Raw genomic sequence first — 57,671 nt, forward strand, 5'->3', positions numbered from 1 at the left:
GCATGTGTTAAGCACGCCGCCAGCGTTCGTCCTGAGCCAGGATCAAACTCTCCATGAATGTTTACCGGTAATCCGGTGCACACACACGTTGAGCGGGTCAATCATGTCGGAATATGACCGACTGACCACTGCGTCCTCGCTGTGTAATTGCCTGCAAGCATCACCCGAAGGCGACCTCACAGGTCTTTTTCAAAGGAACCTCATCCACCGAAGTGGACGGGGTATCAACTTCTGGCGTTGATTTTTGGCACGCTGTTGAGTTCTCAAGGAACGGACGCTTCCTTTGTACTCACCCTCTCGGGCTTTCCTCCGGGCTTTCGTTCTTCGTTCTTGCGTTTCCGACTCTATCAGAGTCAGTTCCGCTTGCTTTCCAGGTTCTTCGCTTTAGCGCTTTCCCTTTCCGGCGGTTCCAACCTTACCAGATTCTTTCTGCTCCGTTTTCGGAGTGGAATTGAATTCGGTGACCGTTGGAGGGTCTTTCCCTTTCGGGAGGATCAGACTTTATCAGGTTTCCCTGGTCGTGAATCCCACCCGCTCGCGCACGGCACGTACAGGCACACGTGTGTGCCCGGGTGTTGTGCGCGGTGGAGACGTAAACGTACTGGAGCGGGGCCCCCGGATGCAAATCCGGTTGCCCCGCTCCGGTGACGGCGCTACGGCGAGGCTCAGACCTCGACGACGACCGGGAGGATCATCGGGCGGCGGCGGTAGCCGTCCGAGACCCACTTGCCCATGGTCCGGCGGATGAGCTGCTGGATCTGGTGCGGTTCCGCGACGCCGTCGGCGGCGGCGCGGGCGATGGCTTCCTCGATCTTCGGCAGGACCGACGCGAACGCCGAGTCCTCGATGCCGGAGCCGCGGGCCTGGATGTTCGGGCCGCTGACGACCTTGCCGGTGGTGCTGTCCACCACGACGTAGACCGAGATGATGCCCTCTTCGCCGAGGATCCGGCGGTCCTTCAGCGAGGACTCGGTGACGTCGCCGACCGACAGGCCGTCCACGTACACGTACCCCGCCTGGACCTTGCCGGAGATCCGGGCCTTGCCGTCGATCAGGTCGACGACCACGCCGTCCTCGGCGATGACGATGCGGTCCTTCGGAACGCCCGTCATGGCGCCGAGCTCGGCGTTGGCGCGCAGGTGGCGCCATTCGCCGTGGACCGGCATGAGGTTCCGCGGCTTGCAGATGTTGTAGAAGTACAGCAGCTCGCCGGCGGAGGCGTGGCCGGAGACGTGCACCTTGGCATTGCCCTTGTGCACGACGTTGGCGCCCCAGCGGGTCAGGCCGTTGATCACGCGGTAGACCGCGTTCTCGTTGCCCGGGATCAGGGACGACGCCAGGATCACCGTGTCGCCGGGGACGATCCGGATCTGGTGATCGCGGTTGGCCATGCGGGACAGGGCCGCCATCGGCTCGCCCTGGGAGCCCGTGCAGACCAGCACGACCTCGTCGTCCGGCAGGTCGTCGAGCGTCTTGACGTCGACGACGAGGCCGGCCGGGACGCGCAGGTAGCCCAGGTCACGGGCGATGCCCATGTTGCGGACCATCGAACGGCCGACGAAGGCGACCCGGCGGCCGTACTCGTGGGCGGCGTCGAGGATCTGCTGGATGCGGTGCACGTGGCTCGCGAACGAGGCCACGATGATCCGCTTCTGCGCGCTCGCGAAGACGCCGCGGATGGCGTTCGAGATGTCGCGCTCCGGCGGGACGAAGCCCGGGACCTCGGCGTTCGTCGAGTCGGAGAGGAGGAGGTCGATGCCCTCCTCGCTCAGACGCGCGAAGGCGTGCAGGTCGGTCAGGCGGTTGTCCAGCGGGAGCTGGTCCATCTTGAAGTCGCCGGTGCACACGACCATGCCCGCGCCGGTGCGGATGGCCACGGCCAGGGCGTCCGGGATGGAGTGGTTGACCGCGATGAACTCGCAGTCGAAGGGACCGAGGTTCTCGCGCTCGCCTTCCTTCACCTCAAGGGTGTAGGGGCGGATGCGGTGCTCCTGGAGCTTGGCCTCGATGAGGGCGAGCGTCAGCTTGGAGCCGATCAGCGGGATGTCCGGCTTCTCCCGGAGGAGGTACGGGACGGCGCCGATGTGGTCCTCGTGGCCGTGCGTGAGGACGATGCCCTCGACGTCGTCGAGCCGGTCCCGGATGGACGAGAAGTCCGGCAGGATCAGGTCGATGCCCGGCTGCTCCTCCTCGGGGAAGAGAACGCCGCAGTCGACGATCAGCAGGCGGCCGTCGAACTCGAAGACGGTCATGTTGCGGCCGATCTCGCCGAGGCCGCCCAGCGGGGTGACCCGGAGGCCGCCCTTCGGCAGCTTCGGCGGCGGGCCGAGTTCAGGGTGCGGATGGCTCAAAAGTATCTCCTCACCACACACGCCGGGTACCTCGTCGTAAGGCACGTGGCGCGCATGTCATTCGTGCACTTGCACTCGTCTGTTGTGTTCGTCTTGCTTATTCAGTTGTGAAGTCTGTTGTCAGAGCTGTACCCCGCCGGCGGCGAGATCGAGCTTGAGCTGGGCCGTCTCTTCGGCCGTCAGGTCGACCAGCGGGAGGCGGAGCGGGCCCGCGGGCAGGCCCTGGAGGTTCAGTGCGCCCTTGGTGGTGATCACACCCTGCGTACGGAACATGCCGGTGAAGACGGGCAGCAGCTTCTGGTGGATCTCGGTGGCCTTCTGGACGTCGCCGCCCAGGTGGGCTTCGAGCATCGCGCGGAGCTCGGGGGTGACCACGTGACTGACCACGGAGACGAAGCCGACGGCGCCGACGGACAGCAGCGGCAGGTTCAGCATGTCGTCGCCGGAGTACCAGGCGAGTCCGCTCTGGGCGATGGCCCAGCTGGCGCGGCCGAGGTCGCCCTTGGCGTCCTTGTTGGCCACGATGCGGGGGTGCTCGGCGAGCCTCACCAGCGTTTCGGTGTTGATCGGGACGCCGCTGCGGCCGGGGATGTCGTAGAGCATCACCGGGAGCTCGGTGGCGTCGGCGATCGCCGTGAAGTGCCGGTAGAGGCCTTCCTGAGGCGGCTTGCTGTAGTACGGGGTCACCGCGAGCAGGCCGTGGGCGCCGGTGCGCTCGGCCTGGCGGGCGAGCTCCAGGGTGTGACGGGTGTCGTTGGTGCCGATGCCGGCGACGACGTGGGCCCGGTCGCCGACGGCTTCCAGGACGGCTCGTACGAGGTCGTTTTTCTCCGCGTCGGTGGTGGTCGGGGACTCACCGGTGGTCCCGCTGACGATCAGGCCGTCGTTGCCTGCGTCCACCAGGTGGACGGCGAGCCGCTGCGCGCCGTCGAGGTCGAGTGCGCCATCCGCCGTGAACGGCGTGATCATGGCGGTGAGGACCCGCCCGAAGGGGGTCTGCGGAGTCGAGATCGGAGCCATGGGTAACACGCTACTCGCTGCCATGCTCGCGTTGTCCCCTCGGGGGACGTCAAGAGGGTGTGGCTCCCGGCACGGGCCGGGAGGGTTGTTGGATCCCGGCACTGCCTGCTCGGGGGTTCAAGCAGTGCCGGGTCCGTTTGATCAGCCTAGATGAACTTTACGAAACGTGGCAATACGGACACTTCGGACTTGACTCCGCACATCTGTACGCCATGGGCTCATCCGTCCCCATCGGGTCGTACCGTCCCTTACGGGGCGACCCTGCCGTTGGCGTTGTACGCGGCGTGCGTGAGCGGCATGAGCGAGGCCCAGTGCCGCTCCATTTTCTCGCCGACCATCTCGATCTCCCGCTGCGGGAAGGACGGGGTGGTCGCGAGCTCGTGCTGCGTGCGCAGGCCGAGGAAGTGCATGAGCGAGCGCGCGTTGCAGGTGGCGTACATCGAGGAGAAAAGTCCGACCGGCAGGACCGAACGGGCAACCTCGCGGGCCACGCCCGCCGCCAGCATCTCCTGGTAGGCCTCGTAGGCCTGACGGTACGAGTCCTCCATGACCCGGCCCGTCAGTTCCTGCTGGGCCGCGGTGCCCTCGACGAAGACGTACTTGCCCGGGCGGCCCTCCTGGACCAGCTTGCGCTCGGCGTCCGGGACGTAGAAGACCGGCTCCAGCTCCCTGTAGCGGCCCGATTCCTCGTTGTACGACCAGCCGACGCGGTGCCGCATGAACTCGCGGAAGACGAAGATCGGGGCGCTGATGAAGAACGTCATCGAGTTGTGCTCGAACGGGCTGCCGTGGCGGTCGCGCATCAGGTAGTTGATGAGGCCCTTGGAGCGCTCCGGGTCCTTCCGGAGCTCTTCGAGCGACTGCTCGCCGGCCGTGGAGACACGGGCGGCCCACAGCACGTCGGAGTCGGCGGCGGAGTGCTTCACCAGCTCCACCGTCACATCACTGCGGAAGCTGGGTTTCAGGTCTGAAGCGGGGTTCTCGCTCACCGGGGGTCCTTCCGAACGATCTCTTGGGGCGCGCCCACTCTACGGCGCGGCCCGCGGCTCCCCGCGCAGCTCTCCCGCCGTCACGGGCGGCGGATCGGTCACCCCTTCAGCTGACACCCAGCCATAAAATTTGGTTAATGTCCCGAATTCCGGCACCGATTGGGCGGTTCGTACGTCTTTCCCAGTACACGACACACGCACCCGTCACCGCCGCCCCCCGGGCCCGACCGTGAGGAGAGTCGCTCTATGTTTCGCCGGAGCGAGCCCGTCCCGTTCGCCTTCGTCGCCGAGGCCGACCGCTTCCGCAGCAATGTCACTCCGCCGCCGCGCGAGCGTCTGGGCACGGCCCAGATGGCCGCCCGTAGTCTGGTCGGGCTGACCGTGGTGGCCGGGCTCGTCGGCTCCCTGCTCTTCGGCATGCCGGCGCTGCAGCCCCACCAGGCGCCCGCCAAGTCGCAGCAGTCGCGGGCCTCCGAGGGGCGGTAGCCTCACGGTCAAGCCCAACCGAACGTGCATGTGAGTGAGGTACAGCCGTGCCCCTGCCCTTCTTGACGGCCGACCGCGCGTTGGACGCGCACGAAGACGGTGACGGCGACGACGTCCTCGCCCACGCCGATCCCGACCGCTGGCGCCGTCCGTACCGGCCCGGGCCCTGGCGGGTGGCCGGCGCCGCCGTGCTGCTCCTGCTGGCCGCGTTCATGCTGCTCGCCACGATGATCATCGCCTTCGCGGGCACCTGGGCCGGCGCCCTCGTCTGCCTGGTCGCCGCGCTCTGCGTGATCGGCTCGGCGCTGCGGATCCTGCGGACGGGCGTCTGGGTGAGCCCCTCGGGGCTGCGCCGGGTGTCGTTCTTCCGGACCCGCTCGATCGCCTGGGACGAGATCACCGAGGTCCGTACGGTCCAGCAGCCGGTGCGCTGGCTGGGGCTGCCGCGGACCGTCCAGGGACAGGCCCTGACGGCGGCCGGGCGCGGCGGCGCGGAGCTGCCGGTGCTGCTGACCGACCACAACGCCGATTTCCTGTCGCGCGGCGAGGCCTTCGACCGGGCCGCCGACACGGTCGAGGCCTGGGCCGAGGAGTACCGGGCCGTGCCCGTCTGACGCCGAAGCCCCAAGACCCCGGAAGCCCGTACGGGATCCGCTCACGCGGCCCGTACGGGCTTCCGGGGTCTACGGGGTCTCCCCGCGGGGCCTACGAGCCTTGGCGGGCGGCCTGGCGGCGCGGGCCGCCGTGCAGGGCGATGGCACGCTGCATGGCCTTGCGGGCCCGCGGCGTGTCGCGGGCGTCGTGGTAGGCCACGGCGAGGCGGAACCAGCTGCGCCAGTCCCCCGGCGCGTCCTCCGTCTCGGCCTTGCGGCGTGCGAAGACCTCGTCGGCGGAGTCGCGCAGGATCCGGCCGTACTGGTCCCGCTCCAGCTCGTCGACGGGCAGCCCGCCCTCGGCCTCCAGCTCGGTCGCGAGCTGGTTGGCCCTCGTCACGAACTGCGTGTTCTTCCAGAGGAACCAGATGCCGATGACCGGCAGGATCAGCACCGCGCCGCCGAAGACCACGGTCAGTGCGGTGCCCTGCCGGATCAGCATCAGGCCCCGGCTGCCGGCCAGGACGAAGTAGACGACCAGGACGGCGGCCGTGAGGAAGTAGGTGATCTTCGCGCGCATGGGTACTACTGCCTGCTCATCAGCCGAGGTCGAGGAAGTTTTCCAGGCCGAACGTGAGGCCCGGGTGCTGCACGACGCGGCGCGCGCCGAGCAGGATGCCCGGCATGAAGCTGCTGTGGTGCAGGGAGTCGTGACGGATGGTCAGGGTCTCGCCCTCGCCGCCGAGGAGCACCTCCTGGTGGGCCAGCAGGCCGCGCAGGCGGATCGCGTGCACCGGGACCCCGTCGACGTTCGCGCCGCGCGCCCCGTCGAGGGCGGTGGCGGTGGCGTCGGGCTGCGGGGCGCAGCCCGCCTCTGCGCGGGCGGCCGCGATGAGCTGCGCCGTGCGGGTGGCGGTGCCGGAGGGGGCGTCGACCTTGTGGGGGTGGTGGAGCTCGACGACCTCGACGGACTCGAAGTAGCGGGCCGCCTGGGCGGCGAACTTCATCGTGAGGACGGCGCCGATGGAGAAGTTCGGGGCGATGAGCACACCGGTCTGCGGGGACCCGGCCAGCCAGGAGTCGAGCCGGGCGAGGCGCTCCTCGTTCCAGCCGGTGGTGCCGACGACCGCGTGGATGCCGTGGCCGATGAGGAAGTCGAGGTTCCCCATGACCGACGCGGGGGTGGTCAGCTCGACGGCGACCTGGGCGCCGGCCTCGGCCAGCGTCTCCAGTTTGTCGCCGCGCCCGAGGGCGGCCACCAGCTCCATGTCCTCGGCGGCCTCGACGGCCTTGACCGCTTCGGAGCCGATGCGCCCGTGGGCGCCGAGAACCGCTACCCGCAGCTTGCTGCTCATGCTTGTTCGCTTCCTGTCGTACGGGCCGGGCACCGGCCGGCGGCGGCCTGTGCCCGGCCCCGGGGTGTCAGGGTCTCAGGCCACCGCTTCGCCGAGGCGGGCGGCCTGCTTCTCCTTCAGCGGGCCGATCACCGCGAGCGACGGCCGCTGGGCCAGTACGTCGGCGGCGACGGCGCGTACGTCGTCCGGGGTGACGGACGCGATCTTGGCCAGCAGGTCGTCGACGGACATCTGGTCGCCCCAGCACAGCTCGCTCTTGCCGATGCGGTTCATGATCGCGCCGGTGTCCTCCAGGCCGAGGACGGTGGAGCCGGACAGCTGGCCGATGGCCCGCTTGATCTCCTCGTCGGTGAGCCCCTCGGAGACGACCTTGTCGAGCTCGCCGCGGCAGATCCGCAGTACGTCGTGGACCTGGTTGGGGCGGCAGCCCGCGTACACGCCGAAGAGCCCGGTGTCGGCGAAGCCCGAGGTGTACGAGTACACGCTGTAGGCCAGGCCGCGCTTCTCGCGGACCTCCTGGAAGAGGCGGGAGGACATGCCTCCGCCGAGGGCGGTGTTCAGCACTCCGAGCGCCCAGCGGCGCTCGTCGGTCCGGGCGAGGCCCGGCATGCCGAGGACCACGTGGGCCTGTTCGGTCTTGCGGTCGATCAGCTCGACGCGGCCGGAGGTGCGGATCCGCTTGCTGCCGGTGCGCGGGCCGATCGGCTCGGCGTCGGTGTTGCCGAGGGCGCCGGCCTTCTCGAAGGCCGCGCGGACCTGGCGCACGACCTTGTTGTGGTCGACGTTGCCGGCCGCGGCCACGACCAGGTGGCGGGGATCGTAGTGCTTCTTGTAGAAGCGGCGGATCCGGTCGGCGCCGAGGGCGTTGATCGTGTCGACGGTGCCGAGGACCGGGCGGCCGAGGGGGGTGTCCCCGTACATGGTCTGCGCGAACAGGTCGTGCACGCAGTCGCCCGGGTCGTCCTCGGTCATCGCGATCTCTTCGAGGATGACCCCGCGCTCGGCGTCGACGTCCTCCTCGCGGATCAGCGAGCCGGTGAGCATGTCGCAGACGACGTCGATCGCCAGCGGCAGGTCGGTGTCGAGCACCCGCGCGTAGTAGCAGGTGTACTCCTTCGCCGTGAAGGCGTTCATCTCCCCGCCGACCGCGTCGATCGCGGAGGAGATGTCGAGGGCGCTGCGCTTGTGCGTGCCCTTGAAGAGGAGGTGCTCCAGGTAGTGCGTGGCGCCGTTGAGCGTGGGCGTCTCGTCCCGGGAGCCCACGTGCGCCCAGATGCCGAAGGTGGCGGAGCGGACCGAGGGCAGTGTCTCGGTGACGATGCGCAGTCCGCCGGGGAGGACCGTGCGCCGGACGGTGCCGATGCCGTTCTCGCCCTTGAGGAGGGTTTGGGTACGGGCGACGGCCCGCCCCTCCGAAGAGGGGCGGGCCGTCACACGGGAACTACGCGACGTCACTTGTCGGAGTCGTCCTTGTCAGCATCGTCGCCGGCGGTCTCGCCGTCGATCACGGGGACCAGCGAGAGCTTGCCGCGCTGGTCGATCTCGGCGATCTCCACCTGGACCTTGGTGCCGACCGCGAGCACGTCCTCGACGTTCTCCACGCGCTTGCCACCGGCGAGCTTGCGGATCTGCGAGATGTGCAGCAGGCCGTCCTTGCCGGGCATGAGGGAGACGAAGGCACCGAAGGTGGTGGTCTTGACGACCGTACCCAGGTAGCGCTCGCCGACCTCCGGCATGGTCGGGTTGGCGATCGAGTTGATCGTGGCGCGGGCGGCCTCGGCGGCCGGGCCGTCGGAGGCACCGATGTAGATGGTGCCGTCGTCCTCGATCGTGATCTCGGCGCCGGTGTCCTCCTGGATCTGGTTGATCATCTTGCCCTTGGGGCCGATGACCTCACCGATCTTGTCCACGGGGATCTTGACCGTGATGATCCGCGGGGCGAACGGGGACATGGCGTCCGGCGTGTCGATCGCTTCCATCATCACGTCGAGGATGTGGAGGCGGGCGTCGCGGGCCTGCTTGAGGGCGGCGGCCAGGACCGAGGCCGGGATGCCGTCGAGCTTGGTGTCCAGCTGGAGCGCGGTCACGAACTCCTTGGTGCCGGCGACCTTGAAGTCCATGTCGCCGAACGCGTCCTCCGCACCGAGGATGTCGGTGAGGGCGACGTAGTGGGTCTTGCCGTCGATCTCCTGGGAGATCAGACCCATGGCGATGCCGGCGACGGGGGCCTTGAGGGGCACACCCGCGTTCAGCAGCGACATGGTGGAGGCGCAGACCGAGCCCATGGACGTCGAACCGTTGGAGCCGAGGGCCTCGGACACCTGACGGATCGCGTACGGGAACTCCTCGCGGGTCGGGAGGACCGGCACGATGGCGCGCTCGGCGAGCGCGCCGTGGCCGATCTCGCGGCGCTTGGGCGAGCCCACGCGGCCGGTCTCACCGACGGAGTACGGCGGGAAGTTGTAGTTGTGCATGTAGCGCTTGCGGGTCACCGGGGAGAGGGTGTCCAGCTGCTGCTCCATGCGGAGCATGTTGAGGGTGGTGACGCCCAGGATCTGGGTCTCGCCACGCTCGAACAGCGCCGAGCCGTGCACGCGCGGGATGGCCTCGACCTCGGCGGCGAGGGTACGGATGTCCGTGATCCCGCGGCCGTCGATGCGGACCTTGTCCTTGATGACGCGCTCGCGCACCAGGGCCTTGGTCAGGCTGCGGTAGGCGGCGGAGATCTCCTTCTCGCGGCCCTCGAAGGCCGGGAGGAGCTTCTCGGCGGCGATGTCCTTGACGCGGTCGAGCTCGGCCTCGCGGTCCTGCTTGCCCGCGATGGTCAGCGCCTTGGCGAGGTCGCCCTTGACGGCGGCCGCGAGGGCCTCGTACACGTCGTCCTGGTAGTCCAGGAAGACCGGGAACTCGCCCTCGGGCTTGGCGGCCTTGGCCGCCAGGTCCGCCTGCGCCTTGCAGAGGGCCTTGATGAAGGGCTTCGAGGCGTCGAGGCCGGCGGCCACGATCTCCTCGGTCGGCGCCTCGGCGCCGCCCTTGACCAGGGCGATGGTCTTCTCGGTGGCCTCGGCCTCGACCATCATGATCGCGACGTCGCCGTCCTCCAGGACGCGGCCCGCGACGACCATGTCGAAGACGGCGTCCTCAAGCTCGGTGTGCGTCGGGAAGGCCACCCACTGGCCGCGGATCAGCGCGACGCGGACGCCGCCGATCGGGCCGGAGAAGGGCAGGCCGGCCAGCTGCGTGGACGCGGACGCGGCGTTGATCGCGATGACGTCGTACAGGTGGTCCGGGTTGAGCGCCATGACGGTGGCGACGACCTGGATCTCGTTGCGCAGGCCCTTCTTGAAGGACGGGCGCAGCGGGCGGTCGATCAGACGGCAGGTGAGGATCGCGTCCTCGGAGGGGCGGCCCTCGCGGCGGAAGAAGGATCCGGGGATCTTGCCGGCCGCGTACTGGCGCTCCTCGACGTCCACCGTCAGGGGGAAGAAGTCGAGCTGGTCCTTGGGCTTCTTCGACGCGGTGGTGGCGGAAAGCACCATCGTGTCGTCGTCCAGGTAGGCAACGGCGGAGCCGGCGGCCTGGCGGGCCAGACGGCCCGTCTCGAAGCGGATGGTGCGGGTGCCGAAGGAACCGTTGTCAATGACGGCCTCGGCGTAGTGGGTCTCGTTCTCCACTAGCGTTTTCTCCATTTTCGTCGTCTCCGTCCGCTGCCCGTGTGGCTGCGGACGGTGCGGAGAAGCGCTCCTTGCGTGCGGGCCGGTCTTCGATCGAAGTACCCGGTTCGGTGCCCGTGGGGCTCTCCGGGTACCACTACCGAGGACCGGCGGCCTGGGAGGGCGCTCCTCCTCTTCAGTTGTGCACGTGGTTCGCCGCGCACGTTGCGTCCAGACTACAAAGCGTCCGGTACGTCCCGCACGCAGAGCGAGCGCACGTACAGCAAAGGGAGCGGCCCCCGAGGTGTGGGAACCGCTCCCTTCACAGCGTCTTTACTTGACGCCGGCCGCACCGCGGCGGATGCCGAGGCGCTCGACCAGCGCGCGGAAGCGCTGGATGTCCTTCTTGGCCAGGTACTGCAGCAGGCGGCGACGCTGGCCGACCAGGATCAGCAGACCACGACGGGAGTGGTGGTCGTGCTTGTGGGTCTTGAGGTGCTCGGTCAGGTCCGTGATGCGCTTGGAGAGCATCGCGACCTGGACCTCGGGGGAGCCGGTGTCGCCCTCCTTGGCACCAAACTCGGCGATGATCTGCTTCTTCGTAGCGGCGTCGAGCGACACGCGTACTCCTCGTATAGGTCTTCGTGGCCACCGAGTGCCCCAGGTCGAATTCTCTGGGGATCTTCCGTAACTCGGGAGGCGGGGTCCGCTGAGCGCAGCCCCCAGAGGAATTCCGGAGGCGCGTACACAAACGGCCGTCACACAGCGTACCAGGCTGCCGCGCGGCCCCTGTCTCAGCTGGTGAGAGCGCGGGCCCGGGCGTACACGTCCAGCACGGCGAGGGCCAGCGGAACGAGACTGAGCAGTACTGCCGCCTCGGTGAGGTCGAGCAGCCGTCCCCAGAAGGGTGACAGGCCCTTGCTCGGGATGACAAGCGCAATTCCCGCGAGGAGGGCCGCGCCGGCGGCGACGGCCGCCGAGAGCCAGATCGTACGGAGGTCCAGGCCGCCGCGGTCGTGGTACTGGACGAGCTCGCGGACCAGGTCGGCCGGCGGGTGCAGGGCCAGGCCCAGGATCAGCAGGGCGATGGCGGCCAGGCCGGCGACCAGGGTGCACACGACCTGCGAGGTGTAGCGGAAGAGCCGGGCGCGCAGCAGCATGGCCAGCCCGGTGGTGAGCGCGAGCAGCCGGCCCCAGGTGTTGTCGGAGAAGCCGAGGACGGCGGCGGAGCCGACGGCGACCGCGGCGCAGCCGCCGACCAGGCCGAGCAGCATCTCGTGGCCGCGGCGGGCCTGGGCGGCGATGGCCTCGGCGTCCAGGGGGGCGCCCGGGTCGTGCTGCTCGCCGCCGGAGGGGTCGGCGTACGCCTCGGCCTCGTAGCGGTCGGGGGTCTCGTAATCCTCGACGGCGCTCTGCGGGGCGGCGTAGCCGATGGGCAGCCGGGCGAAGCGGGCGGAGAGGCCCGGCAGGAAGGCGACGAGGCCGATGGCGACGGGGGCGCAGACGGCGGCGGTCGCGGTGGCGGAGGCGCCGGTGACGATGGCGAGGAAGGTGGCCAGGGTCCCGGTGGCGGCGAGGAAGGTGGCCGCCACGAACGGGGCGTCCCCGTTGGGCGTGAGCGCGACCAGGGCGACGGAGGCCACGAGGACGCAGACGCAGCCGAGGAGGAACTGGAGCTTGCCGGGTCCCTCGCCGGCGCCGGCGGCGATGATGCCGGAGCCGGCGATCAGCAGGTGCGGGAGGGCGCCGAGGCCGAGGGCGACGGCGGAGCCGCGGTCGCGGTAGACCCGGGCGCGCACGCCGGCGGCGGCGGTCAGGAGCACGCCCGCGGCGCCGGCGATGATGCCGGGCAGGCCGTGCATGTCGTGGCGGACCGGGTCGGCGTACCAGAGGACGAAGCCGAGCAGGACGAGCAGCAGGGCGGCGCCGATCAGGCCCGCGCCGCGCAGCATGTCGTCGCTCCAGCGGTGGCGGTCGCGGACGACGGCGGAGGCGACGGCGTCGGAGACGTCGTCGAAGACGGCGGGCGGCAGCGAGTCGGCGAACGGGCGCAGGCTCAGCACCTCGCCGTCGAGGACCTGCTGGGCCGCGAGGGTGCGGGCGCCGTCGAGCACGGTGCCGTCGCGGCGCACCAGGTGGAAGCCGGTGGGGGCCCCGACGGGCTGCGTCTGGCCGGTGAGGCGCAGCAGCTCCGGGTAGACGTCGGCGACGGCGATGTCCTCGGGGAGGGCGACGTCGATGCGGCTGTCGGGAGCCACGACGGTGACCCTGCAGAAGCCCGTCGTTGCGGCCGTACTCACCTGTGTGACCCCCCTGGTTGGCGAAGCGGGTGCATGCACCGCTGCCTTGGATTCGCCGTGGATTCGCGGATGCGCATACTGCGCGGGCCACCCTACCGGGCGTATGAGTGACTGTCGGCAAGTAGGATCACCGTCGCGCAGGGGAGACCCCCTTCGCGCCCGGGACTTGGGGGCGCCGGTTGCGACGTCCCGTCCGTTTTCGAGGGATTGATGCTCCGGTGAGTCAGATCGTCGTCAAACGCCCGCCGCGGTCCTTGCCGCCCGAAGTTCCTTCGGACGAGCTGAGACTGGAGGCTCCGCCGGAGCTTCCGCGCGGGCAGCAGGAGGGCATGCTGATGCAGCTCCTGCCGATGCTCGGCATGGGCTCGTCGGTCGTCTTCTTCTTCATGCCGGGTGCGGCGCCCTTCATGCGCATCATGGGTGTGCTGATGCTGGTGTCCACGGTGGGCATGGTCCTGGCCCAGCTGGTGCGCCACCGGCGCGGTACGCAGGGGCAAATGGCCGATGTCCGGCGGGACTACCTGAAGTACCTCGCGCAGACCCGCCGTCAGGTCCGCAGGACCGCCCGGGCGCAGCGCGACGCACAGCTGTACCTGCACCCGGCGCCCGAGCAGTTGTGGTCGGTGGTGGCGGAGGGTTCGCGGCTGTGGGAGCGGCGCGTCGGCGACGAGGACTTCGGCCAGGCCCGGCTGGGGCTGGGCGCGCAGCGCCTGGCGACCCCGCTCGTGGCGCCGGACACGGCGCCGGTGGACGAGCTGGAGCCGCTGACGGCGGGCGCGATGCAGCGCTTCCTGAAGGTGCACTCCTCGCTGGACGGGCTGCCGGTCGCGGTGTCGCTGCGGGCGTTCTACCACGTGACGGTGTCCGGCGAGCCGGAGTCGGCGCGCGGGGCGGCGCGGGCACTGGTGGCGCAGCTGGCGACGCTGCACTCCCCCGAGGACCTGGTGGTGGCCGTGGTGGCGGCGCCGGGAGCGGTGCCGTCCTGGGACTGGACGAAGTGGCTGCCGCACACGCAGGTGCCGGGGCAGGTCGACGGGGCCGGTACGAAGCGGCTGTTCAGCGATGACCTGACCGAGCTGGAAGGGCTGCTGGCGCCCCGGCTGGAGGGTCGGCCTCGGTTCAGCCGGGACGTGTCCCCGGTCCTGGACCAGCCGCACCTGGTCATCGTGCTGGACGCGAACTCGCGCGGCGGTCTGGTACCGCCGGAATCGGCGTTCGCCGCGGCCGAGGGTCTGCAGGGCGTGACCATCGTCGAGGTGGTCGCGGGCGAGCTGGACGAGCCGCGCGGCGGGCTGTCGGTCGTGGTGCGGCCGCACCGGCTGCGGCTGGAGTCGGGAGCGGGGATCGCGTACGAGGGCGTACCGGACACGCTGTCGCTGCCGGCGGCGGAGGCGCTCGCGCGCCAGCTGGCGCCGCTGCGCACGGGCGGCGGGGACGACGACGAACCGCTGCTGGCCAACCTGGACTTCACGGACCTGCTGAACCTGGGCGACGCGGCCTCGATCGACGTGGCCCGGACCTGGCGGCCGCGCTCGGCCGGCGAGCGGCTGCGCGTGCCGATCGGCGTCGGCGAGGACGGCGCGCCGGTCATGCTGGACCTGAAGGAGGCGGCGCAGGAGGGCATGGGCCCGCACGGCCTGTGCGTGGGCGCGACCGGTTCCGGAAAGTCGGAGCTGCTGCGCACGCTGGTGCTGGGACTCGCGGTCACGCACACCTCGGAGACGCTGAACTTCGTCCTCGCGGACTTCAAGGGCGGCGCGACCTTCACGGGCATGGGGCAGATGCCGCACGTGGCCGCGGTCATCACCAACCTGGCGGACGACCTCACCCTGGTCGACCGCATGGGCGACTCGATCCGCGGCGAGCTGCAGCGCCGCCAGGAGCTGCTGCGCTCGGCGGGCAACTACGCCAACATCCACGACTACGAGAAGGCGCGCGCGGCGGGCGCCCCGCTGGAGCCGCTGGCCTCGCTGGTGCTGGTCATCGACGAGTTCAGCGAGCTGCTGACCGCCAAGCCCGACTTCATCGACATGTTCATCCAGATCGGCCGCATCGGCCGTTCGCTGGGCGTGCACCTGCTGCTGGCCTCGCAGCGCCTGGAGGAGGGCAAGCTGCGCGGGCTGGACACGTACCTGTCGTACCGGATCGGTCTGCGGACCTTCTCGGCGGCGGAGTCGCGGACCGCGATCGGCGTGCCGGACGCGTACCACCTGCCCTCGGTGCCGGGTTCGGGCTACCTGAAGTTCGGCACGGACGAGATGACGCGCTTCAAGGCGGCGTACGTCTCGGGCACCTACCGCTCGGGCGGTCCGGACCTGTCGGTCGGGCTGTTCCCGGTGGAGCGGCGGCCCGCGCTGTTCACGGCGACGCCGGTGCCGGTCGTGTACGCGGCACCGGACCCGGCGTACCTGGCGGCGCAGTCGCAGCGGGAGGACGACGCCCTCGCTGACACGGTGCTGGACGTGATCGTGGGCCGGCTGGAGGGCCAGGGGGTGCCGGCGCACCAGGTGTGGCTGCCGCCGCTCGACCAGGCCCCGCCGCTGGACCAGCTGCTGCCGGCGCTGGCGCCTTCGGCGGAGCGGGGGCTGCACGCGGAGGGGTACACGCGGCCCGGCGGGCTCGTCGTACCGCTCGGCCTCATCGACAAGCCGTTCGAGCAGCGGCGCGAGGTGCTGTACCGGGACTTCTCGGGTGCGGCGGGCCACATGATGGTGGTCGGCGGTCCTCAGTCGGGCAAGTCGACGCTGATGCGCACGCTGATCTCCTCGTTCGCGCTGACGCACACCCCGCGCGAGGTGCAGTTCTACGGGCTGGACTTCGGCGGCGGCAGCATGTCCTCGATCGCCGAGCTGCCGCACGTGGGCGGGATCGCCTCGCGCCTGGACCCGGAGCGGGTGCGGCGTACGGTCGCGGAGGTCGGGGGCATCCTCAACCGCCGCGAGGAGTTCTTCCGCGCGAACAACGTCGACTCGATCGGCACGTACCGGCGCCGGCGCGCGGCGGGCGACCTGCCCGGCGAGCCGTGGGGCGACGTGTTCCTCGTCATCGACGGCTGGGGCGGCTTCCGGACCGAGTACGAGGGCCTGGAGCCGGTGGTCACGGACATCGCCTCGCGGGGTCTGGGTTACGGCATCCACGTGGTGATCACTGCGGCGCGGTACATGGAGGTGCGGGCCGCGCTCAAGGACCAGATGCTGAACCGGCTGGAGCTGCGCCTCGGCGACGTCATGGACTCCGAGTTCGACCGCAAGGTCGCGGCGAACGTGCCGACGGGGATGCCGGGCCGCGGCCAGGTCGCGGAGAAGCTGCACTTCCTGGGCGCGCTGCCGCGGGTCGACGGAGCGCACGACCCGGAGGAGCTGTCGGAGGCCACGGCCGCGTTCGTGTCGTCGGTGAAGCAGAACTGGGCCGGGGCCCCGGCTCCCGGCGTACGGCTGCTGCCGCGGCTGCTGCACGCGGAGCAGCTGCCCCGGGGCGGGGACCAGCCCGGCCGCGGGCTGGCGATCGGCATCGACGAGACGGACCTGGAGCCGGTGTTCGTCGACTTCGAGAGCGACCCGTTCTTCCTGGTGTTCGGCGAGAGCGAGTCCGGCAAGACGAACCTGCTGCGGCTGATCTGCCGGCAGATCGCGGAGCGGTACACCCCGGACCAGGCCCGCCTCGTCGTCGGCGACTACCGGCGCAGCCTGCTCGGGGCGCTGCCGGAGGAGCACCTGCTGGAGTACGCGCCGATGGCAAGCTCGCTGCAGACGCACATGGAGGCGCTGGGCGGGGTCTTCTCCCGGCGCCAGCCGCCGTCGGACGTCACCCCGCAGCAGCTGCGCGACCGCAGCTGGTGGACGGGCCCGGACGTGTTCATCGTGATCGACGACTACGACCTGGTGGCGACCAGCCAGGGCAATCCGCTGGCCCCGCTGGTGGAGTACCTGCCCTTCGCCCGGGACACGGGTGTCCGCTTCATCATCGCGCGCAACTCGGCGGGTGCCTCGCGTTCGATGTACGAGCCGTTCATGCAGCGCTTCAAGGAGCTCGGCGCGCAGGGCGTGGTCCTGTCGGGCGACCCCTCCGAGGGGGACCTGATCGGCAACGTGCGGCCCCGGCCGATGCCCCCGGGCCGCGCGTACTTCTCCTCGCGCAAGCGCGGCACGTCCCTGGTGCAGCTGGGCCGTCTGGCGGACCAGTAGGAGCGCGCGGCGAGCGGACGCGAAAGCGGGGCCCGGTGGACCGGGCCCCGCTTTCGCGTGATCGGCGGGAAACGCTCCCCCGGCCGCGGGCGGAGCGTCGATAATCGGGCGGGAAGACCGCGGGAGCACCGCACCGCCGAGGGAAAGGCCGCACATGGGCACTCAGCAGGAAAAGGACGAGCTGTACGCGCTCGACATCAGCGGCGTGGAGTGGGAGGGCCCTCCGGGGTCCAGCCCCGACGAGGAGCGGGTCGAGATCGCGCGGCTGCCCGAGGGCGCGGTGGCCATGCGGTCCTCGCTCGACCGGGACACCGTCCTGCGCTACACGGCGGCCGAGTGGGAGGCGTTCGTACTCGGGGCCAGGGACGGGGAGTTCGATCTCGACCGCGGTCCGCGCTGAGTCCCGTACACGGCGAAGAGGGGCGCGCCCGGTCCGGGCGCGCCCCTCTTCGCATGTGGCCGGCCTGGCTCAGTAGGCCTCGGTGAACAGGCGCGAGGCCTTCACGTCGGTGGCGCGGTAGTCGCCCTTGCCGCGCTCGATCAGCGTGGCGACCTGCTCCAGCTGCTTGTGCATGTGGTCGGCCTTGCCCTTGTACTTCCCCTGGAGGGTGACGTACGCCTGGTGCGCCTCACCGTCCCAGGTGTCCGTGACGACCTTGAGGGCCTGGTCCATCTCCTCCAGGTCCGTCATGATCTTCTTCGAGACGACGCGGATGCGGTTCGCCATCTCCTGGACGCTCTCGTACCGGACCTTGGTGTGCCCGCCGTCGGGACCGGACATGTGGTACTCCTTCACGCTGAGTTGAGTGGGAACGACGTGACGCCGTGGGACCTGGGCGGCAGGTCAGATGCTGTTGAGCCCCGAGCCGCCCTGGCCGGCGCCGGCCTGCACCGTCTTGAACGCCGCGCGCACGTCGTCGTCCTGCGCGTTGCTGAGGTTCTTGGTCTGCGCGACCGCGTTGTGCAGCACCCCGAGCAGCCGACGGATCTCGTCGTGGTCCTCGTTGACGACCGTCTGGGCGGAAACGAAGCCCGAGGCACCCACACCGGTCCAGCCGGCACTCACCGTGGCGAGGATGTCCGCCAGCTCGCGGGACTGGGTGGTGACGGCGCGGGCCGTCGTCTCGATCTTGTTCTTCGCCTGGACGATCGGATCGTCTGCGAGTCCGAAATTGCTCATCCGAAGCTCCTCACTTCTCAATTCGCCGGCAGAACCGGCGGATTGCGCAGCGGAAGGGAGGTTCCGGGCGCGGATTCGAGCCACGCGCCACCGGAAATCCCCTCCGCCTCACGCGATCCCCCGATCACATTCGTGAAGCCTGGTGTCACTCTAGCCAGTTCATCTGACAGCCCCAACACCGGTGGGCCGCTACCGTTGACGAACTGTGACGGTTCACTGCAAACGGCCGCGGCGCTTGCGGGCGTCGCGCACCACCGTCGCCGTGCCCGCGATGACCGCGATCAGCACGCCCGCGATGCCGAGAGCGTACGTGCCGAACCGCTCCTGCCGCTCCTGCGCCGTCTCGGTCATCCGCAGCGCCGCCGCCTCGGGCGCGGCCGCCGGCGGCGGGCCGGGGTCCGGGACCGGCGCCTTGGGGACCTCGTGGTCCTGGGTGACGGCGCGGACCGGGTCGACCACTCCCCATCCGACGTAGTCGTCACGGCCGTTGACCGAGCGCTCGGCGGTGCCCTGGATCTGCCAGACGATCTGCTGCGGGGTCCAGTCCTCGTGTTCGGCGCGCAGCAGGGCGGCGACTCCGGCGACGTACGGCGCCGAGAAGCTGGTGCCGTTGTCGATGCACTGGCCGAAGCCGGGGACGGTGGAGACCATGTCCACGCCGGGCGCGGCGACCCCGATGAAGTCGCCGGGCTGGGAGAACGCGGCCCGCTCGTTGTTGCGGTCCGAGGAGGCCACGGCGAGGACGTCGGGGAAGGCCGCCGGGTAGGTCTTGCGCTTTTCGCCGGTCATGCCGTCGTTGCCCGCGGAGGCGACGACCACCACCTTGGCGTCGACGGCCCGCTGGACGGCCTTGGCGAGATCGGAGTCGGCGGTCAGGGGGACGTCGGTGTCCTGGGAGATGTTGATGACCTGCGCGCCCTTGGACACCGCGTGGTCGATCGCCTGGCCGAGCGAAAGGGCGTTGCCCTTGCCCTGCCCGTCGTTCTGCCGGATCGGGATGATCACGGCTTCGGGGGCGAGGCCCACGAAGCCGGTGCCCTCCTGCGGGCGGGCCGCGATCAGTCCGGCCACCTTGGTGCCGTGGCCGACCGTGTCGGTGGTGCCGTCGCCCTTGGGGTCGATGAAGTCCTTGCCGGCGCCCACGTCGATGGCCCCGCTGAGCTGCGGGTTCGCCCGGTCGACACCGGTGTCGATGACCGCGACGCGGACGGGCTTGCCGTTCTTGTCCTTGCCCTTGGTCCGCGCCCAGAGCGCGTCGAGCAGCAGCCGCTGAAGGGCCCAGGGCCGGTCGGCGATCTGCTTCTTCATGGGGAAGGTGCACTCGCCGGCGCCCGCCAGGTGCAGGGGGGCGGCGGCCGGGGCGGCCGGCGGCTGCGGGTACGGGGCCGCCGCGGCGGCGGCCGCGGTCGTACCGGACAGGGCGGCGGCGAGCGCGGCGGCGACGAGCGCGCCGCGCGCGTACGGGGAGGCGGGCTTCGACCTGGGCATCGGCTTGGGCATCGGCGGCTTCCTCACGAACCCTGCGGCTGACGGGCGGAGTTGGTGTCCAGGCGCGGCCCCTTCGAGAGGAACTCGGACCACGCGATGGGCACCAGGGCCGGGGTGACCGTCCCGTAGCCGAGGCGGATCTGCGCCTGGCTGGCCTCGGGGCGCCCGTCCGCGGTCGCCTGGCCGTTCTGCTGGTCGGGGGCGCCGATCTTCGACTTCTCGGCGTCGCTGTCGCCGTTGGCCTGCACCGCGTACCGCAGGCCCGTGTCGGTGACCAGGAACAGGGCGCCGCCCGCGGTGGTCTGCCGGCCCTGGACCTGCGTGTAGAGCAGTCCCGAGCCCGGCGTGACGTACGCGCTGGTGCCACTGGCGGTGATGTCGATGGGGAATCCGGTGCCGGCCCACGTGCTCAGCGTCTGGTTGCCCTGTCCGTCGACCGAGCGCAGCACGTTGCAGACGGTGTCGCGGGCGCCGCCCTGGGCAGCGGCCCCGGCGGCGGCCGTGGCGTTGATCCGGTCGGACTTCTTCTGCGGCCACTTGGCCTCGCCCTTGAACGCCGTGGCGTCCGGATTGAGGGACTGGAGGTCCACTTCGTGGGGCTTGCCGTGCATGTTGAGGCCGTCGGTCGCGGGCGCCGAGATCAGCAGCCACGCCACGAAGTCGGAGACCGGGGCGACCTTCCCGGGCAGCACGACGTAGTGCTGCGCACCGGAGCCGGTCTGCGCCTTCAGCACCATGCCGACCTTGTTGTCGGCGGTGGTCAGGCCCTGCACGTCGGCCTTCGTGCCCGCCGGGACGGGCAGTTGCGGGAAGGCCAGGTCCTCACCGGAGTTCAGGGTGGCCAGCCACGTCTCGGTGACCTGCTGCGGGGTGGCGCCGGTGCTGCCGACCAGCGCGTTGGTCATCTTGCCCGCGTCCGCGCCGCCTTCGGGGAACTTGTACTTCGTCCCCGAGGCGTCGACCAGGTAGCGCTCCTTGGCCCCGCCGATGCTCTGCACGTACAGCATCTGCGTGTCGCCGAGCTTGCGCGCGTCGTCCATCAGCCCCGCCTCGCGGTCGGCGAGGACGAACGTGGCGGTCTGCACGGTCTTGCCGTTGCCGCCCGGCGCCTGGCAGACCGCCCACCGCTTGGCCCTGCCCGCGTCCTGGGGGGCCGGAAGCCGGTCGGGCGCGTACGGGATGCCGATGATGGGCCCGCGCGGCGGCTTGCCCGCGTCCAGGACCTTGTCGTCGATCTGGATGACCTTGAACTTCTGCGGATCCAGCAGGAGTCGGGCCGAGGCGAGGTTGAGCACCGGGTGCAGCCGGGTCTGGTCCTTGCCGTTCACCTTCGTCGTCAGCACCACGTACCGGGTCGTCGACTGCTTGCCGACGATGACCTTCGTACCGGCCTCGTCCCAGCCCTTGGGGGCCTGCGGCTTGAACATCCCCCAGGCACCGAACGCGGCGAGCACGAGCGCCCCCGCCACCAGCCCGGGCAGGACCGCGCGCAGCGGCCGCGGCGCGCCTTCCTCGGAGCCCGTGGCGGAAGGCTGGAGGAACGCGGCCACCGTGCGCCGCTTCGCAAAGGTGTACGCGTTGAGTTCATCACGTCGTGATGCCATGACCGCCTGCTTCTCCCCGCACGGCCCGGTCGGTGAGTACGGTCCCCGGGCCTCGATTGTCGGACCGGGGACCTACTATGCCTCTTGACGGAGGGCGGGTTCGGGCCGGGTAGGGTGAGGCCGCCGCTTCCTGCCTTCCGGACCGCGCGAATTCACGGGCCGTCGGGGCATCAGGGCTTGTTGGGGTGGATTGGGGAGATTCCGGGGTCATGCGGCGGGCAGCGTCCGGCTCCGGCACTCACGGGGTACGGCCCCGGAAAGGGGAGGTGGGCGCGTGATGGCCACCGCGACGCAGCCGCAGACGGGTGCACCCGCATCCGCACGCGGCGGGGTGACGCCGAATCCGAAGTCGAGCCCGGGCCGTTTCGGCCCGTTCCGATTGCAACAGCTCGTATTGCTCCAGATCGCCGTGGCCGCCCTGCTGGTGGCCTGGGTCGTGGAGCCGATGCTGCTGGTGCCCGCCGGCGTCCTGGCGCTCGCCCTCGTGGTGCTCGCCCTCGTACGCCGCCACCAGCGCTCCCTGCCCGAGTGGCTCGGCGGCGCCCTCGAACTGCGCGCGCGCCGGCGCCGGGCCGCCTCGTTCGCGGTGCCCGCGGGTACCGAGCCGGGGCTGGCACCGCTCGTCGAGGCCGATCCGGCTCTGCGGACCCTCACGTTCAGCGACCGCGACCGGCGGCCCGTCGGGATGGTCGGCGACGGGACGTTCCTGACCGCCGTCGTCCAGGTGGACATGGACGCCACCGCGCTGCGGCCCGACCGCGGTGCGCGGCCGCTGCCCCTGGGGCTCGTCCGGGACATCCTCGAAGTCGACGGCATCCGGCTGGAGTCGGCACAAGTGGTGCAGCACACGCAGCCCGCGCCGGCCCCGCACCTGCCGGCCCAGTCGATGGCCACCCGCAACTACGCGCCGCTCCAGTCGGCCACGGGCACCCCGGCGGTACGGCTGACCTGGATCGCGCTCAAGCTGGACCCGGAGCTGTGCCCCGAGGCGGTCACCGCGCGCGGCGGCGGGCTCGCCGGCGCGCAGCGCTGTGTGGTGCGGGCGGCCGACCAGTTGGCGAGCCGGCTGACCGGGGCCGGTTTCCGGGCCACCGTGCTCACCGAGCAGGAGCTGACGGGCGCGCTGGCCACGTCCTCGTGCGCGAACCCGATGGCGATCACGCAGGCGGGCCGCTCGGCGAGCACCGGCAGGCGGACGGAAGAGACGGCGCGGATCTGGCGCTGCGACGACCGGCGCCACACCACGTACTGGATAGCCCGCTGGCCGCAGCTCGGCGGTTCCGGGGCGGCGTCGCTGCCCCAGTTCGTGGCGCTGCTGACCTCGCTGCCGGCGCTGGCGACGAACTTCAGCCTGACGATGGCTCCGGCGGAGCGCCAGGGCGTGACGCTGACGGGCCACGTACGGGTCACCGGGCGCAGCGACGAGGAACTCGTGGCGGCCCGCCGTGAGCTGGAACGGACGGCGCGCGGCGTGCGCACCGGGCTGGTCCGGCTCGACCGTGAACAGGTGCCGGGGCTGCTGGCCTCGCTGCCGCTGGGAGGGGCGCGATGAGGGGCGGCTTCGGGCTGATCGGCCCGCGCCGGGAACGGCACACGGTCCCGGCGGTGGACCTGGACGCGCTGGCACTGCCCGTCGGGGACGACGGGGTGGTCATCGGCGTGGACGCCGAGGGGCGCCCGGCGGTGCTCGGCATCAACCGGCCGACGCCCTACGAGGTGACGCTGATCGGCGGCCTGTGGACGGCGCAGGTGCTCGCCCTGCGCGCGGCGGCCACGGGAGCGCGGGTCGCGGTGGAGACCGGGCGCGGGCAGGTGTGGTCGGGGCTGGCCCAGGCGGCGGGCGGCGGGCAGCAGTGCGTGACGCTGCACGAGGTCGGCCGGGTGCCCCCGCAGGGCGCGTCGGCGGGCAGTCCGGTGCTGGTGATCCGGGACTGCGGGATGCGGCCGCCGCGCGGGCGCGTGGTGGCGGGGCCCTGGCAGTCGGTGCTGACGCTGTTGCCGTACCTGAGCCCGACGGCCCCGCGGCTGCTGCAGAACTCCTCGCTGGTGGGCGTCCAGCGGGTGTCCCCGGACGAGGCGGAGCAGCTCGGCCGCCTGATGAACCTGACGCGGGCGGCGGTGGATTCGCTGCCGACGCTGGGTGACGGGGTCACCCTGTGGTGCACGCCCCGGGACCGCCAGTTCGTGATGACCCAGGGCACGGAGGCCGAGACCGGCCTCCTGGGCCCGTCCCGCCGCATCGACTGAGCGGCATCCGGCCCCGTCGGCCGGAGCCGGTGACGGTTGCTCAGGGGGCGGCCACCCTGTAGGCAGGACGGGAAGGACGAGCCCACCGGCGCCGGCCCCTGGAGCCCGGCCCCGCGGCCCGTCCCACGGGGGCGGACACCGGCGTCTGCACGCACGATTAGGCTGAGCGTGGGCGCGGCGTCGAGGTGGGCGCCGGACCAGTGTTCGACAGACCAGGAGGACCAGTGAGCGGCGATCGGAACGAGAGGCGCGGCGGGACGTGGGACGTCCCGACGGACGATCAGTCCGACGCGGAGCCCGAGATGACGGGCGAGTTCACCATCGACTACACCCCGCCGGCCTGGTACACGCAGGGTGCGGCCCCAGCCACGCCCGTACCGGGGCTCCCCGAGGGCAGCGGTTTCGAACCCCACCGCCCGTCGGACGTGGCCTCGCCCCCGACGATGCGGATCGCCCCGCCGGCCCCGCGCACCCCGTCGGACGGCGCGGGCGTGCCGTCCCCCTTCCCAGCACCGGCCCCCTTCGCGGCGGCGGACGACGCTCCCCCGGCCCCGGCCCCACCGGCGCCGGCACCCGCCGAGGACGCAGCGCCGTTCGCGGCCCCGGCCGACAGCGCCTCCCCGCCCGCGCCGTTCCCGGCCCCGGCCCCCTTCACGGCGGCGGACGACGCTCCCCCGCCGTCGGCGTTCCCGGCTCCGGCCGACGTCCCGCCGCCCGCGCCGCCCGCGCCGTTCGCGGCCCCGCCGGTGGCGAGCGACGGCGCCGGCGCTCCCGCGGCCGGGGCACCCGTCCCGCCGCCCCCCGCGCCCTTCGCCGCCCCGGTGACGCCCCCCGCCCTCCCGGCGCCGGCCGAGGTGCCCGCGCTGCCGGCCCCGGCGCCCTTCGCCGCCGAGCCCTCGGACGCACCCGGGCCCTTCGTGAAGGCCCCGTCCGAGCTGCCCGTCCCCGTACAGCGGCAGGACACCCCGCCCGACGGGGTGCCCCTCCCGTTCGCGCCCGCCGAGCCCGCGCCCGCGGCGCCGCAGGACGGGCCCCGCGACGCCGTCCCCGCGCCGGAGGCTCCGAAGCCCGTCAGCCCGGCGGACGCGGTTCACCCGTCCGCGGGAGCCCCCTTCGGGGGACCCGGCGGCGAACTCCCGGCGCTGCCGCCCGCGTTCCCCTCCAGCGCGCCGCCCCAGGACGGGTACGGCTTCCCGCCCGCCCCGGGCCCGGCCTCGACGCCGCCCCAGCAGGGGTACGGCTTCCCCCCTGCCTCCGGCCCCACCGCGCCCGCGCCCGCACCGCAGGACGGCTACGGCTTCCCCCCTGCCTCCGGCCCCACCGCGTCCGCGCCCGCGCCGCAGGACGGCTACGGCTTCCCCCCGCCTCCCGCGCCGGCGCAGCCGATGCCGCAGCCCCAACCGCCCGTCGCCGGGGGCGACTACGCCTTCCCGCCCGCGCAGCACGCGCCCGTACCGCCGCAGCCCGAGCAGCAGCAGCCGCCGCACCAGCAGCCGCAGTACGACCCCCGTACCGGCGCCCAGTGGCCCGCCGGGCCCCAGCCGGGCCCGCAGCCGCACGACCCGCGCTACCAGCCCGGTCCCGGCTCCGGCGGCGGCGCACCCCTCGGCTACACCGCCGCCGTCGAACTGTCCTCCGACCGCCTGCTGCGCGGCAAGCAGAAGCCCAAGCCCCAGCGCTCCGGCTTCCGCTTCGGCGGCAAGGCCGCCGAGGCCGAGCGCCTGCGCAAGCTGGAACTGATCCGCACCCCGGTCATGTCCTGCTACCGCATCGCCGTCATCAGCCTCAAGGGCGGCGTCGGCAAGACCACGACCACCACGGCCCTCGGCGCCACCCTCGCCACCGAGCGCCAGGACAAGATCCTGGCCATCGACGCGAACCCCGACGCGGGCACCCTCGGCCGCCGCGTCCGCCGCGAGACCGGGGCCACGATCCGCGACCTGGTCCAGGCGATCCCGTACCTGAACTCGTACATGGACATCAGGCGGTTCACCTCCCAGGCCCCCTCGGGCCTGGAGATCATCGCCAACGACGTCGACCCGGCCGTCTCGACGACGTTCAACGACGAGGACTACCGCCGTGTCATAGACACGCTCGGCCGCCAGTACCCGATCATCCTCACCGACTCGGGCACCGGCCTCCTCTACTCCGCCATGCGCGGCGTCCTGGACCTGGCCGATCAGCTGATCATCATCTCGACCCCGTCGGTGGACGGCGCCAGCAGCGCGAGCACCACGCTCGACTGGCTTTCCGCGCACGGGTACGCCGACCTGGTCTCCCGCTCGATCACCGTCATCTCCGGGGTCCGCGAGACCGCCAAGATGATCAAGGTCGAGGACATCGTGCAGCACTTCGAGACCCGCTGCCGGGGCGTGGTCGTGGTGCCGTTCGACGAGCACCTCTCGGCCGGCGCCGAGGTCGACCTCGACCTGCTGCGGCCCAAGACCCGGGAGGCGTACTTCAACCTCTCCGCGCTCGTCGCCGAGGACTTCGTCCGCGCCGCCCAGCAGGCTCCCCAAGGTCACTGGGGAGCACCTCAGCAGCCCCAGCCGCCCCACCAGCCGCATCAGCCCCAGCCGCAGGCGTACCAGCAGCCTCCGCAGCAGCCGCAGGGCCAGCCGTACGGCCAGCCCCAGGGTCCGTCCCCGTACCAGCAGCCTCCGCAGCCGTACGCCCAGCCCTACCCGCAGCCCGGCCAGCCCTGGCAGCCTCAGCAACAGCCGCCCCAGCAGCCCCAGCCCCCTCAGCAGCCCCCGCGCGACCCGCGCCTCGGCTGACGGAGACGGCAGCGCGAAGGGCCCGTACCTCCCCGGGGGAGGTACGGGCCCTTCGCGTTCGGCTCAGTGCTCCGCGTCGTACGTCTCGGTCAGCGTCCGCGCCCGCTTCACGTCGTCCGCGATGGCTTCGAGGAGGCCGTCCAGCGAGTCGAACTTGGCCATGCCGCGCACGTACGCGAGGAAGTCCACCGTCACGTGCAGGCCGTACAGGTCCAGGCCGACCCGGTCGATCGCGTACGCCTCCACGGTCCGCTCGGTGGCGTCGAACTGGAGGTTCGTGCCGACCGAGATCGCGGCCGGCATCCGCTCGCCGCCCGCCGTGAGCCAGCCCGCGTACACCCCGTCCGCCGGGATCGCGGTGTGCGGCGGCGTCTCGACGTTGGCCGTCGGGAAGCCGAGCTCGCGCCCGCGCTGGGCGCCGCGCACGACGACGCCCTCGACCCGGTGCGGCCGGCCCAGGATCTCGGCCGCGCCGTCCATGTCCCCCTCGGCGACCAGCCTGCGCGCCAGGGTGGAGGAGAACGGCACGCCGCCGCCCGCCGCGCCGCGCTCGACCAGGTCCACGACCTCGACCTCGTAGTCGTACGTGGCACCCAGCTCGCGCAGGAAGTCGACGTTCCCGGCGGCCCGGTGGCCGAAGCGGAAGTTGGGGCCCTCGATGACGGCCCGCGCGTGCAGCTTGTCGACGAGCACCTTCACGATGAAGTCGGCCGGGGAGAGCTGCGAGAACTCCGCCGTGAACGGCAGGATCAGCAGCGCGTCCACACCCAGCCCGGCCATCAGCTCGGCACGGCGGTCGTACGGGGCCAGGATCGGCGGGTGGCTGCCGGGGCGCACGACCTCGCTCGGGTGCGGGCTGAAGGTGACGACGACGGACGGGACGCCCAGCGCGCGGGCCTTGGCCACGGCGCGCCCGATGATGAGCTGATGGCCCCGGTGCACACCGTCGTACGAGCCGATGGTGACGACGCTGCGTCCCCAGTCCTGGGGGATGTCCTCCAAGCCACGCCAGCGCTGCACTGTGACCGCTCCTCGCCCGAACCGTTTATGGCCCTGTACCTGGTTGCCGTTTGCTGGTCTAAGACTGCCATGCCGGTGCCCGGGGCCCCGCATCGGCATCTGGCTGGTGCCGCTCTCCGTCATCTCCGGCGCGCGGCGCCCGTGCGGGGAGGAGCGCGGACGGTGAAAGCGCCCCCTTGCACTCCCTCCAGTCACTCCGCGCGCCTGCCCGGACGGGTGAATACGGGGGCCGGGCTGGATAGAGACCTACCCGAGGGGGGTCGTGGAGCGGTGAGCGGCGGGCGATGTGCGCTCGCCGCTCCACGTCATGACGGATCAGGCGAAGACGGCCAGCGACTTCGCCTTGCCGCCCTTGTTCTCGACCAGCCCGAGCAGCACGCCGTCCGGCCCGAAGACCGCGACCGTCTGCCCCGCGGCGTACGCGTCCGGCATGTCGATCCGTACGCCGTTGCCGAGGAGCGAGGCACGCCGGGCGTCGAGGTCCCAGCGCGGGAAGGCCGCGGCCGCCGCCTCGCCGATGGGCATGACGGTCAGCTCCTCCTGGAGCTGGTCCAGGGTCCGCGCCCGGTCGATCTTGTACGGGCCCACGCGGGTGCGCCGCAGCGCGGTGAGGTGTCCGCCGACGCCGAGGTCGGCGCCCAGGTCACGGGCGAGCGCGCGGATGTACGTACCGCTGGAGCAGACGACGGAGACGACGAGGTCGACGACCTTGGTGCCGTCCTCGGCCTCCGCGTCCCGCATGTCGTACACCTGGAACGAAGAGACGGTCACCGGCCGGGCCGGGATCTCGAAGTCCTCGCCGTCGCGGGCGCGCTTGTAGGAGCGCACCCCCTTGATCTTGATGGCGCTGACCTTCGACGGGACCTGCATGATCTCGCCGGACAGCTTGGCGATGCCCTTGTCCACGGCCTCGCGGGTCACCGCGGAGGCGTCCGCCGAGGAGATGATCTCACCCTCCGCGTCGTCCGTCAGGGTGTCCTGGCCGAGGCGGATCGTCCCGAGGTATTCCTTCTCGGTGAGCGCGAGGTGGCCGAGGAGCTTGGTGGCCTTCTCGACGCCCAGGACGAGGACGCCCGTCGCCATCGGGTCGAGCGTGCCGGCGTGGCCGACGCGACGGGTCTTGGCGATCCCTCGCATCTTGGCGACCACGTCGTGCGAAGTGAAGCCGGACGGCTTGTCGACAATGACAAGACCGTCCGGCGTCTTCCCTGCGTTGCTGCTCATTCCGCGGCTGCGTCCTCGTCGGCTTCGTCGGCGTCCTCACCGGGCTTCTTGTACGGGTCGGCTTCGCCGGCGTACTGGGCGCCCGAGGACACCTCGCGCACCTGGGCGTCGGAGGTCCGAGCCTTTTCGAGGAGGTCCTCGATGGTCTTGGCGTTCTCCGGGAGGGCGTCCGCGACGAAGGTCAGGGTGGGCGTGAACTTGGTGCCCGCCGCCCGGCCGACCGCGGAGCGCAGTACGCCCTTGGCGCTTTCGAGGCCCGCCGCCGCGCTGGCGCGGTCCTCGTCGTCACCGTAGACCGTGTAGAAGACCGTGGCCTCCCGCAGGTCGCCGGTGACCCGGGTGTCCGTGATGGTCACGTGCGTACCGAGGCGGGGGTCCTTGACACCACGCTGCAGCTTCTCGGCCACCACCTCCCGGATGAGGTCCGCCAGCTTCTTCGCCCGCGCATTGTCGGCCACTGGTCCGTCTCCTTCTTATGTCTTGCAGTCAGTCTTCATCACCGTGCAGCCGCCGTCTCACCGACAGCAGCTCCACTTCCGGACGTGCCGCGACCAGCCGCTCGCAGCGGTCCAGTACGTCCGAGAGGAACCCCGCGTCCCCACTGACCAGAGCGACCCCGATACGGGCCCTGCGGTGCAGATCCTGGTCGCCCACTTCGGCCGCGCTCACGGAGAACTTGCGTTGGAGCTCGGCGACGATGGGCCGGACGACAGAGCGTTTCTCCTTCAGCGAGTGGACGTCGCCGAGGAGCAGATCGAAGGACAGAGTCCCCACGTACATTCAGTTCCGGATGTCCCGCCGGTGCGGGTTCGGTGGCCTGCCGGCCGTCGCGCGGCAGGGTCACCAGAACCGTACACGCAACGGCCGGGGCCGATCGACGGATATTCCGCCGACCGGCCCCGGGCTTACGACACGGTGCGAACCGCCTCGCGCTTACGCGCGGGGCTTCTCGCGCATCTCGTACGTCGCGATGACGTCGTCGATCTTGATGTCGTTGAAGGAACCGAGGTTGATACCACCCTCGAAGCCCTCGCGGATCTCGGTGACGTCGTCCTTGAAGCGGCGCAGACCGGAGATGGTGAGGTTCTCGGCGATGACCTTGCCATCGCGCAGGAGCCGCGCCTTGGTGTTGCGCTTGACCTCGCCGGAGCGGATGAGGACACCCGCGATGTTGCCCAGCTTGGACGAGCGGAAGATCTCGCGGACCTCCGCCGTACCGAGCTCGACCTCTTCGTACTCCGGCTTGAGCAGACCCTTGAGGGCCGCCTCGATCTCCTCGATGGCCTGGTAGATCACCGAGTAGTAGCGGACGTCGACACCCTCGCGGTCCGCCATCTGCGCGGCACGGCCGGCCGCACGGACGTTGTAACCGATGACGATGGCGTCGGAGCCCATCGCCAGGGCGATGTCGGACTCGGTGACCGCACCCACACCGCGGTGCAGGACGCGGATGTCGACCTCTTCGCCGACGTCGAGCTGGAGCAGCGAGGACTCAAGGGCCTCGACCGCACCGGACGCGTCGCCCTTGATGATGAGGTTGAGTTCCTGGACCAGACCGGCCTTGAGGACCGAGTCGAGGTCTTCCAGGGACACCCGGCGGACGCGCTTGGCGAAGTTGGCGTTGCGCTCACGCGCAGCACGCTTCTCGGCGATCTGACGGGCGGTGCGGTCCTCGTCGACGACGAGGAAGTTGTCGCCGGCGCCGGGGACGTTGGTGAGACCCAGGACCAGGACGGGGGTCGACGGACCCGCTTCCTCGACGTTGTTGCCCTTGTCGTCGAGCATGGCGCGCACTCGGCCGTAGGCGTCGCCCACGACCATCGTGTCGCCGACGCGGAGGGTACCGCGCTGGACGAGGACGGTGGCGACGGCACCGCGGCCGCGGTCGAGGTGGGACTCGATCGCAATACCCTGAGCGTCCTGCTCGGGGTTGGCGCGCAGGTCGAGCGAGGCGTCGGCGGTGAGGACGACGGCCTCCAGCAGGGAGTCGATGTGCAGACCCTGCTTGGCGGAGATGTCGACGAACATCGTGTCGCCGCCGTACTCCTCGGCGACCAGACCGAACTCGGTGAGCTGACCGCGCACCTTGACCGGGTCGGCACCCTCTACGTCGATCTTGTTGACCGCGACGACGATCGGGACGCCGGCGGCCTTGGCGTGGTTCAGCGCCTCGATCGTCTGCGGCATGACGCCGTCGTTGGCCGCGACCACGAGGATCGCGATGTCGGTCGACTTGGCACCACGGGCACGCATGGCGGTGAACGCCTCGTGACCGGGGGTGTCGATGAAGGTGATCTTGCGGTCTTCACCGTTGACGTTGGTGCCCACCTGGTAGGCACCGATGTGCTGGGTGATGCCGCCGGCCTCGCCCGCAACGACGTTCGTCTTGCGGATGGCGTCGAGCAGTCGGGTCTTGCCGTGGTCGACGTGACCCATGACGGTGACGACCGGCGGACGCGGCATGAGGAATTCCTCGCCGCCCTCGTCCTCGCCGAACTCGATGTCGAAGCCTTCGAGGAGCTCGCGGTCCTCTTCCTCCGGGCTGACGATCTGAACCTGGTAGTTCATCTCGCCGGCCAGCATTTCGAGGGTCTCGTCGGAGACGGACTGCGTGGCAGTGACCATCTCGCCGAGGTTCATCATGACCGCGACCAGCGACGCCGGGTTGGCGTTGATCTTCTCCGCGAAGTCGGTGAGGGAAGCACCGCGCGACAGGCGAACGGTCTCGCCGTTGCCGCGGGGCAGCATCACGCCGCCGACCGACGGGGCCTGCATGGCCTCGTACTCCTGGCGCCTCTGACGCTTCGACTTGCGACCGCGACGGGCGGGCCCGCCGGGACGGCCGAAGGCACCCTGCGTGCCACCACGGGCACCGGGACCGCCGGGACGGCCACCGAAGCCGGGACGACCGCCGCCACCGGCACCGGCCGGGCCGCCGCCGAAGCCGCCGCCACCGGGACGCGGGCCGCCGAAGCCGCCGCCGCCCGCGGGACGCGAGCCGGGACCGGCCGGACGGCCGGCGAAGCCGCCGCCACCGGGACGACCGGCGCCGCCACCGGGACGCGCGCCACCGGCACCGGGACCACGGCCACCGGGGCCGCCGCCGGGACGGGGACCGGGACCACCGGCAGCGGGACGCTGCGGCATCATGCCCGGGTTCGGACGGTTACCGCCGGGAGCACCACCGGGACGCGGGGCGCCGCCCTGCGGACGGGGCATGCCGCCCGGGGTCGGACGACCCGCACCGGGACCCTGCGGACGCGGAGCGCCACCGGGACCACCCTGCGGGCGGGGAGCACCCTGGCCGCCGCCGGCGCCGGGGGCACCGGGACGGGGAGCGCCGGCCGGACGGGGCGCCTGCGGGCGCGCCATGCCGGTGGAGCCACCAGAGGTGAACGGGTTGTTGCCCGGACGGGGACCGGCCGGACGGGCGCCCTGCGGACGCGGGGCCTGGGAGCCGGGACCGGCGGGACGCTGTCCCTGACCGGGGGCGGTGCCGGCCGGGCGCGGGGCGCCGGGACGGGCGCCGGCCTGGCCGCCCTGGGCCGCGGGGCGCTGCTGCGCCGGACGCGGGCCGGGGGTCGCGCCGGGACCGGCGGGACGCTCGGTGCGCGCCGGGGCGGCCGGGGCCGCCGGAGGCGCGGAGAACTCGGTCGCCACGGGCGCCGCCGGAGCGGGCTTCGGGGCGGCCGGGGCCTTCGGGCCGGGACGCGGGCCGGAGGCGGCCGGGGTCACCGGGGCGGCCGCGGCCGGAGCCTCGGCAGCGGCCGGCTTGGGGGCCGGTGCGCCGGGCTTCGGCGCAGCGGGACGTGCAACGGCACCCGGGGTGGGAGCCCCGGGCTTGGCGGGCGCGGCCTTGCGGGGCGCGCCCGGCTTCGCAGCGGACTTGCCGGCGTTGCCGCCGGGCCCCTGCAGTGCGTCAGTCAACTTGCGTACAACCGGCGCCTCGATCGTCGAGGACGCCGAACGGACGAACTCACCGAGTTCCTGGAGCTTGGCCATGACGACCTTGCTCTCAACTCCGAACTCCTTGGCGAGTTCGTATACCCGGACCTTAGCCACTTCGCTCCTTTTAGGTCCGGGTTACGCCGGACCGTCGCTACTTCATGGGCGTACTCATCGCGTACTCATCGAGTGCTCATCGCAATCTCGACCTACTTCCAACTCGCGAGGTACCTGACCGCACGGGGTATCCGTGCCGTACTACTTCTTACGGTGTCGCCTCGGCCACGACGGCCACGGCTTTGCTCAGTCCGGTCGTGTCGAGTGCTCCCGGGGACCGAAGGGCCCGGGGGAACGCTCTGCGACGGACCGCCTTGTCCAGACAGACCACGGCAGGGTGCACATAGGCGCCCCGGCCGGGCAGCGTACCGCTTGGATCGGGGACGCATTCGTCCCCGATCGCCACGATGCGCAGCAGATCGCTCTTGGCCGCTCGCTCCCGACACCCCACACAGGTGCGTTCGGGGCATGCGCGGGCTTGCGTCCGGCCAGACACGCCTAAGTCTACCTCCCCGCACCGACCTCACCCCTTCGGGCGAAAAATCGAACGGATGTTGTCGAGATCTGCTGTCTTGATCCTGTCTACCGGCCGGACAGCTCCGACCGGTACCGGATTTATTCCCCGCCCCGGTCCCGGTCGGCGTCCGGGGACGCCTCGGTGTCGGGGCGGATGTCGATGCGCCAGCCGGTGAGCCGCGCGGCGAGGCGGGCGTTCTGGCCCTCCTTGCCGATGGCCAGCGACAGCTGGTAGTCGGGCACGGTCACCCGGGCGGAGCGCGAGTCCCAGTCGACGACCTCGACCTTGCTCACCCGGGCGGGTGACAGCGCGTTCGCGACCATCTCCGCCGGGTCGTCCGACCAGTCGACGATGTCGATCTTCTCGCCGTGCAGCTCGGCCATGACATTGCGCACGCGGGCGCCCATCGGGCCGATGCAGGCGCCCTTGGGGTTGAGGCCCGAGCGGGTGGACCGTACGGCGATCTTGGTGCGGTGGCCCGCCTCGCGGGCGATCGCCGAGATCTCGACGCTGCCGTCCGCGATCTCCGGGACCTCCAGCGCGAAGAGCTTCTTCACCAGGTTGGGGTGGGTGCGCGAGAGGGTCACGGACGGACCGCGGACGCCCTTCGCCACCCGTACGACGTACGCCTTGATGCGCAGGCCGTGCGTGTACTCCTCGCCGGGAACCTGCTCCTGCACCGGCAGGATGGCCTCCAGCTTGCCGATGTCGACGAGGACGTTCTTGGGGTCCTTGCCCTGCTGGACGACACCGGTGATGACGTCGCCCTCACGGCCGGCGAACTCGCCGAAGGTGAGGTCGTCCTCGGCGTCGCGCAGACGCTGCAGGATCACCTGCTTGGCGGTCGTCGCGGCGATCCGGCCGAAGTCCGACGGGGTGTCGTCGAACTCCTTGGCCTCCTGCCCCTCCTCCAGGTCCCGCGGGTCCTCCGTCGCCCAGACGACGACGTGACCGTTGGTGCGGTCCAGTACCACGCGTGCGCGCCGGAAGCTGCCCTCGGTGCGGTGGTACGCGATGAGGAGGGCCGACTCGATCGCCTCGACGAGCAGGTCGAAGGAGATCTCCTTCTCCCGGACCAGACCCCGCAGGGCACTCATGTCGATGTCCACGGCTACGCCTCCTCTTCCTTCTTGTCCTTGCGGTTGAACTCGATCTCGACCCGCGCCTTGGCGATGTCGGTGAAAGCAATGCGGCGGGCGGTGGCCTTGCGGCCCTTCACGCCCGGAACCTCAAGGTCCATGCCCTCGTCGTCCACGTCGAGGATGCGGGCGATCAGTTCCCCGCCCTCCGCGAGCTGGAACTTCACGAGGCGGTCGATCGCCCGTACGTAGTGACGGTGCTCGGTCAGCGGACGGTCGGCGCCCGGCGAGCTCACTTCGAGGACGTACTCGTCCTCGCCCATCACGTCGGATTCGTCGAGCTCGTCGGAGACCTCGCGGCTCAGCTCGGCACACGCGTCCAGTTCCACGCCCTCGTCGGAGTCCACGATGATGCGCAGCATCCGGCGCTTGCCGGCCTTGGACATCTCGACGTCTTCGAGGTCCAGGCCCTTGGCGGCGACGAGCGGCTCCAGCAATGCGCGCAGCCTGTCGCTCTGGGTGGTGCTCATCCGGGTGACTCCTCGGCCGCGTGTGCTGTTGTGGTTTACGTCGCGTGTCAGGTCAAAGGGTATCCGGTCGCGGAGGGTGTTGCCGTCCGCCGTGGGGACGGGGCCCCGGGTACGGTGATCACACCCTGCTCCGTCACCACCTTCGAGGACGTCGCCGTGCCCTGGACTCCGCCTTCGCGGCCCTCTCGCAGGAGCCTGCTCGCCGGCGCCGCCGGCGTGGCCGGCGCCGCGCTGCTCACCGGGTGTTCCGACGGGTCCGGCTCGCCGGCCGCCGACACCGCGGTTCCACTCGAACGGCGGATGCGCGAGAGCGCCGTTCGGGAGAGCGAACGGTTGCTGGAACGTTACGACGCCACCGCCGCCGCCCATCCGGCCCTGGCCGCGCGCCTCGCTCCGCTGCGCTCCTCGGTCGCCGCGCACGTCGGGGCGCTGGCCTCGCCGGGCCCCGCGACCTCCAGGAGCCCGAGCGGAGCATCGCCGTCCGCGTCGTCCTCGGCCGCCGCGGCCGGGGCCCCCGTGGTGAGCGCCGATCCCGTGCCGCCCAAGCCCGAAGAGGCCCTGACCGCTCTCGCGGACGCCGAGCGGAGCCTCGCCGAGGCGCGGACCGTCACCCTGGCCGGGGCGCCCGGGGAGCTGGCCCGGCTGCTGGCGTCGGTGGCCGCCTGCGGCGCCGTACACGCCTACCTGCTGACCTCGCCCCAGGGAGACAAGCCGTGACCGCCGAACCCTCCTCCGCGAGCCGCGCCCTGGAGGCGGCTCAGGCCGCGCTCGCCGCCGAGCACGCGGCCGCCTACGGCTACGGGGTCATCGGCGCCCGGACCGCCGCCGCCCGCGCCGCCGAAGCCCGCGAGGCGTACGGCGGCCACCTCGCCCGCCGGGACGCGCTCGCCCGGACCGTACGCGAGCTGGGCGGCTCGCCGAGGCCCGCCGAGGCGGCGTACGCGCTGCCGTTCGAGGTGCGCGCCCCGGCCGACGCCGAACGGCTGGCCGCCGAGATCGAGGACCGGGTGGCGGGCGCCTACTCCGATCTCGTGCGGGCCGCGGACGGCCGGCTGCGCCGCGAGGCGGCGGACGCGCTGAGCGCCGCGGCCGTGCGCGCGGCACGCTGGCGCGGGGTCGGCGTAGCCTTCCCTGGGCTCACGGAACGCGGAGAACGAGCCCGGACCAGCTGAAAGGGATCACGCACGCATGGCTTTCGAACCGCCGCAGCGGCTTGTACGGGCGCTCGGCGAGACGCCGGAATCGGCGCAGAACGCGGACTGGCTGGGGCAGTTGCCCCGCCTCGCCGAGGAGGCGCTGGCACGGCGTGGGGTACGGGCCCAGCGGGTGCAGGCCCCCGGCGGGCGGAGCAGTCTGGTCCTCCTCGTCCACTACGCCGACGGCACCCCGGCCGCGCTGAAACTGACTCCCCCGCAGGCCCGGCCCGACCGGGAGCTGGCGGCGCTGGCTCACTGGGGCGGTTTCGGGTCCGTACGGGTCCTCGACACCCGCCACCACGAGGAGGACGGGGCGCTGCTCCTGGAGCGGCTCCACCCGGAGGTTTCGCTGCGCTCGCTCCCGGAGGCGAAGGCCCTGCTGGAGGCGTGCGGAACGCTGCGCAGGCTGTGGGTGGCCCCGCCGGCCGGGCATCCGTTCGAGACGGTGGCGCAGCGCACCGGGCAGCAGGCGGAGGTGCTGCGCAAGGCCCCGCCGGAGATCGCGGCGCTGGCATCGGCGGCGCTCGCGGTCCGCGAGGAGCTGACGGCGCTGCCGGGCGAGGAACTGCTGCTGCACGGGAACTTCCGGCAGGGCAAGGTGCTGGCGGGCGAGCGGGCGCCGTGGCTCGCCGTGGGGCCCGATCCGCTGATCGGGGACCGCGCGTACGACCTGGCGCGGCTGGTCCGGGACCGGCTGGAGGACCAGGTCGCCTCCTCGGCGGGGGCGGCGGGGGCCCGGCGCCGGGTGAACAAGCTGGCCGATTCCCTGGAGGTGGACCGGGAGCGGCTGCGCGGCTGGACGCTGTTCCGCGCGGTGGAGTCCGGCAACCGGGCACTGGCCGCGGGTCGGCGCCGGGACGCGGAGCTGCTGCTGGAATTCGCGGCCTGGTTGTAGGGCATACCGTAGATACGGGGTGCCCCGTGGACATCGGCCGGCGCCTCGCAGGAGGCCGTCATGCTCCAGGAACTGCTGACAGCGGGACTCGCGGCGGCCGCGGGAGTCGCGGTGTACTCGGGTGTGGCCGCACGCGTGGTGCGGCAGTACGAGCGGGGCCTGGTCTTCCGCTTCGGCCGGCTGCGGGAGGGCATCCGCGGGCCGGGCTTCACCATGATCCTGCCGTTCGTCGACCGCCTGCACAAAGTGAACATGCAGATCGTGACGCTGCCGGTGCCCGCCCAGGAAGGCATCACGCGGGACAACGTCACGGTGCGGGTGGACGCGGTCGTGTACTTCAAGGTCGTGGACCCGGCGAACGCGATCATCGAGGTCGAGGACTACCGCTTCGCGGTCTCCCAGATGGCGCAGACCTCGCTGCGCTCCATCATCGGCAAGTCCGATCTGGACGATCTGCTGTCCAACCGGGAGCAGCTGAACCAGGGGCTGGAGCTGATGATCGACAGCCCGGCGGTGGGGTGGGGCGTGCAGATCGACCGGGTCGAGATCAAGGACGTCTCGCTGCCGGAGACGATGAAGCGGTCGATGGCCCGGCAGGCGGAGGCGGACCGCGAGCGGCGGGCGCGCGTCATCAACGCCGATGCGGAGCTGCAGGCTTCGAGGAAGCTGGCCGAGGCCGCGGCGGTGATGTCGGAGCAGCCGGCGGCGCTGCAACTGCGGCTGTTGCAGACGGTCGTGGCGGTGGCCGCCGAGAAGAACTCCACCCTGGTCCTGCCGTTCCCGGTGGAGCTGCTGCGTTTCCTGGAGCGCGCGGCCCCGCCGCCGGGCGGGGCGGAGGCGAAGCCGCAGCCCCTGCCCGGGGTCACCGCCCCGCCGCCCCCCTCAACGCCCCCGCCCCAGGTCGCCGGGGACGCGCCCGGCGCGCAGGACGCACCGCAGGAGGCACCGCAGGCCGAACCGGAAGACGAACCGGAGGCGGACTGACCTACGCCGCCAGCCGGGCGAGGGCCTCCGCCAGGGGGAGTTCCTCGCGGGTGCCCGTGGCGCGGTGCTGGAGTTCGACGACCTCGTCGGCGGAGCGGCGGCCGGCCACCAGGATCCACGGGACGCCGATCAGCTCGGCGTCCGTGAGCTTCACGCCCGGGGACAGCCCCGCGCGGTCGTCCAGCAGGACCCGCAGCCCGGACCCGGCCAGGGTTTCGGCCGCCCGCTCGGCCAGCGCGAGCTGTACGGCCTTGCCCGCCGCCACCACGTGGACGTCGGCCGGGGCCACCGCCGCCGGCCAGGCCAGGCCCTTGTCGTCGGCGGTCTGTTCGGCCAGCGCGGCCACCGCCCGCGAGACGCCGATGCCGTACGAACCCATCGTGACCCGCACCGGCTTGCCCTCGCGCCCGAGCACGTCCAGCCCGAAGGCGTCCGCGTACTTGCGGCCCAGCTGGAAGATGTGCCCGATCTCGATCGCCCGGTCCAGCCGGAGCCCGGCGCCGCAGCGCGGGCAGGGGTCGCCGGGCTCGACGACGACCACGTCCAGGTACCGGTCGACCTCGAAGTCCCGTCCGCAGACCACGTTCCGGGCGTGCGTATCGGCCTTGTTGGCGCCGGTCACCCACGAAGTGCCGGGCGCGACACGGGGGTCGGCGAGGTAGCGGACCTTGCCGAGACCCTGCGGGCCCACGTAGCCGCGCACCAGGTCGGGGCGGCCGGTGAAGTCCTCGGCGGTCACCAACTCCACCACGGCCGGGGCCAGATGCTCGCCCAGCTTGCCGAGGTCCACCTCGCGGTCGCCGGGCACGCCCACGGCCGTGATCTCGCCGTCGACCTTCACCAGGAGGTTCTTCAGCGTGGCCGACGCGGGCACGCCGAGGTGCGCGGCGAGGGTCTCGATCGTCGGGGTGTCGGGGGTGTCGACCTCCTCGATCGCCGGGTACCCGGCCTCCACCGGGGCCAGTGCGAAGGTCACGGCCTCGGTGTTGGCCGCGTAGTCGCAGGACGGGCAGTCCACGAAGGTGTCCTCGCCCGCCGCGGCGGGCGCGAGGAACTCCTCCGAAGCCGAGCCGCCCATCGCGCCCGAGACCGCGGACACGATGCGGTGGTCCAGGCCGAGACGCTCGAAGATCCGCTGGTACGCGGCCCGGTGGAGGGCGTAGGACTCGGCGAGGCCCTCGTCGCTCACGTCGAAGGAGTACGAGTCCTTCATCTGGAACTCGCGGCCGCGCAGCACGCCCGACCGGGGCCGGGCCTCGTCGCGGTACTTGGTCTGGATCTGGTAGAGCATGACCGGCAGGTCCTTGTAGGACGTGCACTGGTCCTTCACCACGAGGGTGAAGATCTCCTCGTGGGTGGGGCCGAGCAGGTAGTCCGCGCCCTTGCGGTCCTTGAGCCGGAAGAGCAGGTCCCCGTACTCCGACCAGCGCCCGCTGACCTCGTACGGCTCCTTCGGCAGCAGCGCCGGGAGCAGCACCTCCTGGGCGCCGATGGCGTCCATCTCCTCGCGGACGATGCGCGAGACGTTGTCGAGGACCTTCTTGCCGAGCGGCAGCCAGGTCCACACGCCGGCGGAGCTGCGGCGGACGTATCCGGCGCGGACGAGGAGCCGGTGGCTGAGGGTCTCGGCGTCGGCCGGGTCCTCGCGGAGGGTCTTGGCCATGAGGCGGGACATGCGCTGCACGTGTTGCGATGACATGCCGGGAGGCTACCGGGGGCGCCCGGCCCCCCGGAAACCCGTTTCAGGGGCGGCGCAGCGGCAGCGGGGCGCCCATCACGGCGTACGGGAGGCTCGCGCTCGGGAAGTGCACCTGACGGGCCAGGTCCGTGTAGCCGAGAGCGCGGTAGAGGCCGCGGGCCGGGCTCTCGGTGTCGATGGCGGAGAGGATGGAGCGGGGTTCCCCGGCGGCGTCGGTGAGCCGGGTGATGAGGGTGCGGCCGACGCCGCGGCCCTGGAAACCGGGGTGGACGTGCAGTTCGGTGATGACGAAGGAGCCGTCGAGCCAGCCGTCCTGGCCCTCGGTCCGCAGATACGGCTCGACGACCGAGGACCACCAGTACGCACGGTCGTTGGGCATGCCGTACACGAACCCGGCGAGGGCCCCGTCCTCGGTGAACGCGCCGAGGGCGCGGGCTCCGCGGCAGGTCATGTGGCGCTGCACGATGTAGCGCCGGATGCCGACCTCCTCCGGGCTGAGCCCGAAGGCCACGGCCTGCACGCGCAGGGCCTCGTCCACGCGGTCGGCGAGGTCGAGGGGACCGATGCGGAGTCCGGCGGGCCGGTCGGGGCCGTCGCCCTCGGGGGTAGGCAGCATGCCGCGACCTTACTGGGCGTTCCCCCTCGCCGTCCGTACGGCCCCCGTCCCCGCCCGGACCGCGGGCCGGGACACGGCCGGCGGAGTGCGGCGGGCTCACCTCAGAACAGCACGCTCATGAACGCGCCCACCTCGCGGAAGCCGACGCGGTGGTAGGCGGCGCGGGCGGCGGTGTTGAAGTCGTTCACGTAGAGGCTGACCACGGGGGCGACGTCGCGCAGCGCGTGGTCGACGACGGCGGCCATGCCGGTCTCGGAGTGCCCGCGGCCGCGGAACTCGGGGGCCACCCACACGCCCTGGACCTGGCAGGCGCGGGCGGTCGCGGCGCCGATCTCGGCCTTGAAGACGACCTTGCCGTCCTCGACGCGGGCGAAGGAGCGGCCGGCGGCGACCAGCTCGGCGACGCGGGCCTGGTAGAGCAGCCCGCCGTCGCCCGCCATCGGCGAGACGCCGACCTCTTCGGTGAACATGGCCACGCAGGCGGGCATGATCAGGTCCATCTCGTCCTTGCGGATCCGCCGCACCATCGGATCGGGGCGCACGTCGGCGGACGGCTGCTCGGTGACCATGAGCGGCTGGTGGGAGCGGACGTCACGGGCGGGTCCCCAGCTGGGTTCCAGGATCCGCCACAGCAGCCGGGTGGCCTCGGCGGGGCCGACGATGGAGGAGCAGCGGCGGCCGGTGCGACGGGCCCGGTCGGCGAAGGCGCGGACGGCGTCGGGTTCGGCGCAGACGGGGACCAGGTTGGCGCCGGCGTAGCAGAGGGAGCGCAGCCGGCCGTCGGCGTAGTAGCCCCACATCTCGCCGCCCAGGCGCCACGGGTCGAGTCCGGCGACCTGGACCCGGGAGGTGACGAAGGCGTTCTCGACCGGCTCGCGCCCGAGGACTTCGAGGGCTGCGTCGAGATCACTGGGCTCAAGGACCCGGGTGGTGGTCTGCGTCAACACTGGGGCCTCACCATACAAGTCTGCTGATCTCCGCACTGTACCCGCCGCCACCGGAGGATGCCTGGTCCCACGGGTCACGAAAGAGCCCCGGCCCCGCCCGCGAGCTGCGGGAACGGGGCCGGGGCCGATACGTGCGGGAGCCGGGCCGGGGCCCGGCGGACGCCGTGCTCAGACGCCGATGGCGACGGTGGGCTCGCCGGAGGCGATGCCGTCCTTCTCCATCTGCTCGGCGATCTTCATCGCCTCTTCGATGAGGGTCTCCACGATCTTCGATTCGGGGACGGTCTTGATGACCTCGCCCTTCACGAAGATCTGCCCCTTGCCGTTGCCGGAGGCGACGCCGAGGTCGGCCTCGCGGGCCTCGCCCGGGCCGTTCACGACGCAGCCCATGACCGCGACGCGCAGCGGGACCTCCATGCCCGTGAGGCCCGCCGTGACCTCCTCGGCCAGCTTGTAGACGTCCACCTGGGCGCGGCCGCAGGAGGGGCAGGAGACGATCTCCAGGCGGCGCGGCTTGAGGTTCAGCGACTCCAGGATCTGGATGCCGACCTTGATCTCCTCGACCGGCGGGGCCGACAGCGAGACGCGGATCGTGTCGCCGATGCCCTCGGAGAGCAGCGCGCCGAAGGCGACGGCGGACTTGATGGTGCCCTGGAAGGCGGGGCCGGCCTCGGTGACGCCGAGGTGCAGCGGGTACTCGCACTGGGCGGCGAGCTGGCGGTACGCGTTGACCATGACGACCGGGTCGTTGTGCTTGACCGAGATCTTGATGTCGCTGAAGCCGTGCTCCTCGAAGAGGGAGGCCTCCCACAGCGCGGACTCGACGAGCGCCTCGGGGGTGGCCTTGCCGTACTTCTTGAGCAGGCGCGCGTCGAGGGAGCCGGCGTTGACGCCGATGCGGATCGGGGTGCCCGCGTCCTTGGCGGCCCGCGCGATCTCCTTGACCTTGTCGTCGAACTGCTTGATGTTGCCCGGGTTCACGCGGACGGCGGCGCAGCCGGCGTCGATCGCGGCGAACACGTACTTGGGCTGGAAGTGGATGTCGGCGATGACCGGGATCTGCGACTTCTTCGCGATCACGGCGAGGGCGTCGGCGTCGTCCTGCGTGGGGCAGGCCACGCGGACGATGTCGCAACCGGAGGCGGTCAGCTCTGCGATCTGCTGGAGCGTGGCGCCGATGTCGGAGGTCCTGGTGGTCGTCATCGACTGCACCGAGATCTGTGAGTCGCCGCCGACGGCCACCGAGCCGACCTGGATCTTGCGGCTGACCCTGCGGTCGGCAAGCTTCGTCGGCACGGCCGGCATTCCGAGAGAGATGGCAGTCATCTGCTGTGCAACCCCAAGGTGTGGATCAAGGTCCCGAGATCGGCGGGCTCCAGGCTTCGAGATTACGCCAATCAAGGGGCCGTCCACGCATCCGAGGCCCTGGAACACCCGAACGTAGGGAGCCGGGCACGAAGCGTGCCCGGCTCCCGTACGGCTTTCCTGCCGCCCCGCCCACCTGCGGACGTACTAGGTGATCTTGATCGGGTTCACCACGTCGGCCACGAGCACGAGCAGCGTGAAGCAGACGAACACTCCGGCCACCACGTACGCGGCGGGCATCAGCTTCGCCACGTCGAAGGGGCCGGGGTCGGGGCGGCGGAACACGCGCGCCACGGTGCGCCGGACCGACTCCCACAGGGCGCCCGCGATGTGACCGCCGTCCAGCGGCAGCAGCGGAAGCATGTTGAACAGGAACAGCGAGAGGTTGAAGAACCCGACGAGCTGGAGGAAGAACACCAGCCGCTGCTCGGCCGGGATGTCCAGGGTGGCGATCTCGCCGCTGATCCGGGCCGCGCCGACGATGCCCATCGGGGAGTCGGGCTCGCGCTCGGCTCCGCTGAACGCCGCGTTCCACAGCGCCGGGATCTTGGCGGGCAGCTGGAGCAGGCCCTGGACGCTGTTGTCGACGACCTCGCCCATGTGGTCCACGGACTGGCCGAAGGACAGCGGCGCGATCTCGCTCTTCGGGCTGAAGCCGAGCCAGCCGGCCGTCACGTACTCGCCCTTGACGTACCCGCCGTGGCCGTCCGTCCTGGCGACCTTGTTCTCGATCAGCTTGACCGGGAGGGTCTGCTGCCGCCCGTCGCGGACCACCGTGACGGTGGCGGGGCCGATGGTGTCGCGGATCTGCTTCTGCAGGGCGGCCCAGTCGGTCACCTTGTGGCCGTTGAACGCCACGATCCGGTCACCCGCCTGGAGCCCGGCGGCCTTGGCCGGGGCGACCGGGTCGCCGTCCTTGCAGACCTCGCGCTTCTCGCTCTGCTGGATGACGCACGGCGAGACGGTCGCGACCTGCGTGGTCGTCTGGTTGATGCCGAAGCTCATCCAGACGCCGAAGAAGATCGCCAGCGCCAGCACCAGGTTCATGAACGGGCCCGCGAACATCACGATCACGCGCTTCCACGGCCTGCGCGTGTAGAACAGCCGCGTCTCGTCGCCCGTCTGGAGCTCCTCGTAGGCCGCCGAGCGCGCGTCCTCGATCATCGAGCGGAACGGGGAGGTCGACCGGGCGGTCACCTTCCCGTCCTCGCCGGGCGGGAACATCCCGATCATGCGGATGTAGCCGCCCATCGGGATGGCCTTGATCCCGTACTCGGTATCGCCCTTCTTCCGCGACCAGATGGTCGGGCCGAAACCGACCATGTACTGGGGCACGCGGATGCCGAAGAGCTTGGCCGTGGAGAGATGGCCCAGCTCGTGCCACGCGATGGAGACGAGCAGCCCGAATACGAAGATGAGTATTCCGAGCACCGTCATGAGTGCTGTCATGCGCGCGCCTCCACGGCGGCCCGGGCCGCCATCTCCTGTGCCCGGGCTCTGGCCCAGGTCTCCGCTTCGAGGACGTCCGCGACGGTCAGGGAAGTTCCCGCGTCCGGCGTCCCGTGCTCATCGACCACGGCAGAGACCGTATCCATGATTGCTGTGAACGGCAGCCGACCGGCCAGGAACGCCTCGACGCACTCCTCGTTCGCCGCATTGAACACCGCGGGGGCGGTGGAGCCCAGGGTGCCCACGTGCCGGGCCAGTCCCACCGAGGGGAAGGCCTCGGTGTCGAGGGGGAAGAACTCCCAGGTCGACGCCTTGGTCCAGTCGAACGCGGGGGCCGCGTCCGGGACCCGCTCGGGCCAGCCGAGACCGATCGCGATGGGTCCGCCCATGTCCGGCGGGGTGGCCTGGGCGAGCGTGGAGCCGTCGGAGAACTCCACCATCGAGTGGACGTAGGACTGCGGATGGACCACGACCTCGATGCGGTCGAAGGGGACGTCGTAGAGCAGGTGCGCCTCGATGACCTCCAGCCCCTTGTTGACCAGCGTCGCCGAGTTGATGGTGATCACCGGGCCCATGGCCCAGGTGGGGTGCGCGAGGGCGTCCTTGACGGTGACCGAGGCCAGCTCGGCGCGGGTGCGGCCGCGGAAGGGCCCGCCGGAGGCGGTCACCACCAGCTTGCGCACGTCGGCCCGGGTGCCGGCGGCGAGGGCCTGGAAGAGGGCCGCGTGCTCGGAGTCGACCGGGATGATCTGGCCGGGCTTCGCGAGGGCCTTGACCAGCGGGCCGCCGACGATCAGCGACTCCTTGTTGGCCAGGGCCAGGGTCCGGCCGGCGCGCAGCGCGGCGAGGGTGGGCGCGAGACCGATGGAGCCGGTGATGCCGTTGAGGACGGTGTGGCACTCGGAGGCGGCGAGCTCGGTCGCCGCGTCGGGCCCGGCCAGGATCTCGGGCAGCGGCTCCGAAGCGCCGTACTGGGCGTTCAGGGCCTCCTTCAGGGCCGGTACGACGTCTTCGCGGGCGACGGCCACGGTGTTCACCCGCAGCCGGCGGGCCTGCTCGGCCAGCAGCCCGACGCGCCCGCCGGCGGCGGACAGGGCGGTCACCCGGAACCGGTCCGGGTTGCGCAGGGCGAGGTCGATGGCCTGGGTCCCGATGGACCCGGTGGATCCGAGGATGACGATGTCCCGCCGGCCGGCCGCGGGGTCGAAGAGGAGGTGCGGATCGGCTAGGGGGGCTGGGCGGTCGCTCATGCCCCCCATTGTTGCCGCAACTCAGGGACGCGTGGACACGGAGTCCCCGTCGGTGACCCGCAGCAGCAGGTGCGGCAGGGTTCCGGCGAAGTCGGGGAGGGTGCGGGCCACCCGCCACCAGGCCTCCGGGTCCTCGCCGAGGGCCAGGGCGAACAGCCGGTCCGCCTCGGCGCGGGCGGCGAGCACCGCCTCCGGGCGGTCGTGCCGGTCGGGGTGGTCCACGTCACCGAGCCAGTGGTCCTCGTCCAGGGCCCAGCAGGCGGGCAGCTTGTGACGGACCACGTCGGCGCCGGTGAGCAGGGACCGGTCCAGGCAGTCCCGCACCCAGCGGATGTCCTCCTGCACGGTCTCCATGGGGACGGCGAGACTGGCCAGGGCGAGTTCCCGCTCCACTCCCCCGGTCGCCGGCTCGGCGGCCGTCGGGGCCAGGTGGCGCACGGCCCGTACGAGGGCCTCGTCGGGCTCCGCCGGGGCGGCGGGGGCGGCCGCGCCGCGCGGCCCGGGCGGGCCCCCGGCGACCACGGCGGCCACCAGCTCCGGCAGCGGTCCCTCGAAGGCGGGGGCGTGCCGCAGCAGTTCGGACCAGAGCCGGGGATCGTCCCCCAGCGGGGTCAGCGCCCGGGTGACGGCCGTCCGCATCCCGGACTGCTCGGGCAGCGTCCAGCGCAGGCCCGGACCGGGCGGGAGGTGGCCGAGGAGCAGTGCGTGACGGGCCGGGGCCACGCAGGCGACGAGCTCCTCGTGGGTGAGCCGGCCCATCCGGACGGCGCGGACGGCGGGCCGGTGCCAAGAACGCCCGTCGCGGACGGCGGCCGGGGTGGCGAGCAGCGCGCGGACGGACTCCCCGGGCAGCTCCGCGGCGAGCAGCAGCGCCTCGACGGCGCCCGCCGGCAGCGGCTGCCGGGCGTGCTCGGCGGCGAGCTCCGCCGGGTCCAGCACGTACGGCAGGCGCAGGACGTCGAGGGCGACGCGGGGCCTGCGTATGCCGTGCCGGCGCAGCAGGCCGATCAGTTCCGCGCCGGTCAGGGGCGCGTGGGAGGGGTCCCGGCCGAGCTCCGCGCACAGCACGGGCAGCAGTTCGGGCGGGGTCTCGCGGCGGCCGTACCGGGCGGGGCCGGGCAGCCCGGGCAGGGGCCGCCCGACGACGCGGGGGTTGCGGGCGATGAAGTGGCGGTCCGCCTCGGTGCCGTGGCGCAGGAGCAGCGTCACGGCCGAGGCGGGCAGCCACTCGTCGCGGCACAGGTACTTGCGGGTCGGCCGGTCGAGCCGGCCCAGCAGGTCCAGGGCGATGTGGTCCGGTGCGTGACGCAGGACGTGCGCCACGCACCAGGCCAGCCGCCGGCTGCCCCGGTCTTCCACGGCCGTCGACATCGCTGCCCGCCTTGCCCTCGTGCCGGTGGGCGTGCGCGTACGCCTACCCGTACCCGTACCCGTACACCCGTACATCAGTGCGCCTGATGCCGATCCTCTCAGGTCAGCGCAGGGGACGGTGCACGTTTTCGTGAGTCGAGGGGCCGGGAGTGGCGTCCGCGATCCAGGGGCCGTCCCCCGAGGGGTCGAGCACGCCCTCCTCCAGCCAGGTGTAGGTGCCGGAGAGCACCCCCGCGACGACCTTGTGGTCCAGGTCGTCCGTGTTGGACCAGAGCCGGCCGAAGAGCTCCTCGACGCGGATCCGGGACTGCCGGCAGAAGGCGTCGGCCAGCTGGTAGGCCTCGCGGCCGTGCTCCCCGGAGGCCCGCAGGTGTTCGGCGCGCACGCAGGCCGCGCTCATCGCGAAGAGCTCGGCGCCGATGTCGACGATCCGGCCGAGGAAGCCCTGCTTGGTCTCCATGCGGCCCTGCCAGCGGGACATCGCGTAGAAGGTGGACCGGGCGAGTTTGCGGGCGCTGCGCTCGACGTAGCGCAGGTGGACGGAGAGGTCGGGGTGGCCGCCCGGGTGGAAGGCCCGGTACGTGCCGGGGACGTGGCCGGGACCGGTGGCCAGCTTGGGCAGCCAGCGGGCGTAGAACCCGGCGGCGCGGGCTCCGGCCTTGGCCTTGTCGCCGAGCGCCTTCTCGGGGTCGATGAGGTCGCCGGCGACCGACAGGTGGGCGTCGACGGCCTCACGGGCGATCAGCAGGTGCATGATCTCGGTGGAGCCCTCGAAGATCCGGTTGATGCGCAGGTCGCGCAGCATCTGCTCGGCGGGGACGGCCCGCTCGCCGCGGGCGGCCAGCGACGCGGCGGTCTCGAAGCCGCGCCCGCCGCGGATCTGGACCAGTTCGTCGGCCATCAGGCAGGCCATCTCGCTGCCGTAGAGCTTGGCGAGGGCGGCTTCGATGCGGATGTCGTTGCGGTCCTCGTCGGCCATCTGGGAGGCCAGGTCCACGACGGCTTCGAGGGCGAAGGTGGTGGCGGCGATGAAGGAGATCTTGGCGCCGACGGCCTCGTGCTTGGCGACCGGGCGTCCCCACTGCTCGCGGACGGCGGACCATTCGCGCGCGATCTTCAGACACCACTTGCCGGCGCCGACGCACATGGCGGGCAGGGACAGCCGGCCGGTGTTCAGGGTGGTCAGCGCGATCTTCAGCCCGGCACCCTCGGCGCCGATGCGCTGCGCGGCGGGCACCCGCACCCGGTGGAAGCGGGTGACGCCGTTCTCCAGGCCGCGCAGGCCCATGAAGGCGTTGCGGTGCTCGACGGTGATGCCGGGGGAATCCGCCTCGACGACGAAGGCGGTGATGCCGCCGCGGTGGTTCTCCGACTTCGGCACGCGGGCCATCACCACCAGCAGGTCCGCGACGACCCCGTTGGTGGTCCAGAGCTTCACCCCGTCGAGGACGTACGCGTCCTCCCCGTCCGGGACGGCGGTGGTGGCCAGGCGCGCCGGGTCGGAGCCCACGTCCGGCTCGGTCAGCAGGAAGGCGCTGATGGCGGTGGTCGCGCAGCGCGGCAGGAAGGCTTCCTTCTGCTCCTGCGTGCCGAACATCTTCAGCGGCTGCGGGCCGCCGATCGACTGGTGCGCGGAGAGCAGGGCCCCGATGGCGGGGCTGACGGAGCCGACGAGGGCCAGCGCCTTGTTGTAGTACACCTGGGTGAGGCCCAGGCCGCCGTACTTGGGGTCGATCTTCATGCCGAGGGCGCCGAGTTCCTTGAGCCCGCGCACGGTCTCGTCGGGGATCTTGGCCTCGCGCTCGATACGCGCGGCCAGACCGTTCGCGAGCTCGGTCTCGCAGAACGCCCGCAGCCGGGCCAGGAAGGCCTCGCCGCGCCGGACGTCCTCGTCCGCGGGCATCGGGTGCGGGTGGATCAGGTCGAGCCGGAAGTGCCCCAGGAAGAGTTCCTTGGCGAAGCTGGGCTTGCGCCAGTCCTGTTCCCGGGCCGCTTCCGCGACCTGCCGTGCCTCGCGCTCGGTCACCTTGGGCTGTACGGGCTGTGTTGCGGACATGAGCGGGCTCACCTCGCCGCCGGAGTCGGTGGTACCGGCCTACTGGCCGGTGCTACCTGTGAGTCGTACCCACTCCGCGCCCGCGGGAAAAGGGGGACGGCCGGTGCCCCCGCACAGTGGGCACCGGCCGTCGGCTTTTTGGCGGTACGGGAATCAGATGTCGAGGCCGGTCAGGACCAGGACTCGCTCGTACGTGTAGTCGTCCATCGCGTAGCGGACACCCTCACGGCCGACACCCGACTGCTTGACGCCGCCGTACGGCATCTGGTCGGCACGGTAGGACGGGGCGTCGCCGACGATCACGCCGCCGACCTCCAGCTCGCGGTGGGCGCGGAACGCGGTCTGGATGTTGCGGGTGAAGACGCCGGTCTGCAGGCCGAACTTCGAGTCGTTGACGGCGGCGAAGGCCTCGTCGGTGTTCTCGACCTTGGTCAGCGTCAGCACCGGTCCGAAGACCTCCTCGACGGCGAGGGTGGTGTCGCCCGGCAGGTCGGCGATGACGGTCGGCTCGTACGAGGCACCCTCGCGCTTGCCGCCGGTCAGCAGCTTGGCTCCGGCGGAGACCGCCTCGTCGACCCAGGACTCCACGCGCTTGGCGGCGTCCTCGGAAACGAGGGGGCCGACGTCGGTGGCGTCGTCGTTCGGGTCGCCGGTGACCTGGGCCTGGACCTTCGCGACGACCTTCTCGACGAGGCGGTCGTAGACGGAGGCGTCGGCGATCACGCGCTGCACGGAGATGCAGGACTGGCCGGCCTGGTAGTTCGAGAAGGTCGCGATGCGGGTCGCGGCCCAGTCGAGGTCGGCCTCGGAGGACCAGTCGTCCAGGACCACGGCGGCGGCGTTCCCGCCGAGCTCCAGGGTGCAGTGCTTGTGGGGCACCGACTGCTGGATGGCGTAGCCGACCTTGTCGGAGCCGGTGAAGGAGATGACGGGCAGGCGCTCGTCCTTCACCAGGGCCGGCATCTTGTCGTTGGCGACCGGCAGGACCGACCAGGAGCCGGCCGGGAGGTCGGTCTCGGCGAGCAGCTCGCCCAGGATCAGACCGGAGAGCGGGGTGGCCGGGGCCGGCTTCAGGATGATCGGCGCGCCGACGGCGATGGCGGGGGCCACCTTGTGGGCGCACAGGTTCAGCGGGAAGTTGAACGGCGCGATGCCGAGGACCGGGCCCTTGACGAAGCGGCGGGTCAGGGCGAGACGGCCGACGCCGCCGGCGTCGGTGTCGAGGCGCTGGGCCTCTCCGCCGTTGAAGCGGCGGGCCTCCTCCGCGGCGAAACGGAACACGGACACCGCACGGCCGACCTCACCGCGGGCCCACTTGATGGGCTTGCCGTTCTCGGCGGAGATCAGCTGGGCGATCTCCTCGGTGCGCTCGGCGAGCCGCTTGGACACGTGGTCCAGGGCGGCGGCACGGACGTGGGCGGGAGTCGCGGAGAACTCCGCCGTCACGGCGTACGCCGCGGCCACGGCCTCTTCGACCTGGGCGTCGGTGGGCACGCTGACGGTGCCGACGAGCCGGTTGTCCCACGGGGAGTGGACGTCGAAGCTGTCCTCGCCGGTGGCCTGGCGGCCGGCGAGCCAGAAGGCGTGGGTGGAAGTCATGCGAATCCCGGCCCTTCGAGTGTGTGCGGGGTCCTTGTCCCCTCCACCGTAGGACTCCGTCCGGGTTTCGGCGTTTAGCCGGGGTGGAGTGTGCGGAGCCCCGCCCGCGCCGCTTTGTCAGTGTCGGGGTGGAGTGCGGGTTACCCGGCGGGCGAGGTGGCCTTCAGGGCGAGCCACAGCTCCATGCGGACGTCCGGGTCGTCGAGGGAGCGTCCGAGGATCTCCTCGACCCTGCGCATCCGGTAGCGCAGGGTGTGCCGGTGCACCCCGAGGTCGGCCGCCGCCGCGTCCCACTGCCCGTGCCGCGAGAGCCACGCCCGCAGCGAGGCCACCAGGTCGCCGCGCCCCTTCTCGTCGTGCTCGCGCAGCGCCCGCAGCGTGCCGTCGGCGAACGCCCGTACCGCCTCGTCCGCGAGCAGCGGCAGCACCGAACCCGCCGCCAGGTCCTCGTGCTCCACCATCGGCCGCCCCCGCCGCCGGGCCACGGCCAGTGCCTGGTCGGCCTGCTTGAACGCCGCCGCCACCCCGGAGGGCGCAGCGGCGGCCGACAGCCCGATCACCAGCTCGTCCGGCTCCGGACCGGTCGCCTCCCGCCCCCGCCGCGCCTCCAGCGCCTCCGCGTGTTCCACGGACGCCTGCACCGCCGCGCCCCCGTCGGCCGCCAGCACCAGCAGCCGCCCCTCCTCCGGCACCACCAGCAGCGCCTCCCCCGCCCGGGCGGCCGCCGACTCCACCGCGTCGGCGAGCAGCGCCAGCCCCTCGGGCTGGGCCGTGCCCGCCAGTGCCGGCTCCGCCACGATCAGCCGGAACGGCGCCTCCAGCAGCGCCCCGTACAGGTCGCCGGCCACCGCCTTCGCGTGCTCGGCCTCCCCGTCCAGGAGCATCCGCAGCACCGCCGCCCCCAGCCGCGACTCGGCGTCGTGCAGCGAGCGCGAGCGCTCGGTGGTCAGGGTCAGCAGCGCCACCGCAGAGTGCACCGCGTACCGCTCGGCCGTGCCCAGCGGGGCCCCGGTGCCGACGGCGAGCGCGCCGCGGGCGCGCCGGCCCGTGCCGAGCGACTGGAGCTCGACCCGGTCCTCCGACCCGCCCACCACGGCGCTCGCGGGCGCCGGCCGCTCCCGCAACCGCTCCACGTCGGGGGTCAGCCGGGCAGCCCGCCGCGCGGCCCACTCCGGGGCGGCCGCGACCACCGCGCCCGAGGTGTCGTACAGGGCCGCCCAGCCGTGCACGTGCGCCGCCAGCCTCGCCAGCAGCTCGGCGGGCCCGTCGGCGGAGAGCGCGGCCCGGGTCAGCTCCCGCTGCGCCTCGAAGCCCGCCGTCACCGCGCGGTACTGGTCGGCCGCCAGCGCCGCCGAGACGGCCTTGCTGATCGCGAGGAAGGGGGTCCTGCGCGGCACCTCCAGCAGCGGCAGGTCCTCGTCCCGCGCCGCTTCCACCAGGGCTTCGGGGACCGCCTCGTAGTTCACGCCGACGGCGAAGCCGATGCCGACGACCCCGGCAGCGGCCAGGCGGCGTACGTACCGGCGCATCTCCTCGGGATCCTCCGCGTCCAGCTTCATCGCGGTGATCAGGAGCAGCTCGCCGCCCTCCATGTAGGGGACGGGATCTGCGAGCTCGCTGACGTGGGCCCAGCGCACGGGGGTGTCGAGGCGGCCTTCGCCCGCCCGGACGCTGAGCTTGAGCGCCGAGTGCTGGACGAGTGAGGCGAGCGTGAGCGGCATCGGGTACCAGGGGCCTTAGGGGAGGGAGGGGTACGGCGGAAAGGAGAGGCGGGGGAAGGCGGGGCAATTTCGCCTTGCCGTATGAACGACTCCCTCGATTCTGCCACCTCGTACGGGTCGGCTCAGCCCGTCGCGGCCAGCCGCACCAGCAGCGGAGCCACCCGCTCTCCCTTGACCGAGGTCAGCGAGAGCACGGCGTGCCCCGGTGGAACGGTGTTGGCGAGGGCCGAGGCCGACCAGCGCTCGCGCTCCACCTGCCGCACCGTGACCGCGTCGGTCGTCACCGCCTTGCCGGTGATGAGCTTGCGCACGGCGTGCACGGCCCGGGTGAAGGGCTGGTCGGCGTAGACCGTCCGGCTCGTGACGTCCCGGGTCTCGACCAGCTCGGTGCCCCAGGCGTCGGCGAACCGCTTGCCGTCCCAGGTGGTGACCCCGGAGAAGGCGATCCGGCAGCCGACCGCACCGAGCAGCGGCGTCCTGAGCCCTTCGGGCACGTCGTCCAGGGTGCGCAGCGCGAGCAGGACGCCGGCGTTCGCGGTGCGGAGCCTCTGCACCGCGCGTACGGCATCGGGGGTGAGCGTGTGCGAGGCGTCGTCGAGGGCGAGGAAGGCGAAGAGGGAGCGGTCGGTCCGGGCCGCGGCGGAGGCGTTGAACTGTACGAGCAGCAGCCTGGCCAGCAGCCGTGACGCGTCGGGGTGACCGCGCTCCGGGAGGTCGATGCGGACCCGGATCGGGTGTTCGAGGGCACGCATGGAGAACGGCCGGCCGGTGGCGGTGCTGTCGAAGAAGCCGTGGAAGGCGGGCCGGTCGAGCAGCGCCACCCGGTCGGCGAGGGCCGCGCCCGGATCGCCGTGGGCGGTGTGCTGGCGGACCCGGGCGTCGAGTTCGCGCAGCATCGTCAGGTGCCCGCCGCTCTCCAGCTCCCGGCGCAGTTCCGCGAGGGCGTCCGGCAGCTGGTCCAGGAGCGCCCGCAGCTCGGGAACGGTGGGGAAGCGGCCGTACGCGGCCCGGAAGGGGCCCAGGAGCTGGGCGAGGGCCGTGGCGGCCCGGCGTACGTCGAACCCCGGCGCCTCGCCGGCGAAGGCGTCGGCGAGGAGGGAGGCGGCCTCGTCCGGGTCGGTGGCGCCGCCGTAGAGGTCGAGGTCGTGGACGGAGGCGGGGTCACCGGGGCGGACCACGATGTCGTAGGCGTCGTCGGGGCCCAGCGGGCTTCCGGCGGCGCCGACGACGATCACGGCCGCCTGTCCGGCGAGGGCCTGGAGCGCCAGGGATTCGACGACCGGCCGCACCAGCAGGCCCGTCTTCCCCGCGCCCGAGGGGCCGACGGCCAGGACCGAGGTGCCCAGGACCTCCGGGTCCATGGCGAACCCGGTCCCGCGCCGCTCGTACGGGTTGGGTTCGGCGTCGGTGACCCGGCCGAGGCGGACCTGTGCGACCGCCAGGTCGTGGGAGGCGGTGCGCAGCGGCAGGTCGCGCGCGCCGGAGGGGTGGCCGCAGGCGGCCGCGCCCTTGGCCCGCACGGCCTGGTCGAAGGCGGTGCGGCGCGAGGGGTCCACCACCACGGACTCCCAGGCGCGGCGGATCCGCGCGAGGTCGACGTCGTTCATGCGGCCCGCTTCGGCCTCGGCGGCCAGCCGGTCGGCGGACTCCCCCAGTCCGGCGGCACGCAGTTGCGGCCAGCCGACCGGATCCTGCGGCCCTCCCGGCTCCCCCGCCGCGTCCGGGGCGGCCGCGGGCGGAGCGGCCGGGGACACGAGACCCGCGAGCAGGTCGGCCCAGCCGCCGAGGCGGCCGAAGACGAGGATGAGGGGGAGGTAGATCAGGGCGTAGAGGGCGTACGTGATCACCGAGGCGGCGGTGCCGCCGAGCTCGGCGTACGGCAGGTGCCCGAACGCCAGGGGGTACACCGACAAGGTCTGGTTCTCGATCAGCAGCACCACGACGAGGGCGGCGGCCGCCGATCCCAGCGCCCGGTACCCGGCCCCCCGGGCGGCGACCAGCCGGTCGAAGGCGGCTCGCCAGCCGCCCACCTTGGCGAAGACGAGGAACATGCCCACGGTGCCGAGCAGTTCGTAGAGCTCCAGGGCCGCCATGCCGCGGTGGTCGACCGGGGCGCGCGTCAGGCCGTCGGTCCACCACCCGGAGGGGGTGAAGAAATAGAGGGGAGCCCCCAGGAAGGGGAGCTCGCCGGCGACGAAGAGCCGCCAGCAGACGAAGTAGACGAGGAAGGCGATGACGAGCCGGGTCAGCACGGAGCGGTCGGAGCCGGCGGGCTTCGGCCCGGCCGGGGCGTAGGCGTAACGCCAGATGCCCGGCTCGGCCGCCGGGCGGGGGGCGCGGAGCCAGGCGGCGAACGGGGACTGGGCCGCCGTCGTGCCCCCGGCCCCCGCGCGGGGTGCACGGGCATGGGGCGGGGGAGCCTTGGCCGGCCTGGGCGGGAGCACGGGCGGCGGTCCGGCGGGGCGGGGCACATGGCCGGCGGCGCTCACCCCGTCGGGCGGGCCACCGGGGCCGCCGTGGCTGTGGCCGTACGTGCCGTCGGTGTCCATGAAACCCCTGCCCCCTGCCCGTGCCTGCGCTGCGTCGCTCAATGTAGTTGCCCGGAGGCGCCCGTGGGCCCCGTACGAGCCCCTGTCTCCGCAGCGTCCACAAGACAGGCGGCGGCTCCTTCCTATGGCCGTCGCGGACAAGGACACGCGGGCACCACTCCCGAACGGAGCATGCCGTACCCCCTCCCCCGGGCCTAGCCTGCGGACAAAGACACAAGTGCGTCCGAAAACACCCCCCAGGAGCCCTCTATGACCGCTGTCCCGCAGGAGCGCAAGATCGTCACCGCGATCCCCGGCCCCAAGTCGCAGGAGCTGCAGGCCCGCCGCCTGGAGACGGTGGCCGGTGGCGTGGGCTCCGTGCTCCCCGTCTTCACGGCCCGCGCCGGCGGCGGCATCATCGAGGACGTCGACGGCAACCGCCTCATCGACTTCGGTTCCGGCATCGCCGTGACCTCGGTCGGCGCCTCCGCCGAGGCCGTCGTGCGCCGCGCCTCCGCGCAGCTCGCGGACTTCACCCACACCTGCTTCATGGTCACGCCGTACGAGGGCTACGTCGAGGTCTGCGAGGCGCTGGCCGAGCTGACCCCGGGCGACCACGCGAAGAAGTCGGCGCTGTTCAACTCCGGTGCCGAGGCCGTCGAGAACGCCGTCAAGATCGCCCGTGCGTACACCAAGCGCCAGGCCGTCGTCGTCTTCGACCACGGCTACCACGGCCGTACGAACCTGACGATGGCGCTGACCTCGAAGAACATGCCGTACAAGAACGGCTTCGGCCCGTTCGCCCCCGAGGTCTACCGCGTCCCGGTCGCCTACGGCTACCGCTGGCCCACCGGCGCCGAGAACTGCGGCCCCGAGGCCGCCGCCCAGGCGATCGACCAGATCACCAAGCAGATCGGCGCCGACAACGTCGCCGCGATCATCATCGAGCCGCTCCTGGGCGAGGGCGGCTTCATCGAGCCGGCCAAGGGCTTCCTCCCGGCGATCGTGAAGTTCGCCAACGAGAACGGCATCGTCTTCGTCGCCGACGAGATCCAGTCCGGCTTCTGCCGCACCGGCCAGTGGTTCGCGTGCGAGGACGAGGGCATCGTCCCCGACCTGATCACCACCGCCAAGGGCATCGCGGGCGGTCTGCCGCTCGCCGCCGTGACGGGCCGCTCCGAGATCATGGACGCCGCGCACGCGGGCGGCCTGGGCGGCACCTACGGCGGCAACCCGGTGGCCTGCGCCGGTGCGCTGGGCTCCATCGAGACGATGAAGGAGCTCGACCTCAACGCCGCGGCGAAGAAGATCGAGTCCGTCATGAAGACCCGCCTGACGGCCATGCAGGAGAAGTACGACATCATCGGCGACATCCGCGGCCGCGGTGCGATGATCGCCATCGAGCTCGTCAAGGACCCGGTCTCCAAGACCCCGTTCCCGGAGGCGGCCGGCGCGCTCGCCAAGGCCTGCCACGCCGAGGGCCTGCTCGTCCTCACCTGCGGCACCTACGGCAACGTGCTCCGCTTCCTGCCGCCGATCGTCATCGGCGAGGACCTGCTGAACGAGGGCCTGGACCTCATCGAGGCGGCGTTCGCGGCCATCGGCACGGACGTCTGAGCTAGCTTCCGAACACAGGAGCCCGCCGCTACCCCCGGTAACGGGCAGGCACTGTGAAGAAGATGTGGGGGGCCGATGGCAGGAGCGCGTTCCTGCTGTCGGTCCCCTTTTCGCTGCCGTACGGTTTCTGCAGATGAGTGAAACACCCCGCTCCCGGGAGACCGGGGGCGACACCAGTACCGGGCTTCCCCAGCGCCGCACTGGGCCTGCGTTCGCGCACACTCCTCACCGATCGGACGGCCGTTCGCCCCAAACCCCCCGGGGCGCTCGGCAACCCGATCCGGGCGGCCGTCCCGGAACCACCCCCCCTGTTCCGGGACGGCCGGCCATTCTCCTCCTCCTTCTCTCCCTGCTGGGGCTCGCCCTGACGACCTGGCAGGTCCTGGTGTCGGGTCCCCTGCTCGCACCGGACGAGCACCTCAGCCGCGCCCTGGTCCGCACGGTCCCCGACTCCGTCACCGAGCGCCTCTGCGACCTCGGCAACGTCCCGGTCGCCGTACCCGTCCTGGTCCTGGCGATGGCGTACTCCGTCCGCCGCTCGCGGACCTGGGCCCCGGCGCTGACGGCCGCTCTGGCGATGGCCCTGGTCCCGGCCGTGATCGTGCCGCTGAAGGAGTGGACGGCCCGCCCGGGACCCCTGGAGCCGTGGGCCGCCGGCTACTTCCCCTCGGGCCACACGGCGACTTCGGCCGTCGCGTACATCGGCGCGGCCCTGCTGGTCTCCCCGTACGCGCGCCGCCCGTGGCCGATGGCCCTCGCCCTCCTGCTGACGGCCGCGACCGCCACCGGCCTGATCCTGCGCGGCTGGCACTGGCCCGTGGACGTCCTGGCCAGCTGCTTCCTGTGCACGCTCCTGCTGGTGCCCGTCGCCCACGCCGTCCGCCGCGCCCCCGGACCCCGCGCCCGGCCCGATCGCGCCTGACGGTGCAGGCCGGTCCGGGCCCCCGGCGGGACCCGGACCGGCGGTGGTGGACGGACGGGCCGCAAGACGGGCGGGCGGGCGGCGGTCAGCCGCCGAAGTAGGCGTCGAAGTTGCGGCTGAACTCCCAGGCGCCGAAGCGGTCCCAGTTGATCGACCAGGTCATCAGGCCGCGCAGGGCGGGCCAGGTGCCGTGGGTCTGGTAGGTCCCGCAGTTCGTCTTCTTCGTCAGGCAGTCCAGGGCCTTGTCCACCTCGGCGGGCGGGGTGTGCCCGTTGCCCGCGTTGGTGGTGGCCGGGAGGCCGATGGCCACCTGGTCGGGGCGCAGCGGCGGGAAGACGCGCGTCGTGTCGCCCGCGACCGGGAAGCCGGTGAGCAGCATGTCGGTCATGGCGATGTGGAAGTCCGCCCCGCCCATGGAGTGGTACTGGTTGTCGAGGCCCATGATCGAGCCCGAGTTGTAGTCCTGCACGTGGAGCAGGGTGAGGTCGTCGCGCAGGGCGTGGATGACGGGCAGGTAGGCGCCGGCGCGCGGGTCCTGGCCGCCCCAGGGGCCGGAGCCGTAGTACTGGTGGCCCAGCTGGACGAAGAAGGTCTCGGGGGCCATGGTCAGGACGAACTCCGGGCCGTACTTGGCCTTGAGCGTCTTCACGGCGGCGATCAAGTTGGTGATCACGGGGGTGGTGGGGGCCCGGAAGTCGGTGTCCCCCGTCGCGAGGGAGAGCGAGTGGCCCTCGAAGTCGATGTCGAGTCCGTCGAGCCCGTACTCGTCGATGATCTTGCTGACGGAGGACACGAAGGTGTCGCGGGCGGCCGTGGTGGCGAGCTGGACCTGGCCGTTCTGCCCGCCGATCGAGATC

The 57,671-nt window shown here is 72.0% G+C and carries 46 protein-coding genes (1 of these 46 running past the window's edge); 13 read left to right on the top strand and 33 right to left on the bottom strand.

What is annotated here, in order from left to right; all coding sequences use genetic code 11:
• Nucleotides 1-665: 665 nt before the first annotated feature.
• The 3 genes from AB0M92_RS05590 to thyX form a co-directional block, all read right to left on the bottom strand.
• Nucleotides 666-2,351 carry a ribonuclease J gene (locus AB0M92_RS05590; protein ID WP_366100821.1) on the bottom strand — a complete coding sequence of 562 codons (1,686 nt, stop codon included), beginning with the start codon at nt 2,349-2,351 and terminating at the stop codon, nt 666-668.
• Nucleotides 2,352-2,471: 120 nt separating this feature from the next.
• Complete coding sequence (gene dapA, locus AB0M92_RS05595) at nt 2,472-3,371, bottom strand: 4-hydroxy-tetrahydrodipicolinate synthase (protein ID WP_366100822.1); 900 nt, start codon at nt 3,369-3,371, stop codon at nt 2,472-2,474.
• A 248-nt stretch (nt 3,372-3,619) separates the two neighbouring features.
• Nucleotides 3,620-4,360: an FAD-dependent thymidylate synthase gene (gene thyX, locus AB0M92_RS05600; RefSeq protein ID WP_366100823.1), complete on the bottom strand. Its 741-nt coding sequence runs from the start codon at nt 4,358-4,360 to the stop codon at nt 3,620-3,622.
• Between the two features lie 246 nt (nt 4,361-4,606).
• Here thyX and AB0M92_RS05605 point away from each other — a divergent pair, with 246 nt between their 5' ends.
• On the top strand, nt 4,607-4,846 hold the full coding sequence (locus AB0M92_RS05605; RefSeq protein ID WP_366100824.1) for a hypothetical protein: 240 nt from the start codon (nt 4,607-4,609) through the stop codon (nt 4,844-4,846).
• A gap of 47 nt (nt 4,847-4,893) precedes the next feature.
• Nucleotides 4,894-5,460 (top strand): PH domain-containing protein, encoded by a 567-nt coding sequence (locus AB0M92_RS05610; protein WP_366100825.1) that lies wholly within the window; start codon nt 4,894-4,896, stop codon nt 5,458-5,460.
• A gap of 91 nt (nt 5,461-5,551) precedes the next feature.
• Here AB0M92_RS05610 and AB0M92_RS05615 read toward each other — a convergent pair whose 3' ends face one another.
• The 6 genes from AB0M92_RS05615 to eccD form a co-directional block, all read right to left on the bottom strand.
• On the bottom strand, nt 5,552-6,019 hold the full coding sequence (locus AB0M92_RS05615; RefSeq protein WP_366100826.1) for a hypothetical protein: 468 nt from the start codon (nt 6,017-6,019) through the stop codon (nt 5,552-5,554).
• Nucleotides 6,020-6,038: 19 nt separating this feature from the next.
• Complete coding sequence (gene dapB / locus AB0M92_RS05620) at nt 6,039-6,794, bottom strand: 4-hydroxy-tetrahydrodipicolinate reductase (protein ID WP_366100827.1); 756 nt, start codon at nt 6,792-6,794, stop codon at nt 6,039-6,041.
• Between the two features lie 75 nt (nt 6,795-6,869).
• Nucleotides 6,870-8,249 carry a pitrilysin family protein gene (locus AB0M92_RS05625; RefSeq protein WP_366100828.1) on the bottom strand — a complete coding sequence of 460 codons (1,380 nt, stop codon included), beginning with the start codon at nt 8,247-8,249 and terminating at the stop codon, nt 6,870-6,872.
• Nucleotides 8,246-10,468: a polyribonucleotide nucleotidyltransferase gene (locus AB0M92_RS05630; protein WP_366101150.1), complete on the bottom strand. Its 2,223-nt coding sequence runs from the start codon at nt 10,466-10,468 to the stop codon at nt 8,246-8,248. The genes AB0M92_RS05625 and AB0M92_RS05630 overlap by 4 nt, the downstream gene beginning before the upstream one ends.
• A gap of 312 nt (nt 10,469-10,780) precedes the next feature.
• Complete coding sequence (gene rpsO, locus AB0M92_RS05635) at nt 10,781-11,068, bottom strand: 30S ribosomal protein S15 (protein ID WP_048475599.1); 288 nt, start codon at nt 11,066-11,068, stop codon at nt 10,781-10,783.
• A 173-nt stretch (nt 11,069-11,241) separates the two neighbouring features.
• Nucleotides 11,242-12,747 carry a type VII secretion integral membrane protein EccD gene (gene eccD / locus AB0M92_RS05640; RefSeq protein WP_366100829.1) on the bottom strand — a complete coding sequence of 502 codons (1,506 nt, stop codon included), beginning with the start codon at nt 12,745-12,747 and terminating at the stop codon, nt 11,242-11,244.
• A gap of 218 nt (nt 12,748-12,965) precedes the next feature.
• Between eccD and eccCa the strand changes: the two genes are divergently transcribed.
• A complete protein-coding gene (gene eccCa / locus AB0M92_RS05645; protein WP_366100830.1) occupies nt 12,966-16,931 on the top strand; it encodes a type VII secretion protein EccCa in 3,966 nt (1,321 codons plus the stop codon).
• A gap of 154 nt (nt 16,932-17,085) precedes the next feature.
• Nucleotides 17,086-17,331: a DUF397 domain-containing protein gene (locus AB0M92_RS05650; protein WP_030161442.1), complete on the top strand. Its 246-nt coding sequence runs from the start codon at nt 17,086-17,088 to the stop codon at nt 17,329-17,331.
• Nucleotides 17,332-17,400: 69 nt separating this feature from the next.
• Here the strand turns inward: AB0M92_RS05650 and AB0M92_RS05655 are convergent, their stop codons facing one another.
• The 4 genes from AB0M92_RS05655 to eccB all read right to left on the bottom strand — a co-directional run bounded on the left by AB0M92_RS05655 (nt 17,401) and on the right by eccB (nt 21,203).
• Nucleotides 17,401-17,712 carry a WXG100 family type VII secretion target gene (locus AB0M92_RS05655; RefSeq protein WP_053693195.1) on the bottom strand — a complete coding sequence of 104 codons (312 nt, stop codon included), beginning with the start codon at nt 17,710-17,712 and terminating at the stop codon, nt 17,401-17,403.
• A gap of 63 nt (nt 17,713-17,775) precedes the next feature.
• Nucleotides 17,776-18,111, bottom strand: coding sequence for a hypothetical protein (locus AB0M92_RS05660; protein WP_054220986.1), 336 nt, complete (start codon nt 18,109-18,111; stop codon nt 17,776-17,778).
• Nucleotides 18,112-18,324: 213 nt separating this feature from the next.
• Complete coding sequence (mycP, locus tag AB0M92_RS05665) at nt 18,325-19,611, bottom strand: type VII secretion-associated serine protease mycosin (RefSeq protein WP_366100831.1); 1,287 nt, start codon at nt 19,609-19,611, stop codon at nt 18,325-18,327.
• Nucleotides 19,612-19,622: 11 nt separating this feature from the next.
• Nucleotides 19,623-21,203, bottom strand: a complete 1,581-nt coding sequence (eccB, locus tag AB0M92_RS05670; RefSeq protein WP_366100832.1) for a type VII secretion protein EccB — start codon at nt 21,201-21,203, stop codon at nt 19,623-19,625.
• 277 nt (nt 21,204-21,480) lie between these two features.
• Between eccB and eccE the strand changes: the two genes are divergently transcribed.
• The 3 genes from eccE (at nt 21,481) to AB0M92_RS05685 (ending at nt 26,227) form a co-directional block, all read left to right on the top strand.
• Nucleotides 21,481-22,755, top strand: a complete 1,275-nt coding sequence (eccE, locus tag AB0M92_RS05675; protein ID WP_366100833.1) for a type VII secretion protein EccE — start codon at nt 21,481-21,483, stop codon at nt 22,753-22,755.
• Complete coding sequence (locus AB0M92_RS05680; RefSeq protein ID WP_366100834.1) at nt 22,752-23,450, top strand: hypothetical protein; 699 nt, start codon at nt 22,752-22,754, stop codon at nt 23,448-23,450. The genes eccE and AB0M92_RS05680 overlap by 4 nt, the downstream gene beginning before the upstream one ends.
• A gap of 224 nt (nt 23,451-23,674) precedes the next feature.
• Nucleotides 23,675-26,227, top strand: coding sequence for an SCO5717 family growth-regulating ATPase (locus AB0M92_RS05685; protein ID WP_366100835.1), 2,553 nt, complete (start codon nt 23,675-23,677; stop codon nt 26,225-26,227).
• A 63-nt stretch (nt 26,228-26,290) separates the two neighbouring features.
• On the opposite strand, the gene AB0M92_RS05690 is transcribed toward AB0M92_RS05685, so the two are convergent.
• From AB0M92_RS05690 to rimP, 8 genes are all read right to left on the bottom strand, one after another.
• A complete protein-coding gene (locus tag AB0M92_RS05690) occupies nt 26,291-27,247 on the bottom strand; it encodes a bifunctional riboflavin kinase/FAD synthetase (RefSeq protein ID WP_366100836.1) in 957 nt (318 codons plus the stop codon).
• Between the two features lie 315 nt (nt 27,248-27,562).
• Nucleotides 27,563-28,471, bottom strand: coding sequence for a tRNA pseudouridine(55) synthase TruB (gene truB / locus AB0M92_RS05695; RefSeq protein ID WP_366100837.1), 909 nt, complete (start codon nt 28,469-28,471; stop codon nt 27,563-27,565).
• A complete protein-coding gene (rbfA, locus tag AB0M92_RS05700) occupies nt 28,468-28,929 on the bottom strand; it encodes a 30S ribosome-binding factor RbfA (protein WP_366100838.1) in 462 nt (153 codons plus the stop codon). Before rbfA ends, truB begins: the two co-directional genes overlap by 4 nt.
• Nucleotides 28,930-28,957: 28 nt before the next feature.
• Entirely contained in the window at nt 28,958-29,251 is a 294-nt protein-coding gene (locus tag AB0M92_RS05705) for a DUF503 domain-containing protein (protein WP_030651158.1), read from the bottom strand.
• A gap of 153 nt (nt 29,252-29,404) precedes the next feature.
• Nucleotides 29,405-32,533 (bottom strand): translation initiation factor IF-2, encoded by a 3,129-nt coding sequence (gene infB / locus AB0M92_RS05710; RefSeq protein ID WP_366100839.1) that lies wholly within the window; start codon nt 32,531-32,533, stop codon nt 29,405-29,407.
• Between the two features lie 148 nt (nt 32,534-32,681).
• A complete protein-coding gene (locus AB0M92_RS05715) occupies nt 32,682-32,969 on the bottom strand; it encodes a YlxR family protein (RefSeq protein WP_078622365.1) in 288 nt (95 codons plus the stop codon).
• Between the two features lie 119 nt (nt 32,970-33,088).
• Entirely contained in the window at nt 33,089-34,099 is a 1,011-nt protein-coding gene (gene nusA / locus AB0M92_RS05720) for a transcription termination factor NusA (protein WP_366100840.1), read from the bottom strand.
• A gap of 2 nt (nt 34,100-34,101) precedes the next feature.
• Nucleotides 34,102-34,599 carry a ribosome maturation factor RimP gene (rimP, locus tag AB0M92_RS05725; protein ID WP_366100841.1) on the bottom strand — a complete coding sequence of 166 codons (498 nt, stop codon included), beginning with the start codon at nt 34,597-34,599 and terminating at the stop codon, nt 34,102-34,104.
• A gap of 156 nt (nt 34,600-34,755) precedes the next feature.
• On the opposite strand from rimP, the gene AB0M92_RS05730 reads away from it, so the two are divergent.
• The 4 genes from AB0M92_RS05730 to AB0M92_RS05745 are packed head-to-tail and all read left to right on the top strand — an operon-like array spanning nt 34,756 to nt 37,674.
• A complete protein-coding gene (locus tag AB0M92_RS05730; protein WP_366101151.1) occupies nt 34,756-35,316 on the top strand; it encodes a hypothetical protein in 561 nt (186 codons plus the stop codon).
• Nucleotides 35,313-35,771: a ferritin-like domain-containing protein gene (locus tag AB0M92_RS05735; protein WP_366100842.1), complete on the top strand. Its 459-nt coding sequence runs from the start codon at nt 35,313-35,315 to the stop codon at nt 35,769-35,771. Before AB0M92_RS05730 ends, AB0M92_RS05735 begins: the two co-directional genes overlap by 4 nt.
• Before the next feature lie 16 nt (nt 35,772-35,787).
• Complete coding sequence (locus AB0M92_RS05740) at nt 35,788-36,690, top strand: aminoglycoside phosphotransferase family protein (protein ID WP_366100843.1); 903 nt, start codon at nt 35,788-35,790, stop codon at nt 36,688-36,690.
• A 60-nt stretch (nt 36,691-36,750) separates the two neighbouring features.
• Nucleotides 36,751-37,674 carry a slipin family protein gene (locus tag AB0M92_RS05745; protein ID WP_366100844.1) on the top strand — a complete coding sequence of 308 codons (924 nt, stop codon included), beginning with the start codon at nt 36,751-36,753 and terminating at the stop codon, nt 37,672-37,674.
• Nucleotide 37,675: 1 nt separating this feature from the next.
• Here the strand turns inward: AB0M92_RS05745 and AB0M92_RS05750 are convergent, their stop codons facing one another.
• From AB0M92_RS05750 to AB0M92_RS05800, 11 genes are all read right to left on the bottom strand, one after another.
• On the bottom strand, nt 37,676-39,373 hold the full coding sequence (locus AB0M92_RS05750; protein WP_366100845.1) for a proline--tRNA ligase: 1,698 nt from the start codon (nt 39,371-39,373) through the stop codon (nt 37,676-37,678).
• Between the two features lie 43 nt (nt 39,374-39,416).
• Nucleotides 39,417-39,989, bottom strand: coding sequence for a GNAT family N-acetyltransferase (locus tag AB0M92_RS05755; protein ID WP_366100846.1), 573 nt, complete (start codon nt 39,987-39,989; stop codon nt 39,417-39,419).
• 101 nt (nt 39,990-40,090) lie between these two features.
• Complete coding sequence (locus AB0M92_RS05760; RefSeq protein ID WP_366100847.1) at nt 40,091-40,936, bottom strand: GNAT family N-acetyltransferase; 846 nt, start codon at nt 40,934-40,936, stop codon at nt 40,091-40,093.
• Between the two features lie 168 nt (nt 40,937-41,104).
• Nucleotides 41,105-42,262 (bottom strand): flavodoxin-dependent (E)-4-hydroxy-3-methylbut-2-enyl-diphosphate synthase, encoded by a 1,158-nt coding sequence (gene ispG, locus AB0M92_RS05765; RefSeq protein WP_053693180.1) that lies wholly within the window; start codon nt 42,260-42,262, stop codon nt 41,105-41,107.
• A 186-nt stretch (nt 42,263-42,448) separates the two neighbouring features.
• The gene (locus tag AB0M92_RS05770; protein WP_366100848.1) at nt 42,449-43,750 is read right to left on the bottom strand and encodes a site-2 protease family protein; all 1,302 of its coding nucleotides are present in this window, start codon (nt 43,748-43,750) and stop codon (nt 42,449-42,451) included.
• The gene (gene dxr, locus AB0M92_RS05775) at nt 43,747-45,000 is read right to left on the bottom strand and encodes a 1-deoxy-D-xylulose-5-phosphate reductoisomerase (protein WP_366100849.1); all 1,254 of its coding nucleotides are present in this window, start codon (nt 44,998-45,000) and stop codon (nt 43,747-43,749) included. The genes AB0M92_RS05770 and dxr overlap by 4 nt, the downstream gene beginning before the upstream one ends.
• A gap of 21 nt (nt 45,001-45,021) precedes the next feature.
• A complete protein-coding gene (locus tag AB0M92_RS05780; protein WP_366100850.1) occupies nt 45,022-46,371 on the bottom strand; it encodes a hypothetical protein in 1,350 nt (449 codons plus the stop codon).
• A 103-nt stretch (nt 46,372-46,474) separates the two neighbouring features.
• Entirely contained in the window at nt 46,475-48,427 is a 1,953-nt protein-coding gene (locus tag AB0M92_RS05785) for an acyl-CoA dehydrogenase family protein (protein WP_366100851.1), read from the bottom strand.
• 153 nt (nt 48,428-48,580) lie between these two features.
• Complete coding sequence (locus AB0M92_RS05790; RefSeq protein ID WP_366100852.1) at nt 48,581-50,026, bottom strand: aldehyde dehydrogenase family protein; 1,446 nt, start codon at nt 50,024-50,026, stop codon at nt 48,581-48,583.
• Between the two features lie 140 nt (nt 50,027-50,166).
• Nucleotides 50,167-51,747: a PucR family transcriptional regulator gene (locus tag AB0M92_RS05795; protein WP_366100853.1), complete on the bottom strand. Its 1,581-nt coding sequence runs from the start codon at nt 51,745-51,747 to the stop codon at nt 50,167-50,169.
• 122 nt (nt 51,748-51,869) lie between these two features.
• Complete coding sequence (locus AB0M92_RS05800; protein ID WP_366100854.1) at nt 51,870-54,296, bottom strand: ATP/GTP-binding protein; 2,427 nt, start codon at nt 54,294-54,296, stop codon at nt 51,870-51,872.
• A gap of 249 nt (nt 54,297-54,545) precedes the next feature.
• Here AB0M92_RS05800 and gabT point away from each other — a divergent pair, with 249 nt between their 5' ends.
• Nucleotides 54,546-55,892, top strand: a complete 1,347-nt coding sequence (gabT, locus tag AB0M92_RS05805; protein WP_366100855.1) for a 4-aminobutyrate--2-oxoglutarate transaminase — start codon at nt 54,546-54,548, stop codon at nt 55,890-55,892.
• Nucleotides 55,893-56,277: 385 nt separating this feature from the next.
• Nucleotides 56,278-56,814 (top strand): phosphatase PAP2 family protein, encoded by a 537-nt coding sequence (locus AB0M92_RS05810; protein WP_366100856.1) that lies wholly within the window; start codon nt 56,278-56,280, stop codon nt 56,812-56,814.
• Between the two features lie 85 nt (nt 56,815-56,899).
• Here AB0M92_RS05810 and AB0M92_RS05815 read toward each other — a convergent pair whose 3' ends face one another.
• Nucleotides 56,900-57,671, bottom strand: the 3' portion of a protein-coding gene (locus tag AB0M92_RS05815; RefSeq protein ID WP_366100857.1) for a glycoside hydrolase family 18 protein. It continues 1,031 nt past the right edge of the window; the window shows 772 of its 1,803 coding nt (coding positions 1,032-1,803); its start codon lies off the right edge, out of view; it ends in the stop codon at nt 56,900-56,902.

It is taken from the genome of Streptomyces sp. NPDC051582, from assembly GCF_040681715.1.
Taxonomy (GTDB): domain Bacteria; phylum Actinomycetota; class Actinomycetes; order Streptomycetales; family Streptomycetaceae; genus Streptomyces.

What these genes read in the sequence shown, in the direction of transcription:
- dapA (WP_366100822.1), bottom strand. Translation starts at nt 3,371, where the DNA reads ATGGCTCCGATCTCGACTCCGCAGACCCCCTTCGGGCGGGTCCTCACC.
- AB0M92_RS05605 (WP_366100824.1), top strand. Translation starts at nt 4,607, where the DNA reads ATGTTTCGCCGGAGCGAGCCCGTCCCGTTCGCCTTCGTCGCCGAGGCC.
- AB0M92_RS05615 (WP_366100826.1), bottom strand. Translation starts at nt 6,019, where the DNA reads ATGCGCGCGAAGATCACCTACTTCCTCACGGCCGCCGTCCTGGTCGTC.
- dapB (WP_366100827.1), bottom strand. Translation starts at nt 6,794, where the DNA reads ATGAGCAGCAAGCTGCGGGTAGCGGTTCTCGGCGCCCACGGGCGCATC.
- AB0M92_RS05650 (WP_030161442.1), top strand. Translation starts at nt 17,086, where the DNA reads ATGGGCACTCAGCAGGAAAAGGACGAGCTGTACGCGCTCGACATCAGC.
- AB0M92_RS05655 (WP_053693195.1), bottom strand. Translation starts at nt 17,712, where the DNA reads ATGTCCGGTCCCGACGGCGGGCACACCAAGGTCCGGTACGAGAGCGTC.
- AB0M92_RS05660 (WP_054220986.1), bottom strand. Translation starts at nt 18,111, where the DNA reads ATGAGCAATTTCGGACTCGCAGACGATCCGATCGTCCAGGCGAAGAAC.
- mycP (WP_366100831.1), bottom strand. Translation starts at nt 19,611, where the DNA reads ATGCCCAAGCCGATGCCCAGGTCGAAGCCCGCCTCCCCGTACGCGCGC.
- eccB (WP_366100832.1), bottom strand. Translation starts at nt 21,203, where the DNA reads ATGGCATCACGACGTGATGAACTCAACGCGTACACCTTTGCGAAGCGG.
- eccE (WP_366100833.1), top strand. Translation starts at nt 21,481, where the DNA reads ATGGCCACCGCGACGCAGCCGCAGACGGGTGCACCCGCATCCGCACGC.
- AB0M92_RS05680 (WP_366100834.1), top strand. Translation starts at nt 22,752, where the DNA reads ATGAGGGGCGGCTTCGGGCTGATCGGCCCGCGCCGGGAACGGCACACG.
- truB (WP_366100837.1), bottom strand. Translation starts at nt 28,471, where the DNA reads ATGAGCAGCAACGCAGGGAAGACGCCGGACGGTCTTGTCATTGTCGAC.
- AB0M92_RS05705 (WP_030651158.1), bottom strand. Translation starts at nt 29,251, where the DNA reads ATGTACGTGGGGACTCTGTCCTTCGATCTGCTCCTCGGCGACGTCCAC.
- rimP (WP_366100841.1), bottom strand. Translation starts at nt 34,599, where the DNA reads ATGAGCACCACCCAGAGCGACAGGCTGCGCGCATTGCTGGAGCCGCTC.
- AB0M92_RS05740 (WP_366100843.1), top strand. Translation starts at nt 35,788, where the DNA reads ATGGCTTTCGAACCGCCGCAGCGGCTTGTACGGGCGCTCGGCGAGACG.
- AB0M92_RS05745 (WP_366100844.1), top strand. Translation starts at nt 36,751, where the DNA reads ATGCTCCAGGAACTGCTGACAGCGGGACTCGCGGCGGCCGCGGGAGTC.
- AB0M92_RS05750 (WP_366100845.1), bottom strand. Translation starts at nt 39,373, where the DNA reads ATGTCATCGCAACACGTGCAGCGCATGTCCCGCCTCATGGCCAAGACC.
- AB0M92_RS05755 (WP_366100846.1), bottom strand. Translation starts at nt 39,989, where the DNA reads ATGCTGCCTACCCCCGAGGGCGACGGCCCCGACCGGCCCGCCGGACTC.
- ispG (WP_053693180.1), bottom strand. Translation starts at nt 42,262, where the DNA reads ATGACTGCCATCTCTCTCGGAATGCCGGCCGTGCCGACGAAGCTTGCC.
- AB0M92_RS05770 (WP_366100848.1), bottom strand. Translation starts at nt 43,750, where the DNA reads ATGACAGCACTCATGACGGTGCTCGGAATACTCATCTTCGTATTCGGG.
- dxr (WP_366100849.1), bottom strand. Translation starts at nt 45,000, where the DNA reads ATGAGCGACCGCCCAGCCCCCCTAGCCGATCCGCACCTCCTCTTCGAC.
- AB0M92_RS05780 (WP_366100850.1), bottom strand. Translation starts at nt 46,371, where the DNA reads ATGTCGACGGCCGTGGAAGACCGGGGCAGCCGGCGGCTGGCCTGGTGC.
- AB0M92_RS05785 (WP_366100851.1), bottom strand. Translation starts at nt 48,427, where the DNA reads ATGTCCGCAACACAGCCCGTACAGCCCAAGGTGACCGAGCGCGAGGCA.
- AB0M92_RS05790 (WP_366100852.1), bottom strand. Translation starts at nt 50,026, where the DNA reads ATGACTTCCACCCACGCCTTCTGGCTCGCCGGCCGCCAGGCCACCGGC.
- AB0M92_RS05795 (WP_366100853.1), bottom strand. Translation starts at nt 51,747, where the DNA reads ATGCCGCTCACGCTCGCCTCACTCGTCCAGCACTCGGCGCTCAAGCTC.
- AB0M92_RS05800 (WP_366100854.1), bottom strand. Translation starts at nt 54,296, where the DNA reads ATGGACACCGACGGCACGTACGGCCACAGCCACGGCGGCCCCGGTGGC.
- gabT (WP_366100855.1), top strand. Translation starts at nt 54,546, where the DNA reads ATGACCGCTGTCCCGCAGGAGCGCAAGATCGTCACCGCGATCCCCGGC.